This is a genomic window from Pseudomonas sp. P97.38, from assembly GCF_001269745.1.
In the GTDB taxonomy this organism is placed as follows: Bacteria; Pseudomonadota; Gammaproteobacteria; order Pseudomonadales; family Pseudomonadaceae; genus Aquipseudomonas; species Aquipseudomonas chlororaphis_E.
This window is the reverse complement of sequence record NZ_LHVJ01000027.1, coordinates 170157-227827: the sequence shown is the minus strand read 5'-3', so window position 1 is coordinate 227827 and position 57671 is coordinate 170157. Positions and strand designations below refer to the sequence as shown.

49 protein-coding genes (2 of these 49 cut by a window edge) are annotated in these 57671 nt (G+C 63.3%); 19 read left to right on the top strand and 30 right to left on the bottom strand.

What is annotated here, in order from left to right; translation table 11 throughout:
• From AD664_RS22705 to AD664_RS22680, 6 genes are all read right to left on the bottom strand, one after another.
• Positions 1 to 708 carry the 5' portion of an ABC transporter permease gene (locus tag AD664_RS22705; protein WP_053149991.1) on the bottom strand. 75 nt of this gene lie to the left of the window's left edge, so 708 of the gene's 783 nt are visible here — the first part of the coding sequence; it begins with the start codon at positions 706 to 708; its stop codon lies off the left edge, out of view.
• A 136-nt stretch (positions 709 to 844) separates the two neighbouring features.
• Positions 845 to 2248, bottom strand: coding sequence for an ABC transporter substrate-binding protein (locus tag AD664_RS22700; protein WP_053149988.1), 1404 nt, complete (start codon positions 2246 to 2248; stop codon positions 845 to 847).
• A gap of 237 nt (positions 2249 to 2485) precedes the next feature.
• Positions 2486 to 2731, bottom strand: a complete 246-nt coding sequence (locus AD664_RS22695; protein ID WP_003180418.1) for a ferredoxin family protein — start codon at positions 2729 to 2731, stop codon at positions 2486 to 2488.
• Between the two features lie 24 nt (positions 2732 to 2755).
• Complete coding sequence (locus AD664_RS22690) at positions 2756 to 4501, bottom strand: fumarate reductase/succinate dehydrogenase flavoprotein subunit (RefSeq protein WP_172679756.1); 1746 nt, start codon at positions 4499 to 4501, stop codon at positions 2756 to 2758.
• On the bottom strand, positions 4498 to 5250 hold the full coding sequence (locus AD664_RS22685; RefSeq protein WP_053149986.1) for a GntR family transcriptional regulator: 753 nt from the start codon (positions 5248 to 5250) through the stop codon (positions 4498 to 4500). The genes AD664_RS22690 and AD664_RS22685 overlap by 4 nt, the downstream gene beginning before the upstream one ends.
• Before the next feature lie 84 nt (positions 5251 to 5334).
• Positions 5335 to 6378 carry an AraC family transcriptional regulator gene (locus AD664_RS22680; protein WP_053149983.1) on the bottom strand — a complete coding sequence of 348 codons (1044 nt, stop codon included), beginning with the start codon at positions 6376 to 6378 and terminating at the stop codon, positions 5335 to 5337.
• Between the two features lie 204 nt (positions 6379 to 6582).
• Here AD664_RS22680 and AD664_RS22675 point away from each other — a divergent pair, with 204 nt between their 5' ends.
• A complete protein-coding gene (locus AD664_RS22675; protein ID WP_053149981.1) occupies positions 6583 to 7521 on the top strand; it encodes a transporter in 939 nt (312 codons plus the stop codon).
• A gap of 201 nt (positions 7522 to 7722) precedes the next feature.
• Here AD664_RS22675 and AD664_RS22670 read toward each other — a convergent pair whose 3' ends face one another.
• The 4 genes from AD664_RS22670 to AD664_RS22655 all read right to left on the bottom strand — a co-directional run bounded on the left by AD664_RS22670 (position 7723) and on the right by AD664_RS22655 (position 11847).
• A complete protein-coding gene (locus AD664_RS22670; RefSeq protein ID WP_053149979.1) occupies positions 7723 to 9006 on the bottom strand; it encodes a DSD1 family PLP-dependent enzyme in 1284 nt (427 codons plus the stop codon).
• Entirely contained in the window at positions 9006 to 10304 is a 1299-nt protein-coding gene (locus AD664_RS22665) for a D-arabinono-1,4-lactone oxidase (protein WP_371260984.1), read from the bottom strand. Before AD664_RS22665 ends, AD664_RS22670 begins: the two co-directional genes overlap by 1 nt.
• A gap of 115 nt (positions 10305 to 10419) precedes the next feature.
• Entirely contained in the window at positions 10420 to 10791 is a 372-nt protein-coding gene (locus AD664_RS22660; protein ID WP_053149971.1) for a cytochrome c5 family protein, read from the bottom strand.
• A gap of 171 nt (positions 10792 to 10962) precedes the next feature.
• Positions 10963 to 11847: a LysR family transcriptional regulator gene (locus AD664_RS22655; protein WP_042732153.1), complete on the bottom strand. Its 885-nt coding sequence runs from the start codon at positions 11845 to 11847 to the stop codon at positions 10963 to 10965.
• Positions 11848 to 11964: 117 nt separating this feature from the next.
• Here AD664_RS22655 and AD664_RS22650 point away from each other — a divergent pair, with 117 nt between their 5' ends.
• Together AD664_RS22650 and AD664_RS22645 are read left to right on the top strand one after the other, a co-directional pair.
• Entirely contained in the window at positions 11965 to 13608 is a 1644-nt protein-coding gene (locus AD664_RS22650) for a GMC family oxidoreductase (protein ID WP_053149968.1), read from the top strand.
• Between the two features lie 186 nt (positions 13609 to 13794).
• Positions 13795 to 15417, top strand: a complete 1623-nt coding sequence (locus tag AD664_RS22645; protein WP_053149964.1) for an MFS transporter — start codon at positions 13795 to 13797, stop codon at positions 15415 to 15417.
• A 155-nt stretch (positions 15418 to 15572) separates the two neighbouring features.
• Here AD664_RS22645 and AD664_RS22640 read toward each other — a convergent pair whose 3' ends face one another.
• Positions 15573 to 15980, bottom strand: a complete 408-nt coding sequence (locus AD664_RS22640) for a response regulator (protein WP_042732097.1) — start codon at positions 15978 to 15980, stop codon at positions 15573 to 15575.
• A gap of 243 nt (positions 15981 to 16223) precedes the next feature.
• Between AD664_RS22640 and AD664_RS22635 the strand changes: the two genes are divergently transcribed.
• Both AD664_RS22635 and AD664_RS22630 read left to right on the top strand, forming a co-directional pair.
• Positions 16224 to 18149 (top strand): DNA topoisomerase III, encoded by a 1926-nt coding sequence (locus AD664_RS22635; RefSeq protein WP_053149961.1) that lies wholly within the window; start codon positions 16224 to 16226, stop codon positions 18147 to 18149.
• Between the two features lie 573 nt (positions 18150 to 18722).
• Positions 18723 to 19052: a hypothetical protein gene (locus tag AD664_RS22630; RefSeq protein ID WP_053149958.1), complete on the top strand. Its 330-nt coding sequence runs from the start codon at positions 18723 to 18725 to the stop codon at positions 19050 to 19052.
• Between the two features lie 58 nt (positions 19053 to 19110).
• On the opposite strand, the gene glsB is transcribed toward AD664_RS22630, so the two are convergent.
• Positions 19111 to 20019, bottom strand: coding sequence for a glutaminase B (gene glsB, locus AD664_RS22625; RefSeq protein WP_053149955.1), 909 nt, complete (start codon positions 20017 to 20019; stop codon positions 19111 to 19113).
• Positions 20020 to 20160: 141 nt separating this feature from the next.
• Here glsB and AD664_RS22620 point away from each other — a divergent pair, with 141 nt between their 5' ends.
• Entirely contained in the window at positions 20161 to 20355 is a 195-nt protein-coding gene (locus AD664_RS22620; protein ID WP_053149952.1) for a hypothetical protein, read from the top strand.
• Between the two features lie 9 nt (positions 20356 to 20364).
• Here AD664_RS22620 and AD664_RS22615 read toward each other — a convergent pair whose 3' ends face one another.
• The 6 genes from AD664_RS22615 to AD664_RS22590 form a co-directional block, all read right to left on the bottom strand.
• Positions 20365 to 21369, bottom strand: coding sequence for a hypothetical protein (locus tag AD664_RS22615; protein ID WP_256207132.1), 1005 nt, complete (start codon positions 21367 to 21369; stop codon positions 20365 to 20367).
• Between the two features lie 919 nt (positions 21370 to 22288).
• Positions 22289 to 23218: a ZIP family metal transporter gene (locus AD664_RS22610; protein WP_053149947.1), complete on the bottom strand. Its 930-nt coding sequence runs from the start codon at positions 23216 to 23218 to the stop codon at positions 22289 to 22291.
• A gap of 109 nt (positions 23219 to 23327) precedes the next feature.
• Entirely contained in the window at positions 23328 to 24209 is an 882-nt protein-coding gene (locus tag AD664_RS22605; protein WP_042731041.1) for a manganese catalase family protein, read from the bottom strand.
• Between the two features lie 254 nt (positions 24210 to 24463).
• Positions 24464 to 24775 carry a general stress protein gene (locus AD664_RS22600; RefSeq protein ID WP_047739136.1) on the bottom strand — a complete coding sequence of 104 codons (312 nt, stop codon included), beginning with the start codon at positions 24773 to 24775 and terminating at the stop codon, positions 24464 to 24466.
• 462 nt (positions 24776 to 25237) lie between these two features.
• A complete protein-coding gene (locus tag AD664_RS22595; RefSeq protein WP_042731043.1) occupies positions 25238 to 25510 on the bottom strand; it encodes a hypothetical protein in 273 nt (90 codons plus the stop codon).
• Between the two features lie 58 nt (positions 25511 to 25568).
• Complete coding sequence (locus AD664_RS22590) at positions 25569 to 26078, bottom strand: ferritin-like domain-containing protein (RefSeq protein ID WP_053149944.1); 510 nt, start codon at positions 26076 to 26078, stop codon at positions 25569 to 25571.
• Between the two features lie 191 nt (positions 26079 to 26269).
• Between AD664_RS22590 and AD664_RS22585 the strand changes: the two genes are divergently transcribed.
• A complete protein-coding gene (locus AD664_RS22585) occupies positions 26270 to 27109 on the top strand; it encodes an NAD-dependent protein deacetylase (protein ID WP_053149941.1) in 840 nt (279 codons plus the stop codon).
• Positions 27110 to 27154: 45 nt separating this feature from the next.
• Here the strand turns inward: AD664_RS22585 and AD664_RS22580 are convergent, their stop codons facing one another.
• Positions 27155 to 28102 (bottom strand): LysR family transcriptional regulator, encoded by a 948-nt coding sequence (locus AD664_RS22580; protein ID WP_256207131.1) that lies wholly within the window; start codon positions 28100 to 28102, stop codon positions 27155 to 27157.
• A gap of 168 nt (positions 28103 to 28270) precedes the next feature.
• Here AD664_RS22580 and AD664_RS22575 point away from each other — a divergent pair, with 168 nt between their 5' ends.
• Genes AD664_RS22575 through AD664_RS22565 form a run of 3 tightly spaced genes read left to right on the top strand, consistent with a single transcriptional unit; the run spans position 28271 to position 30864 of the window.
• A complete protein-coding gene (locus AD664_RS22575) occupies positions 28271 to 28969 on the top strand; it encodes a CoA transferase subunit A (RefSeq protein ID WP_042731046.1) in 699 nt (232 codons plus the stop codon).
• Between the two features lie 36 nt (positions 28970 to 29005).
• Entirely contained in the window at positions 29006 to 29671 is a 666-nt protein-coding gene (locus AD664_RS22570) for a CoA transferase subunit B (protein WP_003180355.1), read from the top strand.
• An 11-nt stretch (positions 29672 to 29682) separates the two neighbouring features.
• On the top strand, positions 29683 to 30864 hold the full coding sequence (locus AD664_RS22565) for an acetyl-CoA C-acetyltransferase (RefSeq protein ID WP_042731048.1): 1182 nt from the start codon (positions 29683 to 29685) through the stop codon (positions 30862 to 30864).
• A 378-nt stretch (positions 30865 to 31242) separates the two neighbouring features.
• Here the strand turns inward: AD664_RS22565 and AD664_RS22560 are convergent, their stop codons facing one another.
• Positions 31243 to 31953, bottom strand: coding sequence for a FadR/GntR family transcriptional regulator (locus AD664_RS22560; protein ID WP_053149939.1), 711 nt, complete (start codon positions 31951 to 31953; stop codon positions 31243 to 31245).
• Between the two features lie 339 nt (positions 31954 to 32292).
• Here AD664_RS22560 and AD664_RS22555 point away from each other — a divergent pair, with 339 nt between their 5' ends.
• Together AD664_RS22555 and gudD are read left to right on the top strand one after the other, a co-directional pair.
• Positions 32293 to 33639 carry an MFS transporter gene (locus AD664_RS22555; RefSeq protein WP_053149936.1) on the top strand — a complete coding sequence of 449 codons (1347 nt, stop codon included), beginning with the start codon at positions 32293 to 32295 and terminating at the stop codon, positions 33637 to 33639.
• Positions 33640 to 33666: 27 nt separating this feature from the next.
• Entirely contained in the window at positions 33667 to 35010 is a 1344-nt protein-coding gene (gudD, locus tag AD664_RS22550; protein WP_053149933.1) for a glucarate dehydratase, read from the top strand.
• A 183-nt stretch (positions 35011 to 35193) separates the two neighbouring features.
• Here the strand turns inward: gudD and glgB are convergent, their stop codons facing one another.
• The 3 genes from glgB to AD664_RS22535 form a co-directional block, all read right to left on the bottom strand.
• Positions 35194 to 37428 carry a 1,4-alpha-glucan branching protein GlgB gene (gene glgB, locus AD664_RS22545; RefSeq protein ID WP_053149930.1) on the bottom strand — a complete coding sequence of 745 codons (2235 nt, stop codon included), beginning with the start codon at positions 37426 to 37428 and terminating at the stop codon, positions 35194 to 35196.
• A gap of 11 nt (positions 37429 to 37439) precedes the next feature.
• Complete coding sequence (gene treS / locus AD664_RS22540) at positions 37440 to 40784, bottom strand: maltose alpha-D-glucosyltransferase (RefSeq protein ID WP_053149927.1); 3345 nt, start codon at positions 40782 to 40784, stop codon at positions 37440 to 37442.
• A gap of 175 nt (positions 40785 to 40959) precedes the next feature.
• Positions 40960 to 42957 carry an alpha-1,4-glucan--maltose-1-phosphate maltosyltransferase gene (locus AD664_RS22535; protein WP_053149921.1) on the bottom strand — a complete coding sequence of 666 codons (1998 nt, stop codon included), beginning with the start codon at positions 42955 to 42957 and terminating at the stop codon, positions 40960 to 40962.
• Between the two features lie 212 nt (positions 42958 to 43169).
• On the opposite strand from AD664_RS22535, the gene AD664_RS27705 reads away from it, so the two are divergent.
• Positions 43170 to 43334, top strand: a complete 165-nt coding sequence (locus AD664_RS27705) for a hypothetical protein (protein ID WP_013692690.1) — start codon at positions 43170 to 43172, stop codon at positions 43332 to 43334.
• A gap of 262 nt (positions 43335 to 43596) precedes the next feature.
• Here AD664_RS27705 and AD664_RS22530 read toward each other — a convergent pair whose 3' ends face one another.
• Entirely contained in the window at positions 43597 to 44097 is a 501-nt protein-coding gene (locus AD664_RS22530) for an MgtC/SapB family protein (protein WP_053149918.1), read from the bottom strand.
• Between the two features lie 136 nt (positions 44098 to 44233).
• Here AD664_RS22530 and AD664_RS22525 point away from each other — a divergent pair, with 136 nt between their 5' ends.
• The 3 genes from AD664_RS22525 (at position 44234) to mapR (ending at position 47557) form a co-directional block, all read left to right on the top strand.
• Positions 44234 to 44467 (top strand): DUF3203 family protein, encoded by a 234-nt coding sequence (locus tag AD664_RS22525; RefSeq protein WP_042728718.1) that lies wholly within the window; start codon positions 44234 to 44236, stop codon positions 44465 to 44467.
• Between the two features lie 204 nt (positions 44468 to 44671).
• Positions 44672 to 46084 (top strand): cytochrome c oxidase accessory protein CcoG, encoded by a 1413-nt coding sequence (gene ccoG, locus AD664_RS22520; RefSeq protein ID WP_053149915.1) that lies wholly within the window; start codon positions 44672 to 44674, stop codon positions 46082 to 46084.
• 63 nt (positions 46085 to 46147) lie between these two features.
• Entirely contained in the window at positions 46148 to 47557 is a 1410-nt protein-coding gene (gene mapR, locus AD664_RS22515) for a GntR family transcriptional regulator MpaR (RefSeq protein ID WP_053150086.1), read from the top strand.
• A 112-nt stretch (positions 47558 to 47669) separates the two neighbouring features.
• On the opposite strand, the gene AD664_RS22510 is transcribed toward mapR, so the two are convergent.
• The gene (locus AD664_RS22510; protein WP_042728720.1) at positions 47670 to 48416 is read right to left on the bottom strand and encodes an SDR family oxidoreductase; all 747 of its coding nucleotides are present in this window, start codon (positions 48414 to 48416) and stop codon (positions 47670 to 47672) included.
• A 78-nt stretch (positions 48417 to 48494) separates the two neighbouring features.
• A complete protein-coding gene (locus tag AD664_RS22505; RefSeq protein WP_053149912.1) occupies positions 48495 to 49373 on the bottom strand; it encodes a Dyp-type peroxidase in 879 nt (292 codons plus the stop codon).
• A 243-nt stretch (positions 49374 to 49616) separates the two neighbouring features.
• Here AD664_RS22505 and ampC point away from each other — a divergent pair, with 243 nt between their 5' ends.
• Positions 49617 to 50765, top strand: a complete 1149-nt coding sequence (gene ampC / locus AD664_RS22500; RefSeq protein ID WP_053149909.1) for a class C beta-lactamase — start codon at positions 49617 to 49619, stop codon at positions 50763 to 50765.
• A 146-nt stretch (positions 50766 to 50911) separates the two neighbouring features.
• On the opposite strand, the gene AD664_RS22495 is transcribed toward ampC, so the two are convergent.
• The 3 genes from AD664_RS22495 to AD664_RS22485 all read right to left on the bottom strand — a co-directional run bounded on the left by AD664_RS22495 (position 50912) and on the right by AD664_RS22485 (position 53316).
• Entirely contained in the window at positions 50912 to 51463 is a 552-nt protein-coding gene (locus AD664_RS22495; protein ID WP_053149905.1) for a DUF4174 domain-containing protein, read from the bottom strand.
• A gap of 232 nt (positions 51464 to 51695) precedes the next feature.
• Entirely contained in the window at positions 51696 to 52481 is a 786-nt protein-coding gene (locus AD664_RS22490) for a sulfite exporter TauE/SafE family protein (protein ID WP_053149902.1), read from the bottom strand.
• A 109-nt stretch (positions 52482 to 52590) separates the two neighbouring features.
• Entirely contained in the window at positions 52591 to 53316 is a 726-nt protein-coding gene (locus tag AD664_RS22485) for a hypothetical protein (protein ID WP_234408031.1), read from the bottom strand.
• 318 nt (positions 53317 to 53634) lie between these two features.
• On the opposite strand from AD664_RS22485, the gene AD664_RS22480 reads away from it, so the two are divergent.
• Together AD664_RS22480 and AD664_RS22475 are read left to right on the top strand one after the other, a co-directional pair.
• Positions 53635 to 54786 (top strand): aldose epimerase family protein, encoded by a 1152-nt coding sequence (locus tag AD664_RS22480; RefSeq protein ID WP_053149899.1) that lies wholly within the window; start codon positions 53635 to 53637, stop codon positions 54784 to 54786.
• Positions 54787 to 55099: 313 nt separating this feature from the next.
• Complete coding sequence (locus tag AD664_RS22475; RefSeq protein WP_053149896.1) at positions 55100 to 55921, top strand: aldo/keto reductase; 822 nt, start codon at positions 55100 to 55102, stop codon at positions 55919 to 55921.
• 133 nt (positions 55922 to 56054) lie between these two features.
• Here AD664_RS22475 and AD664_RS22470 read toward each other — a convergent pair whose 3' ends face one another.
• Positions 56055 to 57671: the 3' portion of a DNA polymerase II gene (locus AD664_RS22470; RefSeq protein ID WP_172679755.1), read on the bottom strand. 747 nt of this gene lie beyond the right edge of the window; 1617 of the gene's 2364 nt are visible here — the last part of the coding sequence; the start codon falls outside the window, past its right edge; the stop codon is at positions 56055 to 56057.

The following is a 57671-nucleotide window of genomic DNA, read 5'->3' as shown; positions in this document are numbered from 1 at the left end:
GCCCAGCACACCGATCAACAGCATGCCGACGACAATGTCGGCGTAGTTCTGCACGGTGTAGGAGGACCAGGTGTAGTAACCGATGCCGTACTGGCCGGCGATCATTTCCGCCGTCACCAGGCAGAACCAGGACGTGCCCATGCCGATGGCCAGCCCCGTGATGATGCTCGGCGCGGCGCCCGGCAGAATCACTTCCAACAGGATCGCGCAGCGCCCGGCCCCCAGGCTTTTCGCCGAGGCGATCAGCCGCCGGTCCACCGCCTCGACGCCGTGCACGGTGTTGAGCAGGATCGGGAACAGCGCCCCGGTGAAGGTGATGAACACCATCGACAGCTCCGAGGAGGGAAACATCAGGATCGCCAGGGGAATCCAGGCCACCGCCGGGATCGGCCGCAGGACTTCCAGCGGTGGCAACAGCAGGTCTTCAGCCCATTTCGAGCGACCGATGGCCAGGCCCAGGGCCACGCCGGTCAACACCGCCGCGCCATACCCGGCAAACACCCGGCCCAGGCTGGCGCCCAAGTGTCGGCCCAGGCTGCCTGAAGCCTCCAGGCCAAGCGCAGCCTGGATCACGGCCAGCGGGGGCGGCACGTTGGCGAAGGTCACCAGGCCAAGGTCCCAGTGGTGGGTGGCGGCGAGTTGCCAGAACAGCAGGCAGAGCACCAGGGAAGCGGCTCGCAGGAGCCAGCGAAAATAAGATCGAGACACAACTCTTCCTCTCAACCGAGATCCCTGTGGGAGCGGGCTTGCTCGCGAAAGCGGTGGTTCAGTCGACATCAATGTTGAATGTCAGACCGCATTCGCGAGCAAGCCCGCTCCCACAGTTCACTGAGTATTCTGACGATCAGCGCGCAGCAACCGACTGTGCCGTAGCTTCGGTAAAGTCCAGGACCTTGCCGCCCTGCTGCGCGGCAAACTGCTCGGCCTGGCCCTTGAGCAGGAACGCACTGAGTTGCCCCTGGGCATCGCGGGCGAACCACGCCTGCTCGGCCAGCAGCTTGATCCCGCTGTCACTGGCCTGCGCATACACGGCACGGATGCCCTTGCCTTGCTGCTTGAGGCTCGCCAGCGCGGCGAAGGCCGATTGCGCCGAGGCGTAGTGGCGCACTTTCGGTTCGCCCCGCACCCAAATCTCGGCGACTCGGCTGAAGTCGCTGATCGCCTGGCCCGTCGCGGCGTCGGGCGTGGTCAGTGGCGTCTGGGCGTAGTTGGCCAGTTGCGCGGCGTAATCCAGGTTCGAGGCCTTGAAGGCGGCACGGATGTACTGGTCATCGATGAAGGTATTGAGGTCCAGGCCACGATCGGCCTTCTTCAGCAGCTTGAGGGTATCGATGGCGGTGCCGACGGCTTGCCGGTACTCCGGCTTCCAGCTCAGGTCGCGGGTCTGTACGCCCAGCGGCCCATGGAACAGGTAATTGACCTCGGCATCCACGCCGGTGACCTGGGCGATCAACTCGCTGTACTTCTCAGGTTCCGCGGCCAGCAGTTGATTGGCCTCCAGGGACGCACGCAGGTAAGCGACCACGATTTCCGGGTAGCGCCTGGCATAGGCCTGGTCCACCAGCGCGCCATGGAACGTCGGCGCACCGGCCTGGGCGCCGTCGTAGATCTTGCGGGCGAACCCGCGGCTGGGGAACAGCTCGGCGAACGGCACGAAGTCGGCGTGGGCGTCGATCTTGCCCGCCTGCAACGCCGAGCCGGCCACCTCCGGCGGCTGGGCGATGATGTTCACGTCCTTGAGCGGGTCCCAGCCCTGGGCCGCCACGGCACGCAGCAACATGCCGTGGGCGGTGGACGCGAACGGCACGGAGATCGTCTTGCCTTTGAGTTCGGCCAACGCCTGCACGCCCGAGGCACTCGGCACGACGATGCCGTTGCCGCTGCCCCGGGTGCTGCCCGACAAAACGCTGATGAACAGGCTGTGCTTGCCGGCGGTCTCGAACGCCACGCCGTTGAACGCCCCCGGGAAATCGGCCATGGCGCCGAAGTCGAGTTTGCCGGCGACCATCTCGTTGGTCAGCGGCGCGCCGCTGGTGAAGTTCTTCCACTGGATGTCGTACTTGGCGTCCTTGTAGGCGCCGTCATGGGGCAGGTACTTGTCCAGCAGGCCCAGCTCACGGATCAGCAACCCGCCGGCGGCGCAGTTGATGGTGGTGTCCTGGGTGCCGATGGCGATGCGGATGGTTTCTGCCTGGGCAGGCAGGATCAATGAAGCCAGTACCAGACCGGCGAGTGCTGCACGCAACATGGGGGTTCCCCTCGAATCATTTATAGGAGGTTCGTCTCCGCCACGATCAGGGCGCGGTGGGAAACGAGGGGTGTTTTTGAATCAGGCGTCCGGGGGTGGCCGGATGGCTTCTTGGGTGTCAGGGCTGGCCTCATCGCGGGCAAGCCCGGCTCCCACAGGTTTATGGGTGCACACATCAACCGCGACTAGACTTGATCCACTGTGGGAGCGAGCTTGCTCGCGATGGCATCCTCCCAGTCAACGCAGCAGGTACGGAATCTCGACTTTCACCGCGCCGGTCGGGCAGTCCTTTTCACACGGCATGCAGTACCAGCATTCATCGAACGCCATGTAGGCCTTCTGGGTGGCCGGGTTGATCGCCAGCAGGTCCATGGGGCAAACATCGACGCACACGGTGCAGCCCTTGTGGGCGATGCATTTGTCCTCGTCCACGGTGACGGGGGCATTGGAGCGGAAGAAGATTTCCTGGGGTTGATAGGCCATGGGCGTTCTCTCTGGGTGGAAGGTTCACGCCGCGCTGGCGTCGACCCGCAGCCGGTCGTAGGCCTGCAGTTCTTGGGCATCGAGGGCGATGATGTAAGGCTCGACCGCTTTCTTGAAGGAGGTCATCGCGCCGTCATCGCCTTTTTTCAGGTGGCAATGGCAGAACCAGTCGCTGTCGTTGCGCTGCGGGTGATCGACCCGATAGTGGTACAGGCCCCAGCGGCTTTCGGCGCGAAACAGCGAGGCGCGAGCGGCCATCTCGGCGCAGTCGCGGATCACGCTGACCTCCATGGCGCGCATCAATTCATGGGCGTCGTGGGCCTTGATCTGGTCCAGGTCGCGCTGGATATCGCTGAAGCGTTGCAGGCCAATCTCCATCTTGCGGGTGACCTTGGGCGGTTGCAGGTAATCGTTGACGAAGCGCCGCAGCTTGTATTCCACCTGGGCCGGCGGCAAACCGTGAGCGCGCGTCAGGGGTGCGTAGACGCGAGCCTTTTCCCGTTCGACCTGGCTGGCATCCGGCGCCGAGAAATCCTTCCCGGCCACGAAGTCCGCGGCGTTATGGCCGGCAAACCAGCCGTAGGTGAATGCCCCGAGCATGTAATTGTGCGGCACCGCCGCCATGTCGCCCGCCGCGTACAGGCCCTTGACCGAGGTTTCGGCCCGCTCGTTGACCCACACGCCCGAGGCCGAATGGCCGCTGCAAAAGCCGATTTCGGAGATGTGCATTTCCACCATCTGCGTGCGGTAGTCGGTGCCGCGATTGGCATGGAACTGTCCGCGACTGGGCCGCTCGTTGCTGTGCAGGATCTCCTCGATGTTCTGGATGGTTTCCTCGGCCAGGTGATCGAGCTTGAGGAAAACCGGGCCATTGCCGCCCTCGAGTTCCTGGTGGAACTCCCACATCATCTGCCCGCTCCAGTAATCGCACTCGATGAAGCGCTCGCCCTTGTTGTTGGCGGTGTAGCCACCCAGGGGCCCGGTGACATAGGCGCAGGCCGGGCCGTTGTAGTCCTTGATCAACGGGTTGATCTGGAAGCACTCCAGGTTCGCCAGCTCGGCCCCGGCGTGGTAGGCCATGGCATAGCCATCCCCGGCGTTGGTGGGGTTTTCATAGGTGCCCATCAGGTAACCGGAGGCCGGCAGCCCCAGGCGCCCCGCCGCGCCGCAGCAGAGGATGACCGCCTTGGCCTTGATCACATGGAAGTCGGCGGTGCGGCAATCGAACCCCATGACACCGTTCACCGCGCCCTCTTCATCCGTCAGCAAGCGGGTGCAGACCAGCCGATTGGTGATGCTCACCCGCGCCCGTTTCAACTGGCGGTAGAGCACTTTCTTGATGTCGTGCCCTTCGGGCATCGGCAACACATAAGCGCCCATGTGGTGGACCTTCTTCACCGCGTAGTCGCCGGTTTCGTCCTTCTCGAACTTCACGCCCCAACGGTCCAGCTGCGAGAGGGTTTCGAAGCTGTGCGTCGCATAGGCGTACACCGCCGCCTGGTTGACGATGCCGTCGTTGGCGATGGTGATTTCCTTGGTGTACTGCTCGGGCGTCGAGTGCCCGGGGATAATCGCGTTGTTCAACCCATCCATGCCCATGCTGATGGCGCCGCTGCGCTTGACGTTGGCCTTGTCCACCAACAGCACGCGCAAGTCACGGTTGCGCTCCTTGGCCTTGATCGCCGCCATGGGCCCGGCCGTGCCGCCGCCGATCACGACGATGTCGTATTCCTGTTCCAGGGTGCTTCCAGTCACAGCGCTGTGGGTCATGCTTGCGTCCCTTTTTGCCGGTCGATCCGCAGGCGGTACTGGAAAGCATCGCCGCGGTAATAGAGGTATTCGAAGTCCAGCGGCTGGCCGCTGGCGTCATGGGTCAGGCGTTCGATGCGCATGATCGGCGAGCCCGGCTCGACCTCCAGTGCCTGGGTCAACTCGGTGTCGGCCAGCACCGCATCGATGGCCAGGTCGGCATGGCCGAGGGTCAGGCCGCAGTCGTTTTCCAGGATCAGGAAGATGTCGCGGGTGACCAGGTCGGCCTTTTCCAGACGTTCGCCAAGGGCCTTGGGCAGGTAGGTGATCTCCAGGGAAACGGGCTCGCGGTTGATCAACCGCACCCGCTTGACCTGCGCCACCGTGTCGCCTTCGGCAAGGCCCAGGCGCTCGGCCACGCGTTTGTCCGCGGCAATGAAGCGCAAGCTGTGCAACCGGTTGATCACCTCGAAGCCGCGCCCGGTCATGGACTCGGCCAGGCCCTGGAGGGTGCTGACGTTCTGGAAGGTCTTGGGCTTGGCGACGAAGGTGCCTTTGCCATGGATCTTGAAAATCAGCCCTTCCTTTTGCAGATCACCCAAGGCCTGGCGCACGGTGATGCGACTGACGCGAAACAGCGCGCCGAGCTCGCTTTCCGAGGGCATCTGGCTGCCCTGGGGGTATTCGCCGTCGAGAATCCGCGCGCGCAGCACGTCGCGCAATTGGGTGTGCAGCGGCACGCTGTCGAGGGAAAGAACGTTGTTGGACATGGACCCTATCACTTGTCATAACGAGTTATGACGTGATCTTAGGGAAACCGCCCGTGGCTTGAGAAATACCGTTTGGACATAACCTTAGAGCCGCGCCTCGGCGCCCTCGCTACGAAAAGCACTGGGACTCATGCCGGTCCAGCGCCGAAACGCCCGGCGAAAACTGCGCACATCGCTGTAGCCCACTTCTTCGGTAATCCGCTCGATGGACAGCTCGGGGTTCGCCAGCAGGTTCAGGGTCCGACCGCGCCGGACCTGTTCGAGCAAGGCCTCGAAGGTCAGGCTGTGCTCCGTCAGGCGCCGGCGCAGGGTCCGGCTGCTCATGTTGAGGTCGCTGGCGATTTTCTCGATGTGGCTGCCTCGGGTCAGGTCCCGGGCAATGGCCCGTTCCACGGCCTGGATCAAGTCGATCTTCTGGTGAACCTCGGCGGCCTCCTGCTCCAGCAAGGCCAAGGCCTGGCGCAAGGCCAGCGGGTGATGATTGGGCAGGCGCATGTCCAGCCAGCGAACGTTGATCAACATGCGATTGTGCCGGCAACCGAAGCGCACCTCCGGCCCCAATATGCGCTGGTATTCCCGGGCATAGGACGGCGCCGCGTGCATGAACTCCACGGCCTCTGGCTTGAAATCCGGGCCGGCCAGCGCTCGGCCGTAGACCATCAGGCTGGCGAAGAACTCCTCGACCGCAAACACCTGGATCTCGGCGAACGGCAGGCGGCAGGTCGCCTCGACCCTGATCTGCTCGGCGGCTTCCTCGACACTGGTCACCGCGATGCCACCCGTGGTGTGTTGGTAACGCACGCCCAGGGCGAAGGCATCGCGCAGGGTTTCGCACAGCGACAGGACATGGCCCAGCAGGCCCAGGGTGCCCAGCACGTTCCGGTCGCCGACCCACAGGCCCAGGCCTTGGTCGGGCAGCAGCTTGAGCGCACGCTGGATCATGATCACGGCCTGGCGATAGGAAATCCGCTGGGCCGGGTCCTGCAGATCATCGAGGCCAAAGCCCAGGCCGCGACACAGGCTGGCCGCATCGAAGCCTTTGTCCGCCACCACCTCGGCCAGGGTTTGCAACAGGAAGGGCGATACCAGCGCCAGTTCATAGGTGGGGTCGATGACTTTCATCTGCATGGCGGGTTCCGGAGCACGTTAGGTGGCGTTTTTGTAACCGGTTGTTTCATGAACGTTAGCATGCCCCGGCGCAATGGGGGACACAAAATCTGGCCGCCCAAGTCCCCTGCGTGGCCGCCAATACCCTGCCCTGGCCGCCACTAACGGCTTATTTCTATGGCTCGGACTTTCGGTGCATCACCAACAATAATAATGAGCCCCCCTATGAACCCGATCCGCACGCGCTTTGCCTTGCCCCTTGCCTTCGGCCTGACCGTTACGCTGCCCGCCCTGGCGACGGAATCCGGCGTCGACAACATCGGCCCCGGCACCGACGGCTTCTTCGTGTTGCCGCTGGAGGTCGACAGCCTTCCCGACAACATGGTCGCGTTCAACCTCTACTACAACCATTACAAGGCACGAAAATTCAACATCAGCTCATTGGGCGGCGACGTGCCGAAGGTTGAAATCGAATCCACGGCGGTGGTCCCGCGGATCGACTACCTGAGCCCGTTGCGGGTGGCCGGCGGACGGTTGGGCATCTACGTCGCCCAGCCGTGGCTCAAGCAGGAAGTGTCGGTGTTCGGGTTGCACGACACCCGCGAGGGCATGGGCGACACGACCATTTCACCGATCGTGCTCTGGGACATGGGCAAGAACCTGACCCTGGCCGCGGCGGTGGAAATCACCGTGCCGACCGGCGAATACAGCACCGATCGACTGGCCAACACCAGCAACAATTTCTACACCTACAAACCGCTGTTCTCCTTCACCTGGCTGCCCACCGAGGCCACCGAGGTGTCGATGAAGACCACCTACAGCTTCAACCGCGAGAACAAGGACACCGACTACCGCTCGGGGCAGATCTTCCACTTCGATTATTCGGCCAGCTACCGGGTCACCGACAACCTGCGGCTCGGGCTCAACGGCTATTACCTCAAGCAGACCACCGACGACAAACAGTACGGCCGCACGGTGCAATTCGCCGGGCAGGACGTCGACGACGGCGTGCGCGGCCAGGTCTTCGCCATCGGCCCGGCGGTGCACCTGACCTTCCTCAAGTACGCCAGCGCGGAAATTCGCTGGGCCAAGGAGTTCGACGTGGAGAACCGTCCGGAAGGGGAAATGCTGTGGGCGAAGGTGAGTATTCCGTTTGCGTTCTAGGGTGGCATTGGTGTTCTAGAGGCGCACTGGCCCCCCGTGGCGAGGGAGCTTGCTCCCGCTCGGCGGCGCAGCCGGCGTAAATCCAGCTGACGCGGTTGCTCTGGAAAATCACCTTTCATATGGGGCGGCTGCGCCACCCAGCGGGAGCAAGCTCCCTCGCCACAGGGGTTCTGTTTTCAGGCCGGCTCATTGCAGGCAGGCTCAGCCATAGACCGGCCACCGCTCGACAATCCGTCCACCGCGCACCGCCAGCAAGTCACCGAACTGCAGCAACACAGACTCTGTCTGGGTGGGCCGCAGGAACACCTGGTCTTCCAGCTCCAGCCCCACCGCTTCGGAACCGTTGACCATTTCCTGGTTGGAGCTGCGGCCATAGAGGCTGTTGCTCTTCAGGCCGGGGGGCGACTCGAAGTCGGCCATCCAGTTGCCGCCGTAGATGAAAAACGTCGCCCGCTGGTTCACATCCCACCAGGAAAAGACCCGAGACTTATCGTCCAGCGCCGGGATGTTCACCGCGCCGGTGCGCTTCAACACCGGCGTGGCGATGTAGGCCGCCGGCACGTGCTCGCTCAGGGACGGCAGGTCGTAATGGCTGGGCTTGAGCATGGCCGTGCCCACCGACACTTCGGTGCTGAGGTTTTCCTGCTCGTGCAGCCGATAACTGGGGCTGCCGGCGGTGTTGAAGGTCAGGCTCGGGTGCCACAGGTCCGGGTAGCGCAAGCGAACGAAATCCACCCGCGCGGTGTAGATCGCCATGACCCGGGCCAACAGCGTCTGCGGGCTCGCCAACACTTCGGGCACGCCCATGCCCACGAACGGGTCATAACCCATGAACCCGGCGAACTCCAGTTGCGCCGGATGGGCCCGGATCAGCTTGAGCATGGCCTCCAGGCCCGCCTCGTCGGTCACGCCTCCGCGGTGCAGGCCAACGTCCAGTTCGATATTGACCCGCAACCGCGTGCCCAGGCCTTGGGCCAGGGCTCGGTACTGTTCGAGCCGCTGCGGGGTGTCCAGCAACCACTGCAACTGCCGCGCGGGGTCGAACGGCCCCTTGTGCAACTGGAAGAACAGCTCGGCGGAGCGCACCGGCAGCGGCTTGCCCAGCAGGATATCGGCGTCGGGAAACTGCATCGCGTCGTGGTTGAGAAACGGCTGGTGGAACGACATCAACCGCCGCGTCTCGGCCCGCTGGCCGATGTAGGCCAGCAACCCGGGCGACGGCAGTGATTTTTCCACCAGCCGCAACTGTTTGCCGGTGCGCCGGACCGACGCCTTGACCACGTCGATGTTGTGGTCCAGCCGATCGAGGTCCACCAGCAGCACCGGGCGCATCGGGCCGTTGGCCTTGAGCTCGCGGTTCAACTGGTGGAAGTAATCACTGTACGGCCCGCCCTTGTCCTGCGGGCGTAACAGCACCGCGGCCCCGGCGAGCAGCACCCCCGCGCCCAACGTTCCCTTGAGAAACCCTCGACGATTGAAGCCCATCAGCTCACCCCCAGGATCGTGGACAGATGCCCGTTGAGAAACTTGCCGGCGGGGTCCAGGGCCTGACGCACCTCGGAGAATTCCTGCCAACGCGGGTACAGCGCCTGGAGCGCCCTGACGTTGAGCGAGTGCAACTTGCCCCAATGCGGACGGCCCTGGTACTTCCAGAAGATCGGCTCGACGGCGGCAAAGAAATTGTGGTGGTCCATCTGGTAATGCTGGTGCACGGAGATCGAGCAGCTGTCGCGCCCCTCGAACATGCTCAAGGCGATGTCGTCGGCCTTGACGTAGCGGTACTCGATGGGAAACCAGGTGCGCAGGTCCTTGTCGCGAATCAGCGCCAGAATCTCCCGCAGGCACGCCGGGCCGTGTTCGGCCGGCACCGAGTATTCCATCTCGTTGAAGCGCACGGTGCGGGCGTTGGCGTAGATGTCATGGGAGTCGCCGACGCGATCGTCGAAACTGGCCAGCAGGCGCAGGTTGTTCAGCAGCATTCGTCGGGCCGCGGGAAAATCGCTGCCGTACTTGTCGAGTTTTTCGATCAGGGTGACGAATTCGTTGCCGCCCTCTTCTTCCGGGCTGATGGGCGGCGTGGCCGGGTCGCTGGTTTCGTTCAGGGCGATGGCCAACGCATAGTCGGAATGGGTGACGACCTGCATTTCCCAGTGCTGGTTGTCGCGGGTGTGGGCGTCGATGTCTTCGAGCAATTCTTCGGTTTTTGCCACCCACTGGCGCTCGCGCAGCCGATAGGCCGGGCGATTCTGCAAGCGCACCCGGGTCACCAGCCCCAGCGCCCCCAGGGACACTCGCCCGGCCTTGAACACCTCGGGGTGGCGATGGGCGTCGCAATCGAGAACCTCGCCACTGGCGGTCACCAGTTGCAGGCCAACGACCTGGGACGCGTAGGAGCCAAACGCCTTGCCGGTGCCATGGGTCGAGGTGGCGATGGCGCCGGCCAACGTCTGGTAATCCACGTCGGCCATGTTCGGCAATGCCTGGCCGACGGCCTTGAGTGCCGGGCCCATGCGCGACATGGGCGTACCGCCGCCGAACTCCGCTTGCAGGCTGGCGGCGTCGTGATCGAGCAACCCGCTGAAAAAGCTCAGCGACAGCAAGGTCCCGTCCGTGGGCACCAGCGCGCTGAAGGAATGCCCCGAACCCACCGGCCGGATGCGACCTTCGGCGCGGGTCACCACCTGCACCAGTTCATCCAGGTCCTTGGGCGCCAGGCGCGCCAGCGGCAGGCAACTTTGCCCCCCCGACCAGTTGCGCCAGGGAATCAGGCGCGGCGCGCGCATCAGCTCGGCCAGCGCGCTATGGCTGCCGAGCGCGGTGAACGCCGCGACAACGCCGGCCCCTTGCAGCAACCGGCGCCGTGAAAAATCCATCGTCATGCCGTCGTACCCTTGTCTGTTATTGGAGAGATTGGCCGGACATGAAGGCGATCAGGGCCAGGAACTGTTCTTCGGAACAGTGCATGCACAAACCCATCGGCGGCATGCCGTTGTAGCCATTGATCGCGTGGTCCAGCAGGGTGTCGGTGCCCTGGGCCACGCGCGGCGCCCAGGCATGGGTATCGCCGGTCAGCGGCGCCCCGGCACCGGGGTTGGCGTGGCAGAGCTTGCAACTGCTGTCGTAGACCTGGGCCAGCGCCGCATCGGCGGGCATGGCCGTGAACACCGTGGGTGCGGGTGGCTTGGGTTCCTCGCCGCAGCCGGCGAGCAGCGCGCCGAGCAGCATGACGGCGGCGGTATGAAGCAGTATCGGTGGTGTGGTTGCCGGCATAGGGCCCCTCTTCGCGGCGCATGGCTGCGCCTTTCTTGTTGTGGGTCAGGCAGTTCCCACGTTAAGGCACGCCGGCGTGGCGGCTGAGGTCATTGGGGGCCATAAAAGGGGGCTTGGGCGGCCAGTGCCTGTCGCACCGCCGATTGAACTGGCCACAGAAAGGCTGCGCGGCTAAGGAAGCAACAACCCCTGCTCCCGCTCGCACAACTGCACCACGTAATCCCACAACACCCGCAAGCGCACCGACTTGTGCAGTTCACGGCGGGTGCTGATCCAGTAGCTGCGGCGCAGGGTTTCATCCGGCAGCAGCGGCACCAGCGTCGGATCGCCGCTGGCCATGTAGCAAGGCAGCACGGCAATGCCCAGGCCGGACCGTGCGGCCTGCTGCTGGGCGATGACACTGGTGCTGTGGAACACCACCCGAGGGTGGCGGCAGAAGCCATTGAGGAACATCAACTCCTGGCTGAACAGCAAGTCGTCGACGTAGCCGATCCAGGCATGGCGGGCCAGGTCTTCACGGGTGCGCAACGGTGGCGAACGGTCCAGGTAGGCCTGGCTGGCGTACAGTGCCAGGCTGTAGTCGGTGAGTTTGCGCGTCACCAGCAGATCCGCCGCCGGGCGTTCGAGGTGGATGCTGATTTCCGCCTCGCGGTTGAGGATGCTGACGAACCGCGGCACCGCCACCAGCTCCACTTCCAACCCCGGGTAACGCTGGAACAGCCCGTCCATGCGGCTGGCCAGGAACATGATGCCCAACCCTTCGGTCACCCCGAGGCGAATCTTGCCGAGCGGCGCACTGGACTGGGTGATGTCCTCCTGGGCCAGCAACGCCACGTTCTCCATGGCCTCGGCATGCTTGAGCAGCGTCTCGCCGGCGGGGGTCAATTCATAGCCCTGGGCATGCTGGACGAACAGCGCCGTGCCCAGGCTCTTCTCGATGGCCTCGATGTGCCGGGCGACAGTCGCGTGGGTGGTGTTGAGCCGCCGCGCGGCCGTCAGCAAGCGGCCACTGCGTTGCAGCTCCAGGAAGTACCGCAGGTCATTCCAGTCAAACATGGTCGCTCCTTGCACATCGCTGTTCATAAACGCACAGCCGCTGCGCAAAAACTAACATTCTTTAAACGAAAACTAACAACTAGGATGAATCCCACAACAACAATAAAGAGGTCGCGGATGCAACCTGTCGTCGATGAATACGATTACGTGATCGTGGGCGCCGGCCCTGCCGGATGCCTGCTGGCCAACCGGCTTTCAGCCAACCCGCACCACCGGGTGCTGTTGCTCGAAGCCGGTGGGCGCGATAACTACCCGTGGATTCACATCCCGGTCGGCTACCTGTTCTGCATCGGCAACCCGCGCACCGACTGGTGCTTCAAGACCGAAGCACAACCGGGCCTGCAAGGACGCGCCCTGAGCTACCCACGCGGCAAGGTCCTGGGCGGCTGCTCGTCCATCAACGGCATGATCTACATGCGCGGCCAGGCCGCGGACTACGACGGCTGGGCCGCCGAGGGCAATCCAGGCTGGACCTGGAACGATGTGCTGCCGCTGTTCCGGCAGAGCGAGAACCACTTCGCCGGCGCGTCGGAGCTGCATGGCGCCAGCGGCGAATGGCGGGTCGAACGCCAGCGCCTGTCATGGCCCATTCTCGATGCATTCCGCCGCGCCGCCGAACAGAGCGGCATCCCCAACGTCGACGACTTCAACGGCGGCGACAACGAAGGCTGCGGTTACTTCCAGGTCAACCAGAAGGCCGGGGTGCGCTGGAACGCGGCCAAGGCTTTCCTCAAACCGATCCGCCAACGGCCCAACCTCACCGTGCTGACCGAGGTCGAAGTCGATCGCGTGTTATTACGCGACGACCGTGCTCATGCCGTGCGCGCCCGCTGGCAAGGCAAGGGCATGACCTTCAAGGCCCGCAGGGAAATCGTGCTGTGCGCCGGGGCGGTGGGGTCGCCGGGAATCCTGCAGCGCTCGGGGATCGGCCCCCGCGCCCTGCTGCAACGCCTGGGGATCGGCGTGACGCATGAACTGCCCGGCGTCGGCGGCAACCTGCAGGACCACCTGCAACTGCGGCTGATCTACCAGTTGGAAAATGCCCGGACCCTGAACCAGATCGCCGGCACCCTGTGGGGCAAGATGGGCATGGGCCTGCGCTACCTGTACGACCGCAGCGGGCCGCTGTCGATGGCGCCCAGCCAACTCGGCGCGTTCGCCCGCTCCGGGCCCGAGCAGACGTCGGCCAACCTTGAGTACCACGTGCAACCGTTGTCCCTGGAGCGATTCGGCGAACCGCTGCACAGCTTTGCCGCGTTCACCGCGTCGGTCTGCGACCTGCGCCCGCAGAGCCGTGGCCGGGTCGACATTCGCTCGGCCGAGCCCCATCAGGCGCCGCTGATCCAGCCCAACTACCTGAGCCATCCGGAAGACCTGCGGGTGGCCGCCGACGCCATCCGCCTGACCCGACGCATCGTCGCGGCACCGGCCCTGGGCGCCTTCAACCCGGTGGAATACCTGCCAGGGCCCAGCCTGCAGACCGAAGAAGAATTGCACCAGGCCGCCGCCCGTATCGGCACGACGATCTTCCATCCGGTCGGCACCTGCCGAATGGGCCAGGACCGCGACGCCGTGGTGGACGCCCAGTTGCGCGTGCACGGCATCCGCGGCCTGCGCATCGCCGACGCCTCGATCATGCCGCGCATCACCTCGGGCAACACCTGCTCGCCGACGCTGATGATCGCCGAGAAGGCGGCGCAGATGATGCTTGAGCCGCAGGCTCGGAACACCACCCTCCAAAAGGAAACCGCCTCAGTTTGAAGACCACACTATCCCTGCGGGAGAGGCAGCGTATCAGTGAGCGATGATGTCGGCTGACACACCGCTTTCGCGAGCAAGCCCGCTCCCACAGGGGGAATGTACCGATCCAAGGAACGCAGCACGCTACAAACGCCCACCGGCGTCGACAGTGGAACAACAAAAACAATCACTGTGAGGGATATCGCTATGTCGGAACATGTTCAGCCCCTGGAAGCCACGCGCAGCGCCGGCACCAGCCGGGAAACCCAGAAGGTCATCTTCGCCTCGTCCCTGGGGACGGTGTTCGAGTGGTACGACTTTTTCCTCTACGGCGCCCTGGCGGCGGTGATCAGCAAGCAGTTCTTCGCCGGGGTCAACGACACCACGGCGTTCATCTTCGCTCTGATGGCCTTCGCCGCCGGCTTCATCGTGCGCCCCTTCGGCGCGCTGGTGTTCGGTCGGCTGGGGGACATGATCGGGCGTAAATACACGTTCCTGGCAACCATCGTGCTCATGGGCCTGGCGACCTTCTGCGTCGGCCTGCTGCCCAACTACACCAGCATAGGCATCGCCGCGCCGATCATCCTGGTGGTGCTGCGCATGCTCCAGGGCCTGGCCCTGGGTGGCGAATATGGCGGGGCCGCGACCTATGTCGCCGAGCACGCGCCCATCGGCAAACGCGGCTTCCACACCAGCTGGATCCAGTCCACGGCCACCCTCGGGTTGTTGCTCTCGCTGCTGGTGGTGCTGGGCTGCCGCTACTTCACGGGCGACCAGTTCGAAGTCTGGGGCTGGCGCATTCCGTTTTTGCTGTCGATCCTGCTGCTGGGCATCTCCACCTGGATTCGCCTGAGCCTGCACGAATCGCCAGCCTTCCTGAAAATGAAAGAAGAAGGCAAATGCTGCAAGGCGCCGATCCGCGAATCGTTCGGCCAGTGGGAAAACCTCAAGGTGGTGCTGATCGCGCTGTTCAGCATCAACGCCGGGCAAGCGGTCACCTTCTATGCCGCGCAATTCTACGTGCTGTTCTTCCTCACCCAGTTCCTGAAAATGGACCCGGCCCTGGCCAACAGCCTGCTGATCGTCAGCGTGGTCATCGGCGCGCCGTTCTTCATTTTCTTTGGCTGGCTCTCGGACAAGGTCGGGCGCAAACCGGTGCTGATGATCGGTCTGCTGCTGGCGACAGCGCTGTACTTCCCGATCTTCAAGACCCTGGCCCACTACGCCAACCCGGCCATCGACCAGGCGAGTCGCCAGGCGCCGATCAGCGTGATCGCCGACCCGGCCACCTGCACCTTCCAGTTCGACCCGGTGGGCAAGGCGCGCTTCGACAGCCCCTGCGACAAGGTCAAGACCTTCCTGGTCAAGCAAGGCTTGCCCTACACCAGCGTCGCCGCGCCGGCCGGCAGCCCGGTGCAGGTCAACATCGGCGACGTGAAGATCGACGGTTACGACGAAGCCGCCCTGCGCGGCGCGGTGACCTTGGCCGGCTACCCGCAACAGGCTGACGCCCAGCAGATCAACCGGCCGATGATCGTCGCCCTGATCGTGGCGCTGATCATCATTTCAGCAATGTGCTACGGCCCACTGGCGGCGTTGATGGTGGAACTGTTCCCGACCCGGATCCGCTACACCTCCATGTCCCTGCCCTACCACATCGGCAACGGCTGGTTCGGTGGCTTCCTGCCCACTGTCTCGTTCGCGCTGGTGGTCTATACCGGGGATATCTTCTACGGGCTGTGGTACCCGGTGGTGATCACTGGCGTGAGCCTGGTGGTGGGCATGATCTGCCTGCGGGAAACGCGGAATGTGGATCTCGACAAAAACTGAGGACCTGCGCTCATCCCGTGGCGAGGGAGCTTGCTCCCGCTGGGTTGCGCAGCAACCCCAAACGGTTCAATCGATAAATGCTCACGCATTACACAAAGGGGCGCTTCGCGCCCCAACGGGGATAAATCCCCTCGCCACAGATCCATCATTGCTTGTCAATGCACCGAATGATTCTTCACCGTGCTCTCCACCAGATCCAACATCTGCCCCAGTGCCCAGGGCTTGGCGATGAACGAGGCATGGTGCTTGATCCCCGCGCTTTCCGGCGTCTCGAAGCCCGACATGATCAGCAGCGGTATCTGCGGCCAGCGCTCCCCGGTGAGGTTGGCCAGGTCCGCACCGTCCAGTGTCCCCGGCATGGTGATGTCGGTGAGCAACAGGTCGACATAGTCGGAGTTTTCTTCGAGAAACGTCAGCGCTTCGTCGGCGCTTTCCCGGGGCTCCACGACGAACCCTTCTTCCTCAAGGATTTCACACAGGAACTCCAGGATCGTCGGGTCATCCTCAACGACGAGAATCAAACGTGTGGTCGTCTGCCCGTCGCCCTTCGGCATCGAATTCATGATCAGTGACTCTCCTAGACTTCATAGCTTTCTTTGCGGTTACACCCGCTCTGAAGGTTATGAGCGATGCCTCTTCGAGAAATTCATTTTTGCCTGTACAGATCCCGCCGAACGTCACGCCAGAGACGCTGGGGCAACGCACTGCAACGCTTGGTCTGTATATCCATACAGATAAAACTTGCCGCGACGCTCATCCATGACCATGCTTAGCACCCATCAGACCCGTCAGAGGAAACGGTCGCTATGCAGTTGTACCTGTGTGAGAAGCCCTCCCAAGCCAAGGACATCGCGGCCGTGCTCGGTGCCAAGCGCCGTGGCGACGGTTGCTGGTTGGGCACCGGCGTCACGGTCACCTGGTGCATCGGCCATCTGCTCGAAACCGCTGCGCCCGATGCCTACGACGCGCGCTACAAGCGCTGGGTACTGGCCGACCTGCCGATCGTGCCCGCGCAGTGGAAAATGACCGTCAAGCCGAAAACCGCCAGCCAGTACAAGGCGGTCAAGCGCTTGCTGGGGGAAGCCCGGGAACTGGTGATCGCCACCGACGCCGACCGCGAAGGCGAAATGATCGCCCGGGAGCTGGTGGAGCATTGCCGCTATCGCGGGCCGATCCGCCGCCTGTGGCTGTCGGCCCTGGACGAAGCGTCGATCCGCAAGGCCCTCGCCGCCCTGCGGCCGGGGGCCGACACCTTCAACCTGTATCACTCGGCCCTCGGTCGTTCCCGCGCCGACTGGTTGATCGGTATGAACATGAGCCGCCTGTTCACGCTGCTGGGGCGCCAGTCCGGTTATCAGGGTGTGTTGCCGGTCGGCCGCGTGCAGACACCGACGCTGCGCCTGGTGGTGGACCGCGACCGCAGCATTGCCGACTTCGTGCCGGTCGCCTATTGGGCCATCGACGTGCAGCTCAGCCACCAAGGCATCGCCTTCACCGCCCAGTGGCGCGCCGACCCGCAGGCCTGCGACGACCAGGAACGTTGCCTGAACCCGAGCCTGGCCCGGGATGCCGCCCAGGCCATGGGCGACGCCGCCACCGCCCGGACCCTGAAGGTGCGCACCGAGCGTCTGCGCGAAGCGCCACCGCTGCCGTTCGACCTGGGCACGTTGCAGGAAGTCTGTTCGAAGAAGCTCGGCCTGGGCGCCCAGGAAACCCTGGACATTGCCCAATCGCTTTACGAAACCTACAAACTCATCACCTACCCGCGCAGCGACTGCGGTTTCCTGCCCCTGAGCCAACACAGCGAGGCGCCGGCCATCCTGGCCGCCCTCGCCCAGGCCGACCCGAGCCTTGCGCCCTTGCGTGAACACCTGCAACCGCAGCGCAAATCCCGGGCCTGGAACGACGCCAAGGTCAGCGCCCACCACGGCATCATCCCTACAGCGGCGGCAAAAAGCCTCGACAAACTCGCCAGCAAGCAGCGGGCCGTCTACACGCTGATTCGCGCACGTTACCTGGCGCAGTTCCTGCCCAACCATGAATACGACCGGACCCAGGCCGACTTCGACTGTGCCGGCCAGGCCCTGCGTGCCGTGGGCAAGCAAATCATCGAGCCCGGCTGGAAGCGCGCCCTGCCCGAGGCCCTGGCGCCGGCCAAGGGCCGCGAAGCGCCCGCGCCGCAAACGCTTCCCGCACTGGTCGAAGGGCTTGACTGCGCGGTGGACGAGGTCCGGCTCAAGGACCTGTGGACCCAGCCCCCGAAGCCATTCACCGAAGGCGACCTGATCAAGGCCATGAAGAACGTCGCCAAACTGGTGGAGGATCCGCTGCTCAAGCAAAAACTCAAGGACACCACCGGCATCGGCACCGAAGCGACCCGGGCGTCGATCATCCAGGGGTTGCTCGATCGCGGTTACCTGGTGAAGAACGGCAAGGCCCTGTCCGCCACTCCGGCGGCCTTCAGCCTGATCGATGCCGTGCCCCGGGCCATCGCCGACCCAGGCACCACCGCCATCTGGGAACAGGCCCTGGACATGGTGCAAAGCGGTGAGATGAGCCTGGAAGAATTCGTCACCCGCCAGGCTGCCTGGATGAGCAAGCACGTCGCCCGCTGCCAGGGCATGAACCTGACCATCAGCGGCCCCGCCAGCCCGGCCGGCCGTGGCGCCACCCCGTGGAAGAACAAACGCAAGCCGGCCAAGCGCAAGGCCGCCAAAGCCAAGGCGACCTGACAGCCCCTGTGGCGAGGGGATTCATCCCCTCGCCACAGATAAGTCCAAAACCTGCCCTGCCCCACTGCGCGCCTGAAGATTTTTCATACCCAAACCATTTTGTCCGACAATATGTAGTGACTAAAAATAATCACTACAAAACCGTTGACGCCCACGATTTGCCCTTGCATGATGCAGACGTCTCCCCGATCGGGAGTACAGGCAACCGTTGGAGCAAGCTCGTCTGACCGCCGAGCTGTTTTTTGGATAAGGGACTGCCCACAAGGCAGATTGAAGGTGCTGACCTGGCCTGACCGTCCGGTAACAAGGACGAGAAACGTCGGTGAAGATCCTCATGACGCACGTGGTCGACCCTGCAAGGTTGACACTGACTGAAGATTCTTCGCTGTTTCTCTTCGTTGTAGCGCATTTGCGTAGCAGCCCTTCGATAACACTACATAACCACTGCATGACCCCGTCGACGTCTGACGGACGAATGCTGACGACCTGGTTTCGGTACCAGGCAGGCACTTACCGATAGCGAAGTTTTGCGAACCACCAGACAGATCAACCAAATGGTCAAGGGGCTTACACATGAATCTGAATGATCAACCAACTATTGATGAACTGGCTCGCATGTTCGCAGCACACAAAGACACCCTGGACAGCCACATCCTGTGGATCAGCAAGACAGGCCAGGTGCACATGGACTGCCTGTCGCCCTTCACCGAGGAAGGCGAGTTCGAGAAGAACAAGCAGGAGCTGTGTGCCCGCTTGAAGATGTACCGCCGTGGCCAGGGCTACGTTGGCAAGAAGGCTGCCGCCGACAAAGACTTCATCGGTCGCGTGCTGCAGACGCTGACCCAGGCCTGGCAGTCGATGCACAACACCTCGCAGGTACAGGTCATCGATCGCCTCTGCTGATTGCGCCTGAATGAAAGGGCCCGTTCCGTTACCCGGAACGGGCCCTTTTTCGTCGACCCTAGAACACCGACCAGCCGATCCGCTGGCTGAGCAATTCCAGCGCCGCCATGCCGGCCAGGGAGTTGCCGGCGGTGTTGAGTTCAGGTGACCACACGCACACCGAGAACTGCCCCGGCACCACGGCGACGATCCCGCCTCCCACGCCGCTCTTGCCCGGCAGGCCCACACGGTAGGCGAAGTTGCCGGCCTCGTCGTAGAGCCCGCTGGTGGCCATGATCGAGTTGACCTGCTGGGTCTGCCGCGCGCTCAGGATCTGTTCGCCGCTGTGCTTGCAGAACCCGTCGTTGGCCAAAAAACAAAACGCCCGGGCCAGGTCGATGCAGTTCATGCGCAAGGCGCAGTGGCTGAAGTAACTGCGCAGCACTGCTTCCACGTCGTTGTGGAAGTTGCCGAAAGACTGCATCAGATAGGCCATCGCTGCGTTGCGTGCGCGGTGCTGGTATTCCGAATCGGCGACCTTGCCATCCACCATCACCAGCGGGTTGCCCGACAGGCGCCGGACGAAATCGCGCATCGACAGCGCCGGAGCGGCGAAGCGCGACTGATTGATGTCGCAGATCACCAGGGCGCCGGCGTTGATGAACGGATTGCGCGGCCGGCCCCGTTCGAACTCCAGTTGCACCAGCGAATTGAAGGGCTGGCCGGACGGCTCATGGCCGAGCCGTTCCCAGATCGCCTCGCCAGAATGCTCGATGGCCTGCACCAGGCTGAAGACCTTGGAAATACTCTGCACCGAAAACGGCGTTTCGGCGTCGCCTGCGCAGTAAATCTCGCCGTCATTGCTATACACGGCAATACCCAATTGATTGGGCGCCACGGTCCCCAGGGCCGGAATGTAGTCGGCAACCTTGCCCTGACCGATCAGGGGGCGAACCGCATCGAGGATCTCGTTCAACAGTGCTTGCATAAACGCGGGGTCCAGTCATTCCCCGTTCGAGTGCGGGGATACAGACGCTAGACGCTGATGGACGGGACCGAAGCACATCGATGTGCGGGCTGCAAATCGAGCGGTCTATAGTTCAAAGGCTCAACCGAACGGAGGTGACCGATGCGCCAGATCATGCACAAAGAGCCCTGGTGGGCCTCGCCGCCCCAGCCGGGGCAGGATGAAAGCGAGTTGGAATGGGGATGGCTGGTGATCTACAGCGAAGGTGAGCCGCGCTTCGAATTCGTCAAGGAGCGGCCCTCGGACGAAGAGATCCGCCACCGCAAGGGGTGTCGCGTCACCCTCGACGCGCAGTGAGTCGCCCGCTCATGGCGTGAGCGGTGGCAGGACCACCGCCCGGTTGGCCAGGTCCGTTTCCACCAGGTTGCCTTCGATTTCCTCGTCCAGGTAGTACACCGGCGCCATCACCCCGCTGAGGGGATGCTTGAGCGACTTGAACCAGGCCTCGTCGAATGCCGCGCTCAGGCTCTTGCGGATCTGTGTTTCCATTTCCGGCCGCTCGCCTTCGTGAATGATCGCGCGAATGCCGGCCACGCCCACGGAAATCAATGCCCCCGCCGCTTTCCCGGCCACGGCCGCCGCCGCGCTGGTCGCCCCTCGCGTGGCGAATTGTGCCTGGATTTTTTCACTGGTGCGTTGCGCCACCGTGGCAATGACGGCGTCCGACGGACCCGAGCCGGTGGCGGCGGCCTTGTTGACGTGATCGATCAGCGCGACATAGGCCGGCAAGGTGTTCAGCGGTTGGGCGTGGACCATCTCGTACAACGACGCATTGCGCGCCGCCGGCGGCCCCAGATTGATGGCGGGAATGCCATGCAGGCGTCGATTCATCAGTTCATTCGGGACTTGATTGCGCAGCGCGATCACCTGGACCTGCTGATTGAGCAGCCGCAGGTAGTAGTCGGTCGCGCTGGCCCTGATCGCCTCGGGATCGATTTCCACCGCCACTGGCGCCAGGACCCGCTCGCGATACTGCTCTTGCAGATAAAGCGCCAGGCGCCTGGCAGAGGCATCGTCCTCGCCTTGGGCACTGGCGGAGTACCAGCTGACCTTCACCGCCAGCCATTCCTGGGTCCAGTAGCTGCTGAACCAGGGGATGAACTCGGCCTCGGTGCGCTCGTACACCAGCACCCGCCAATGCTCCATCGAACCGCGCGCATAGAGGCCAGCCTGTTCGATGGCGCTCTTCGACGCGGCGATGATCTGCCGGTCAACCTGCCGCCAGGTCTCCTGGGGAATAGCCACAGTAGCGGCCTGTTGTCCGCGCTGCGGCGTGGCGCACCCCGCCAGAACGAGCAAAACGGCCACCATCAGCGAACGCCACACAGTCGCGCCACCCCGGTTTCAGGTCACCCCAGGAGATGAGTATAGGCCTCGCAGCCCAAAGCCATCTCTGCCAGCCTTCGAATCTGCGGGCACCGCCAATCCCCTGTGGGAGCGAGCTTGCTCGCGAAAGCGGTTTGCCTGTACCGGTGATGTAGAAAGTGCCGACGCCTTCGCGAGCAAGCTCGCTCCCACACGGGATCGTGAACACCCACAGCATCCAGCCACCCCACCTAACCTGTGGGAGCGAGCTTGCTCGCGAAAGCGGTCTGCCTATAACGGTGATGCTGGAAGTGCCGCCGCCTTCGCGGGCAAGCCCGCTCCCACACGGGATCGTGAACACCCACAGCATCCAGCCACCCCACCTAACCTGTGGGAGCGAGCTTGCTCGCGAAAGCGGTCTGCCTGTACCGGTGATGTAGAAAGTGCCGACGCCTTCGCGAGCAAGCTCGCTCCCACACGGGATCGTGAACATCCACAGCATCCAGCCACCCCACCTAACCTGTGGGAGCGAGCTTGCTCGCGAAAGCGGTCTGCCTATAACGGTGATGCTGGAAGTGCCGCCGCCTTCGCGGGCAAGCCCACTCCCACACGGGATCGTGAACATCCACAGCATCCAGCCACCCCACCTAACCTGTGGGAGCGAGCTTGCTCGCGAAAGCGGTCTGCCTGTACCGGTGATGTAGAAAGTGCCGACGCCTTCGCGGGCAAGCCCGCTCCCACACGGGATCATGAACACCCACAGCATCCAGCCACCCCACCTAACCTGTGGGAGCGAGCTTGCTCGCGAAAGCGATCTGCCTGTACCGGTGATGTAGAAAGTGCCGACGCCTTCGCGGGCAAGCCCGCTCCCACACGGGATCGTGAACACCCACAGCATCCAGCCACCCCACCGCTCGGCAGGCCGTCAACCCAGCGCCGTATCGAGGAACATCATCACCGCAAACCCCATCATCAGCCCCAGGGTGGCCGGGGTTTCGTGACCGTTGCGGTGGGTCTCGGGAATCACTTCGTGGGACACCACGAAGATCATCGCTCCCGCTGCCAGCCCGAGGCTGATGGGATACGCGACCGCCACACCGGACGACATGCCCAGGCCGATCACCGAGCCCAACGGTTCCATCAGCCCCGACCCGATCGCAATCAGCGCAGCCCGCAGGGTGCTGATACCGGTGACCCGCAAGGCCATGGCAATAGCCAGGCCTTCGGGGATGTCCTGGAGGGCGATGGCGGTGGTCAGCGGCAGGCCGACCTTGAAATCGCCGTCGGCAAAACTGACGCCGATGGCCATGCCTTCAGGCAAGTTGTGCAGCGTGATCGCGAGCACGAACAACCAGACGCGGTTGATGCGTTCGGCCTGAGGGCCGCGTCGACCGCTCAATTCGTGTTCGTGGGGCACGAAGCGGTCCAGGCCGATCATCAGCGCCACCCCCAGCCCGAGGCCGACCACCACGACAAACGCTGCCAGCAATCGATTGCCACAAATGACCTGGGCGGCTTCGATCCCCGGCAGGATCAACGAGAAAGAACTGGCGGCGAGCATCATCCCCGCGGCGAAACCCAGCATGATGTCCTGGCTGCGCGACGAGATGTCCCGCAGCACCACGGCCATCACCGCGCCCAGGGCGGTGGCGGCAAAGCCGGAGGTTCCACCCAGTACTGCGTAGCCCAGGTTGTGTCGGTCAGCACCGACCAATGCGTTGTAGCCGCTGTAGAGCAACAGCGCGGTGATCACGGCCAGCCCCAGCCAAAAGCTCACCCCCAGCACCAGGTTGTTTTGCACCGGGTCCAGCCAAGTGCGCCAGGGGGAGCGGATCCGGGAGGTGGGCTGGTCCATCGAATGTCCTTACTGGCTCTGGCCAGGCAATGCCTGATCGCTTCTCCAAACAGTGGAAGCGATCGGGCGTGATGTCCAGGCGAGGGAGCCCTGCCCCCTCGCCAAGTTTTTACAGTTTGTCACCTTGCATCCCCGAACCCAAGTCTGCGCCAGTGGTGGGATCGCTTTCAGGGTTGGACATCGTCCGCGCCTTCATATCCATCAGCAAGGCTTCGTCTTTTTTACTCAGCTGTACGCTCGCCAGGCCATCGCCGCCATCCACCGCCGGCGTGGGGTCTTCGACGAACTCCCAGTCGTCGCCCTGGTTCCATGGGCCGCGTACAGCCGGCTCGCCCTGGGACATGTTGAAGTACACATTGGTGAACTCCGGCATGCCCGGCAATTTACCCTGAGGGAAATTGGGCTGGATGGAATGCAAGGCTTTTTCAAAAGACATCTGGTGAGCGATTTCCCGAGTCATCAGGAAACCCAGCGCCTCTTTTACGCCTGGATCGTCGGTGACGTTCATCAGCCGTTCATAGACGATTTTCGCCCGGGCCTCGGCGGCGATGTTGGAGCGCATGTCCGCGGTCGGCTCGCCAATGGTGTCGATGTAGGCTGCGGTCCAGGGCACACCCGCCGAGTTGGTCAGGGGTGAACCGGCACCATACAAAAGGCTGGTGATATGGGAGTCGTTGCCGGCACCGTTGATATCCCGGTACAACTGCCCTTCCTTTTCCACGCCTTCGGCCATCTGGCCTTTGGCGCCCTTGTTCAGCATCACGATGATCGAACCGATGATCTCCAGGTGGCTGAGCTCTTCGGTGGCGATGTCCATGAGCAGATCCTTGCGGCCCGGATCATCTTCGGACAACGCCTGGGTGAAATACCGCGAGGCGGCCGCCAGTTCACCCTGGGCACCGCCGAATTGTTCGAGCAACAGGTTGGCAAGTCCCGGATTGGGTTCAGCCACACGCACGGTGTATTGCAGCCGCTTATTATGTAGAAACATGATTGAAACTCCTCGATCAAGGCACACAAACGCGAGAGCACTGCCAGAAAAGCAATGCCCTCAAGTTTCTGAAAAAGTTAAATGAATAAAATTTGTTTTTTATCCGACAAACAAGACGAATGGCCCATCACCCCTGCTGAGAGGCGGCAGGTGATTAAATCAATGAAACATCCGACTTGAATGCCACGCTGGAGCACTGGACATGAACGGTCCAGACCCCGTACCTCGGCACAGGGCCGGCGAAGCCATGGAAGTTACGAGGTGCGTCCACCACCGCGGCTGTTTTCACCGCCTTTGCGACCGGCCTCGGAGGCTTTCTCCCGGTCATTGGCAAAGTTGCCACCGGAGGCTTGCCCGCCCTTGCGGCCCGCCTCGGCTGCGCGCTGCGGGTCATTGGCGAAGTTGCCGCCAGAGGCCCGTCCGCCCTTGCGCCCGGCCTCAGACGCACGGCCCGGGTCGTTGGCGAAATTGCCGCCGGAGGCCTGTCCACCTTTCTTGCCGGCTTCCGATGCCTTCTCACGATCGTTAGCGAAATTGCCAGGGTTTTTATTTCCTGTGTTAGCCATTTCATTCACCTCGTTAGTTGATGTAACGAACCTTCGATGGCTCGTCTTATTCGGAAAATCCGACGCCTCGAAGGTTTGAACAAAAAGCGCCAGCGGCGACGAACGGTCAATTGACCGTTTGTTTTAATTACGCGGCGTCACTCATATAACAATGAACTATCAAACAAGCGGCGGATGATAAGTAACTTCAACGCCGCCTGCACGGCGATACACCCGCCATTGATCGTTCACAAAAAACAGTGCGTGTCTTTCCACGCTGTCCGCCAAAGGCCGGGGGACGCCGGCACCCCACTGCACCGGTCTCGTCACCCTGGCCTCGCGCCGTTCCAGGAAGCCAAAACTCGCGGGCTGCCGGCGTTATCCTGCACCACCGCACTGACCGGCTTGCGGCGTCCGGATACCCTGTCGCCGATACCCGGATTTAGAGATGATTCACGGAGAAACAAAAGACCGAAGGCGCCCTCAGGAAGACCCCACCAGCAACTGGACTTCCAGGTTCGCTGCCGCGACACCGTGGTTGGCGACGTACACGTCGGCGGTCCAGCCCTTGGTCAGGTTGTGATAGGCCTGGGTGCCCAAGGCCGTGCCGCTGTCCCACTCCAGGATGTCGCCAATGTCGATATCACTGGCAGAGCGCAGTTCGAGCACGGTGTGACCGTCCTCCTGCGCCACGTACACACCGACCATTGCACTCTGTCGATTGATGGCCCGTACTTCACCTGTGGTCTGCTTCATACGTTTGCCCTTCTCGGCAGCTTCAACAGCGACCGACACCGGCCGGTCGCTGCTTACCTCAGCGCTTGGCTTCGGTGTGGGGATTGTCCGAACGTTCCAGAAACGCCTGCGTGATCTGTGGCAAATGATCACGCAGCCACTCGGCCATGGCGATTTCCTGCGGCAGGATCTGCTCGCAAGCTCGCTGCGTTTCCACATCGCCGGCCACTTTCGCGGCCTCGATCAGCACGGTGTAGGAAGCGATTTCGAGGTTCTCGAAGACGTAGCCACTCATGGCGCCCTTGACCACCTCGTCGCTCATGGTCATGCCGCCTACCGCCTGACCGAAAGCCATGAGCTTGCCAGCCAGGTCCTTGAGCGTCGACGTGCTCCCGCCCAGACGCTGGATGCATTGCTCCACCAGTTTCTGCTGACCGAGGGTTTCCTGCAGGTGCTCCTCGATTCGCGCCTTCAGCACCGGATAATGTTCGAGACGTTCGGCCTGGGCCTTGAGCATCTTTTCCGCCTGCTGCTCCATGGCATGGGCGTCCTTGAGCCAATCCAACAGGTTCTCTTTTGGCGTTGCCATTTCTTTCTCCTTTAGCCGTGGTCGACACTGCCGCGCAGCGCGACGGTTCTGAAGTACCGCACATAAAAATGGATAGCCCCGCGTCGGGGAAAGTTTGAAAAGAGCGCGGGCCAGGGCGACGAAAGGCGCCGCAAGCGCTCCCGCGCGTTGGAATGCTAACCTCAACCGCTCCAGGCCAACGGAGACCTTCCATGCCCGACGACCTTCACCTCGAACCGCTCGATCGATTGCTGGCGCACATGAGCGGACGCCGTTTCCTGGTGCTCACCGGTGCGGGCATCAGCACGCCGTCCGGCATCCCCGACTACCGCGACAGCGAAGGTGTGCGACGGGGGCGACAGCCGATGATGTACCAGGAGTTCCTCGCCCAGGCCGACGCCCGTCGGCGCTATTGGGCGCGGGCGATGCTCGGTTGGCCACGGGTGCGCCAGGCCAGGCCGAACGCAGCCCACGAGGCCCTGGCCCAATTGCAGGCTCAACAGCGCATCACCGGGCTGATCACGCAAAATGTCGACACACTGCACGACCAGGCCGGCAGCCACGACGTCATCGAACTCCACGGCAGCCTGCACCGGGTGTTGTGCCTGGATTGCAACCAACGCAGCGAGCGACAGCAGATCCAGCAATTGATGGAAGCGCAAAACCCCTACCTGGCCGGCGTCGATGCGGTCCAGGCGCCCGATGGCGACACGCTGCTGGACCCGGCCTTCGAGGCGCGCTTCCAGGTGCCCTATTGCCCCCATTGCAACGGCAACCGGTTGAAACCCGACGTGGTGTTCTTTGGCGAGAACGTCGCCCCGCAAACCGCCGCACGCGCCAGTCAGGCCGTGGAGGCCGCGGACGGCCTGCTGGTGGTGGGCTCGTCACTGATGGCCTACTCGGCGTTTCGTCTGTGCCGCAGCATCAAGGATCAGGGCAAGCCCCTGCTGGCGATCAACCGGGGCAAGACCCGCGCCGACGAATTGCTCGATCTGAAACTGGAGGAGCCGTGCGAGGCGCTGTTGCCGTTGCTGGCCCGCCCGCTCACCTGATCACACAAACCCTGTGGGAGCGAGCTTGCTCGCGAAGGCGGACTGTCAACCGACATCGATGTTGAATGCGCCAGCGTCTTCGCGAGCAAGCCCGCTCCCACAGGGCTGAGTGGCCAACTCCTGGTCCTTGAAGGTATCGAACAGCGCCTGGGCCGCCGCCGACAGTTCATGCCCAGGCTTGGTCAGCACACCGATGGCCCGCTCCACCACCGGATCGCTCAAGGTGATGCAACGGGCACCCAGCTCGTGCATCTGGCCGACACACAGCGCCGGCACCGCGCTCACCCCCAGGCCACTGGCGACCATCCGTCCGACCGTCGCCAGTTGATGGCTCTCGAACTCCACCGGCAGCTTCATGCCCCGCGCCTGCAAGTGCTCTTCCAGCATCACACGGACGGTGGACGGCCGTTGCAGGGTGATGAACGGCTGTTCGAGCAAGGTCTTCCAATCGACGTCACGGCGCTGGGCGAGCGCTGAATCCTGCGGCACCACCGCGACGAAACGATCGAGGTACAACGGCGTGAACGCCAGCGACGAACCTTGCAGCGGCTCGAACGCCACGCCCAGTTCGACATGCCGATCGCGGACCATTTCCAGCACCTGCTCGTTGATCACGTCGTTGACCGTGACATTGACATTCGGATAGCGGGCGCGGAAGGTCTTGAGGATAGGAGGCAACAGGTTGCCGGCGAACGAGGGCATTGCCGCCAGCGTTACCCGGCCCCGCTGCAAGGTGAAGCGCTGGCGCATTTCATCCTCGGCGTTGTCCCAGTCCGCCACCAGCCGGCGCGCCAGTGGTAACAGGGATTCACCTTCGGGCGTCAGCGCAACGTTACGGGTATTGCGGCTGAACAGGCGCCCGCCCAGGCCTTCTTCCAAGGCCTTGATGGTCAGGCTCAAGGCCGACTGGGACAGGTGCAAACGCTCGCCCGCCACGGCAAAGCTCAGGCTCTGGGCCACGGCGAGGAAGGCGCGGATCTGCTTGAGGGTCATGGGGATCGCTTCGCTCCAGCGGCAAGCCGTAAGTTTCGAGCCGCAAGTGGACGACGGCAACTATTGAGGTTTATCAATCAATCCAACCTAAAAATCAACTTAACAAATATATGACTTGGCGCAACACTGCACTTCATTGCGACCCCATCAAGAATAAAAGAGGTGTCTATGGCAGGTTTCGACAAACGCGTGAGCTCCTATGAGCAAGCCCTGGAAGGCCTGAAGGACGGCATGACCGTGATCGCCGGCGGCTTCGGCCTCTGCGGCATCCCGGAAAACCTGATCGCCGAGATCAAGCGCAAGGGCATCCGCGACCTTACCGTCGTCTCCAACAACTGCGGCGTCGATGGTTTCGGCCTGGGCGTGCTGTTGGAAGACCGGCAGATCCGCAAGGTGATCGCCTCCTACGTGGGCGAAAACGCCCTTTTCGAGCAGCAACTGCTCAGTGGCGAAATCGAAGTCCAGCTCACGCCCCAGGGCACTCTCGCGGAAAAAATGCGCGCCGGTGGCGCAGGCATCCCGGCCTTCTTCACCGCCACCGGCGTCGGCACGCCAGTGGCCGAAGGCAAGGAAGTGCGCGAATTTCATGGCCGCCAATACCTGATGGAAGAGTCCATCACGGGCGACTTCGCCATCGTCAAGGGCTGGAAAGCCGACCATTTCGGTAACGTGGTCTACCGCCACACCGCGCAGAACTTCAACCCGCTGGCCGCCACCGCCGGCAAGATCACCGTGGTGGAAGTCGAGGAAATCGTCGAGCCCGGCGAGCTGGACCCGACGCAGATCCATACCCCCGGCATCTACGTCGACCGGATCATTTGCGGCACGTTCGAAAAGCGCATCGAACAGCGCACCGTGCGCAAGTAATCCCCTGCCCTGCGGCCCGAATGAAGGAATAACAACATGGCACTTTCCCGCGAACAAATGGCTCAACGCGTCGCCCGCGAAATGCAGGACGGCTACTACGTGAACCTGGGCATCGGCATTCCCACCCTGGTCGCCAACTACATCCCCGAAGGCATGGAAGTCATGCTGCAATCGGAAAACGGCTTGCTCGGCATGGGCGCGTTTCCCACCGAAGCCGAAGTCGACGCCGACATGATCAACGCCGGCAAGCAGACCGTCACCGCGCGTATCGGCGCGTCGATCTTCTCTTCGGCCGAATCGTTTGCGATGATCCGCGGCGGCCACATCGACCTGACCGTGCTCGGTGCGTTCGAGGTGGACGTCGAAGGCAACATTGCCTCGTGGATGATCCCCGGCAAGCTGGTCAAGGGCATGGGCGGTGCGATGGACCTGGTGGCCGGCGCCGAGAACATCATCGTGACGATGACCCATGCGTCCAAGGACGGCGAGTCGAAACTGCTGCCCCGTTGCAGCCTGCCGCTGACCGGCGCCGGGTGCATCAAGCGCGTGCTGACCGACCTGGCCTACCTGGAAATCCAGGACGGCGCCTTCATCCTGAAAGAACGCGCCCCGGGCGTCAGCGTCGAGGAAATCGTCGCCAAGACCGCCGGCAAACTGATCGTGCCGGACCACGTCCCTGAAATGCAGTTCGCTGCCCAGTGAGGAGAGATTCGATGCAAGAAGTCGTGATTGTCGCCGCTACCCGTACCGCCATCGGCAGCTTCCAGGGTTCGCTGGCCTCCATTCCTGCGCCGGAACTCGGCGCCGCGGTGATCCGGCGCCTGCTGGAGCAGACCGGCCTGTCCGGCGAGCAGGTGGACGAAGTCATCCTCGGCCAGGTGCTGACCGCAGGCTCCGGACAAAACCCGGCCCGCCAGGCGTCGATCCTCGCCGGCCTGCCCCACGCGGTGCCGGCGCTGACCCTGAACAAGGTCTGCGGCTCGGGACTCAAGGCCCTGCACCTCGGTGCCCAGGCGATCCGCTGTGGCGATGCCGAAGTGATCATCGCCGGCGGCATGGAGAACATGAGCCTGGCGCCCTACGTGCTCCCGGCCGCCCGCACCGGCCTGCGCATGGGCCACGCGAAAATGATCGACAGCATGATCACCGATGGCTTGTGGGATGCCTTCAACGACTACCACATGGGCATCACCGCCGAAAACCTGGTGGACAAGTACGGCATCAGTCGCCAGGAGCAGGACGCCTTTGCCGCCGCGTCCCAACAGAAAGCCGTCGCGGCCATCGAGGCCGGTCGGTTTGCCGATGAGATCACGCCGATCCTGATTCCCCAGCGCAAAGGCGACCCGGTGGCCTTCGCCACCGATGAACAACCGCGTGCCGGCACGACCGCCGAATCCCTGGGCAAGCTCAAGCCGGCCTTCAAGAAGGACGGCAGCGTCACCGCCGGCAACGCCTCGTCGCTCAATGACGGCGCCGCCGCAGTCGTGTTGATGAGCGCTGAAAAAGCCAAGGCGCTGGGACTGCCGGTGCTGGCGAAAATCAGTGCCTATGCCAATGCGGGCGTCGACCCGGCCATCATGGGCATCGGCCCGGTCTCGGCCACCCGCCGCTGCCTGGACAAGGCCGGCTGGTCGCTGGAGCAACTGGACCTGATCGAAGCCAACGAGGCCTTCGCCGCCCAGTCGCTGGCCGTGACCCGGGAACTGGAATGGGACCTGGCCAAGGTCAACGTCAACGGCGGCGCCATTGCCCTGGGCCACCCTATCGGTGCATCCGGGTGCCGGGTGCTGGTGTCGCTGCTGCATGAAATGATCAAGCGCGACGCCAAGAAAGGCCTCGCGACCCTGTGCATCGGCGGCGGCCAGGGCGTTGCCCTGGCGCTTGAGCGAGCCTAGTCACACCCGGTTCAACGGTGGCAGCGCGGACCCACGAATTTCCGCGCCGCGACCGGCAACACCACCGGCACAACCTCGGTTGCGCCGGTTTTTTTTTTGCCTGTGTGTTTATCGGGATACTTGCCGGCCCCATCGCGAGCAAGCTCGCTCCCACAAGGGGATCTGTGGCGGACACACTTCTCCAGTCCACCAACAACATTGGGCTGTGGTGGGCACACATTTCCAGTCCACCAAACAACCCTGTGGGAGCGGGCTTGCCCGCGAAGGCGGTGGGTCAGTTTGCTCCGGTGCTGGATGGACCATCGCTTTCGCGAGCAAGCCCGCTCCCACAAGGGGATCTGTGGTGGGCACACCTCTCCAGTCTCCCACAAGGGGATCTCAGGACCTGGCGCCAAACCGGTCGCGGCTGTTGGTCAGGTGCAACCACATGGCTGCGCGGGCGGCGTCCGGGTCTTGGCGCTTGATGGCGTTGAAGATCGCCTCGTGCTCCAGGTTCGCCAATTGCGCCAGCTTGCCCAGGTCCGCCTGGCCCCGCTCGATCACGTTCACCCGGGTCCTGGGGATCATCGCACTGCCCAGGTGCTGCATGATCTCGACAAAACAGGTGTTGTCCGTGGCTTCGGCAATCAGCAGGTGGAAACGCCGGTCGGCTTCGACGCAGCTGTCGTTGTTGCTGGACAACCGCTGGTAGTCATCCAGCGCCTGGCGCATCTGCTGCAGGTGGTCTTCGCTGCGCCGCTGGGCGGCCAGGGCGGCGGCCTGGGTTTCCAGGCCCAGGCGCAACTCAAGGATGCCGCGCACCCCCTCCGCCGTATCGACATTGAGCCGCAGCCCTGGCTCGCCGGTGGGCTCGAGCACAAACGTCCCGATGCCGTGACGGGTCTCCACCAGCCCCGAGGCCTGCAACTTGGAGATCGCCTCGCGCACCACCGTGCGGCTGACGCCATGCTCGCGCACGATCGCCCCTTCGGACGGCAACTTCTCCCCTGGCTTCAACTGCCCCAGCAGAATGCTCTGGCTCAGCTTCGCGACCAGGTCGTGGGCCAGGTTATGGGTACGCTTGCGCAGGGGCGCTTCGGTGTCTTGCATCGCCGGGGTTCCTCGAAGACAGGCTGAATGATCCTACCACCAGTGGTAAGGCGAGTAATCGGCAATGCAATGCCCAACTTGTATGACAACATACTGAAAACCTACGAAATACTGTAAACCTCGCCTTTAAAATTCGCTGCCCTTGCCGCTCCCCCACTCAACTCCGCCAATGTAAACATCCAAAAAAACCTAACAAATACGGCATAAGAACCCATCCCACCCGAGCCAATCATCATCAAAAAGCGCTTGTCAGCGAAAAAAATCGAGTTGTATGATGTCTAGCAACATCGGCACCTGCACGATGCCCCGCATAAAAATAACGAGTGGGAGAAAAAACCAGTGAACACATCCATCCCCCAGGCCAACGCCGGTGCGGATCCCGTGCTGCTTTCGGCCATCGCCAAGGTCAAGCGCCACATCCTGCCGCTGTTCGTCATCATGTTTGTCGTCAACTACATCGACCGGGTGAACATCGGTTTCGTGCGCGCCCACATGGAGCACGACCTGGGCATCGGCGCCGCGGCCTACGGCTTTGGTGCCGGCCTGTTCTTCATCGGTTATGCGCTGTTCGAAGTACCTTCCAACATCCTGCTGCAACGCATCGGCGCCCGCATCTGGCTGACCCGCATCATGCTCACCTGGGGCCTGGTGGCCGCCGGCATGGCGTTCATCCAGAACGAAACCCACTTCTACATCCTGCGTTTTCTGCTCGGCGTCGCCGAAGCCGGCTTCTTCCCGGGGGTGATCTACTACTTCACCCGCTGGCTGCCAGGCGCCGAACGCGGCAAGGCCATCGCCATCTTCCTCAGCGGCTCGGCCATTGCGTCGTTGATCTCCGGCCCACTGTCGGGGCTGCTGCTGCAAATCAACGGCCTGGGCATGCACGGCTGGCAGTGGATGTACTTCATCGAAGGGATGTTCTCGGTCGGCCTGTGCGCCTTCGTCTGGTTCTGGCTCGACTCCAAGCCCCACGACGCCAAATGGCTCAAGCGCGAGGAGCAGGACGCACTGGTAAAAGCCATCGACGATGAGCAACGGGCCCGCGAGGCCGCCACGCCGATCAAACTGTCCATCGGCCAACTGCTCAAGGACCGCCAGATCCTCCTGTTCTGCCTGATCTACTTCTTCATCCAACTGACGATCTACGCCGCCACCTTCTGGCTGCCGAGCATCATCAAGAAGATGGGTGACCTGAGCGACATCCAGGTCGGCCTGTTCAACTCGATCCCGTGGCTGTTGTCGATCGTCGGCATGTACGCCTTCGCCTCGCTGTCGTCGAAATGGAAATTCCAGCAGGCCTGGGTGGCCGCCGCCCTGTTGATCGCCGCGGCGGGGATGTTCATGTCCACCACCGGTGGGCCGGTGTTCGCGTTCGTCGCCATCTGCTTCGCGGCCCTGGGCTTCAAGTCAGCCTCCTCGCTGTTCTGGCCGATTCCCCAGGCTTACCTCGACGCCCGGATCGCCGCTGGCGTGATCGCCCTGATCAACTCGGTGGGCAACCTCGGCGGCTTCGTCGCCCCCACCACGTTCGGTCTGCTGGAACAGCACACCGGCTCGATCCAGGGCGGCCTCTATGGCCTGGCGACCACCTCGATCATCGCCGCGATCATCGTCTTCGCCGCCCGCAATACGCCCAAGGCCAAGTCGGCAACGACGCCTACCCACTCGGCCGCCAGCCACGTCTGACCATTCGATTGCTCAAGGACTCGCACCATGAATTCTCAAGAAACCAGCAACGCCCCGATCATCACCAGCATGCAGGTCGTGCCCGTGGCCGGTCATGACGGCATGCTGCTGAACCTCAGCGGCGCCCATGGCCCGTTCTTCACCCGTAACGTGGTCATTCTCAAGGACAACGCCGGCCACACCGGCGTCGGCGAAGTGCCCGGCGGCGAACGCATTCGCCAGACCCTCGAAGACGCCCGCTCGCTGGTGGTCGGCAGCCCCATCGGCACCTACCAGAAGATCCTCAACACCGTGCGTCATGCGTTCGCCGACCGCGATGCCGGCGGCCGCGGCCTGCAGACCTTCGACCTGCGCATCACCATCCACGCGGTGACCGGCCTTGAAGCCGCCCTGCTGGACCTGCTCGGCCAGCATCTGGACGTGCCGGTGGCAGCCCTGCTTGGCGAAGGCCAGCAACGCGACGAAGTGAAGATGCTCGGCTACCTGTTCTACGTCGGCGACCGCCAGCAGACCGACCTGGCCTACCGCAGCGAGCCGGACGCAGACATCGACTGGTTCCGCGTGCGCCACGAAAAAGCCCTGGACGCCGACGCCGTGGTCCGCCTGGCCGAAGCCGCCCATGCCCACTATGGCTTCCAGGACTTCAAGCTCAAGGGCGGCGTGCTCAAGGGCGACGAAGAAATCGAAGCGGTCACGGCCCTCGCCGAGCGCTTTCCCCAGGCACGCATCACCCTCGACCCGAACGGCGCCTGGTCACTGAAGGAAGCGATCCGCCTGTGCCGCGACCAGCACAAGGTCCTGGCGTATGCCGAAGACCCTTGCGGTGCCGAGCATGGCTATTCCGGCCGGGAGGTCATGGCCGAGTTCCGCCGCGCCACCGGCCTCAAGACCGCGACCAACATGATCGCCACCGACTGGCGCGAGATGGGCCATGCCATCACCTTGCAGTCCGTGGACATCCCCCTGGCCGACCCGCACTTCTGGACCATGCAGGGTTCCGTGCGCGTGGCGCAGATGTGCAACGAATGGGGCCTGACCTGGGGTTCTCACTCCAACAATCACTTCGATATTTCATTGGCGATGTTCACCCACGTGGCCGCCGCCGCGCCGGGCGACATCACGGCCATCGATACCCACTGGATCTGGCAGGACGGCCAGCGGCTGACCAAGGCGCCCTTGCAGATCCAGGGCGGCTGCGTGCAAGTGCCGAAAAAACCGGGGCTGGGGATCGAACTGGACACCGATCAACTGGCCAAGGCCCATGAGCTGTACAAGGGCATGGACCTCGGGGCACGGGACGATGCGGTGGCGATGCAGTACCTGATTCCGGGCTGGACGTTCAACAACAAGCGGCCGTGCCTGGTGCGCTGAAGGAATCACAAAAGTCCTTCAGGTGAGCACATCCATGTGGGAGCGGGCTTGCTCGCGAAGAGGGCCTGACAGTCAGCATCGATATTGACCGTCAGACCGCTCTTCGCGAGCAAGCCCGCTCCCACATTGGAACTGCGGTGATCTTTGATTCTGTAACCGCCACAGTTGGCCTTTATGTAACCCCTAACCCTCCGGCCGCAGGATCAGCACCGCCAACGGCGGCAGGTTGAGCTCCAGCGACAGGGACTGGCCATGGCTCGGCACCTCTTCGGTGCTGGCACCGCCACTGTTGCCATAGTTGGACCCGGCGTAGGTCGCGGCATCGCTGTTGAGCAGTTCCACCCACCGCCCAGGGAACGGCACGCCCACCCGGTAGGCCTCACGCGGCACCGGGGTGAAGTTGGCGACCACCAGCACCGGCCGGCCTTCCTTGCTCCAACGCAGCCACGCATAGACGCTGTTCATCGCGTCGTCGCCAATCAGCCATTGGAAACCTTGGGGCGCGTCGTCCTGGTCGTGCAGGGCCGGTTCCTCGCGGTACAACCGGTTCAAATCCTTGACCAGTTGCTGGACACCGCGGTGCTCAGGGTATTGCAGCAGGTACCAGTCCAGTTGCTGGTCGTGGTTCCACTCGCGCCACTGGCCGAATTCGCAGCCCATGAACAACAGTTTCTTGCCCGGATGCCCCCACATGAAGCTTAAGTAGGCGCGCAGGTTGGCGAACTTCTGCCAGCGATCACCGGGCATCTTGTCGATCAGCGAACGTTTGCCATGGACCACTTCGTCATGGGAAATCGGCAGGACGAAACGCTCCGACCAGGCGTACACCAGGCCGAAACTCAGCTCATTGTGGTGATGGGCGCGGTACACCGGGTCCTGCTGGATGTAGTGAAGCGAGTCGTGCATCCAGCCCATGTTCCACTTGTAGGAAAAGCCCAGGCCGCCCTGCTGCGTGCTCTGGCTGACGCCCGGCCACGCGGTGGACTCCTCGGCGATGACCAGCGCGCCCGGCGCCTCCAGCGCCACCACGTCGTTGAGGTGACGCAGGAAATCGATGGCTTCCAGGTTCTCGCGGCCACCGTGACGGTTGGGCACCCACTCGCCGGCCTTGCGCGAATAGTCGCGATAGAGCATCGAGGCGACGGCATCCACACGCAGGCCGTCGACATGGAAATGCTTGAGCCAATGCAACGCCGACGCCAGCATGAAGCCGTGGACCTCGGTGCGCCCGAGGTTGTAGATCAGGGTGTCCCAATCCTGGTGGAAGCCTTCCAGCGGGTTGCCGTATTCGTACAGCGCGGTGCCATCGAACTGGGCCAGGCCGTGGGTGTCGGTGGGGAAATGCGCCGGCACCCAGTCCAGGATCACCCCGATGTCGGCCTGGTGACAGGCGTTGACGAACGCGGCGAAATCATCCGGCGAACCGAAGCGTGCGGTCGGCGCGAACTGCGACAGCGGCTGGTAGCCCCAGGACCCGCCGAACGGATGTTCCATGATCGGCATCAGCTCGATATGGGTGAAGCCCAGGTCCTTGACGTAAGGCACCAGGCGCTCGGCCATTTCGTGCCAGTTGTATTGCCGGGCAACTTCCCCCGCCTCGTCGGTCTCGCATTGCCAGGAACCGGCGTGCAACTCGTAGATCGACAGCGGTGCACCGGGCAATTGCCGTTCGCGGCGCCGTTGCATCCAGTCATCGTCCTGCCAGTCGATCTTCAACGGCGAGGCGACTTTCGAGGCAGTGTCTGGCGGCATCTGCGTGGCCAGCGCCACCGGGTCGGCCTTGAGCGGCAGGATGCCGTGGGCACCGAGGATTTCATACTTGTAGGCTTCGCCCGCGCCCAGTCGGGGAATGAACAGCTCCCACACGCCGGAGGGATACCGGATGCGCATCGGGTGCCGACGACCGTCCCAGACGTTGAAATCCCCCACCACCGAGACCCGTCGCGCGTTCGGTGCCCACACGGCGAAGCGTACGCCGTCGACACCGTCCACCGTGGTCAACTGCGCGCCAAGGCAGGAACTGAGGTCGCGATGGTTGCCCTCGGCAAACAGGTAGAGGTCCATCTCCCCGAGCAAGGCGCCAAAACTGTAGGGGTCTTCGGCCACTTGCTCACCGCCGGCCCAGCGGGTACGCAGCAGGTACGCCTGGGCATGGTCGAAATGCCCGACGAACAGGCCCGGGGTTTCGGTCAGTTGCAGCTCCCCCAGTTCCTGGCCGCCGTCGCGGGCCAGCACATGCACACTCAGCGCACCCGGCAGGTAGGCGCGGATGAACTGCCCGCCGGCCCCGTCGCCGTGGGGGCCGAGGATGGAAAACGGGTCGTGGTGTTCGGCACGCACCAGCGCGTCGATGTCCTTGACGGACGGCAGCAACGCGTCCTTGGGCTGTCCTTGGGGTTCTTTGTTCGAGACGCTCATGATTCTCTCCACTAAATCGGTCCGGCTAAATCGGAAAAGGGTTCCAGCCCACTCAACAACCCGTACAGACCGTGCAACGGCACGGGCAGCCAGGCGGGGCGATTCTCGGCTTCATAGGCCACTTCATAGGCCGCCTTCTCCAGGCCGAACAACGCCAGCGCGGCGTCTTCGCCTTCAGCATCCTTCCATTCATGGGCAAGACTAGCTGCCGCCAGCCGGTATGCCTCGACAAATGCCTGACGAGCCTCTTTGAGGTAACGGTCGGCCACCCGTTGCCGGGCCGCATCGGCGTCGGCCGTACTGTCGACCGTGTGCAAGTGGATCGCCATCGCCGCCGCATAATCGAAGGACCGCAGCACCCCGCTGACGTCCTTGTACGGGCTGTGCTTGCCCCGACGCTCATGCAACGGCCGCGCCGGCTCGCCTTCGAAGTCGATCAGGTAGGCATCGCCCTTGATCACCAGCACCTGCCCCAGGTGCAAGTCGCCATGCACGCGGATACGCAAGCCACCCACCGCCTTGCCTGCCAGCTCCTGAACATGGGCCAGGACGGTTTTTTTGTGCTCCAGCAAGCGTGCGACCATGGCCTGGTCGGTGGGGTTCAATTGGCCCTGATGCTGCTTGAGCAGGCGCAAGGCATGTTCCACCTGGGCAGCCACATCCTTGCCAATGGCCTGGGCTTCCTTGGCCGTGGTGGTCTGCGCGGTGAAGTCCGGGTCATCGGTCGGCTGGGCCAGCACCTGGTGCATTTCCCCCAGCCGCTGGCCGAGCATGCCGGCGAAGTCCTTCAGCTCGCCCAAGGCGTTGTAATGCTGCTCCTGCTCGGACACGGCGTCCGCCAACTCGTCGCGCAGCGCGCGCTCCAGGTTGTTCTGGGTCCACTCCCACGCGTCGCCCTGGTTGCTCAGGTAACCCTGGGCGATCATCAGCAGCGCGTCTTCGCCCTCGGCGTCGCGACGTACCACGGAACCGAGCAACGGCGAAATGTTGCTAAAGCCCGCTGCGGTCAGATAGGCACTCATTTCCAGTTCCGGGTGGATGCCCGAGGCGACCTTGCGGATCAGCTTGAGCACCAGGCTGCCACCGACCACCACCGAACTGTTGGATTGCTCGGCGGACAGGTAGCGCACCTCCGGTTCGTCACCCAGGTTCAACGCGGCCAGGCCCTCGGTGGGTTCGAAACGCAATTCGCCTTCGGCGCACGGCAGCACCGTACCGGCCTGCATGTTCTGCAACACCGCCCGGATGAAGCTTTCCAGGCTGAAGGCATCGGTGATCAACCCGACCTGGCGGACCCGCCGGACCCGCGACAATGCCAGTTGTTGCGGCAACGCCGCGCCCACCTGGTCTTCGGCCAGCAGCCCGAACGGCAGTTGATAACGCAGGGTCTGGCCGCCGCTGGTGACGTCGATCTCACTGAGCAGCACCGGATGCTGCGGGTCACCGAAACGCACGCCATAAACGATATCGACCTTCTCGATGGCGCTGTCCTTGCCGGCGAACCAGCGCCGGTTCTGCAGCCAGCTCGGCAGGATGCTTTGCTCCAACGTGGTGCGCGACGGCGCTTCGAGCAACTCTTCCAGGCGTTTTTTCAGTACCAGGGTGGTGAAGTCCGGCAGGCTCTGGGCCGGCTCGACGTGCCAGCTCGGCATCTGGTTTTCCGCCGCCAGGGCGAACCAGTAAAAACCGTACGGCGCCAGGGTCAGCAGGAAATTCAGCTGGCCGATGGGCGGGAACGCATTACCGCCGAGCATCTCCACCGGCACCATGCCGGCGTAGGCCGACAGGTCCAGCTCGGCCGCCTGGGCACTGCGTGACACGTTGGCCACGCACAGGATGATTTCGTGCTTGCCATCGGGGCCGGTGTATTCCCGGGTGTAGGCCAGGATCCGGCGGTTGCTCGGCGACAGCATCTTCAGGGTGCCACGGCCGAAGGCCTTGGACTGCTTGCGCACCGCCAGCATCCGCCGGGTCCAGTTGAGCAGCGAATGAGGGTCGCCGGCCTGGGTCTCGACGTTGACCGACTGGTAGCCGTACTGCGGGTCCATGATCGGCGGCAGCACCAGGCTGGCCGGGTCGGCGCGGGAGAAGCCACCGTTGCGGTCGATCGACCACTGCATCGGCGTACGCACGCCGTCGCGGTCGCCCAGGTAGATGTTGTCGCCCATGCCGATCTCGTCGCCGTAGTACAAGGTCGGTGTGCCGGGCATCGACAGCAGCAGGCTGTTGAGCAGTTCCACGCGACGCCGGTCGCGCTCCACCAATGGCGCCAGGCGCCGGCGGATGCCCAGGTTGATGCGCGCGCGCCGGTCAGCCGCATAGTAGTTCCACAGGTAATCGCGCTCCTTGTCGGTGACCATCTCCAGGGTCAGCTCATCGTGGTTGCGCAGGAAAATCGCCCACTGGCAATTGGCCGGAATCTCCGGCGTCTGGCGCAGGATGTCGGTGATGGGGAACCGGTCTTCCTGGGCCAGCGCCATGTACATGCGCGGCATCAGCGGGAAGTGGAACGCCATGTGGCATTCGTCGCCGTTCAGGCCCTGGGCATCGACATCGCCGAAATACAACTGAGTGTCTTCGGGCCACTGGTTGGCTTCGGCCAGCAGCATCCTGTCGGGATAGTTGGCATCGATCTCGGCGCGGATCAACTTCAGCACGTCGTGGGTTTCGGGCAGGTTCTCGTTGTTGGTGCCGTCACGCTCGATCAGGTACGGAATGGCATCCAGGCGCAGGCCGTCGATACCCATGTCCAGCCAATAGCGCATCACCGACAGTACCGCCTTGATCACCTGCGGGTTGTCGAAGTTGAGGTCCGGCTGATGGGAATAGAAGCGATGCCAGAAGTACTGGCCGGCCACCGGGTCCCAGGTCCAGTTGGACTTCTCGGTGTCGAGGAAGATGATCCGGGTGCCGTCGTACTTGTGATCGTCATCGGACCAGACGTAGAAGTCCCGCGCCTTGGAGCCGGGCTTGGCCTTGCGGGCGCGCTGGAACCAAGGATGCTGGTCGGAGGTGTGGTTGATGACCAGTTCGGTGATCACCCGCAGGTTGCGTTTGTGAGCCTCGGCAATGAACCGCCGCGCATCGGCCATGGTGCCGTAGTCGGGGCTCACGCCACGGTACTCGGCGATGTCGTAGCCGTCGTCGCGCCGTGGCGACGGGTAGAACGGCAACAACCAGATGGTGTTGACGCCCAGGTCGGCGATGTAGTCGAGCTTCTCGATCAGGCCGGGAAAGTCGCCGATTCCGTCGTTGTTGGAGTCGAAATAGGACTTCACGTGAACCTGGTAGATCACCGCATCCTTGTACCAGAGCGGGTCTTTGATAAAGGTGGCAGACCGGGGTTTCTTCGCCATTTGCAACTCCTGATCAATTCAATAAAGCCGCTGGGACTCGGGCTGTTGAACCTCATGTGGCCCATAGAGCTATTTGTGGCGAGGGAATTTGCTCGCGCTCGGTAGCGTTGGGAGCGCTTCGCACTCCAGCGGGAGCAAGCTCCCTCGCCACAGACTGCTCATGCATCACCAAGCCTCAAGACACACTGATGCGCCAGATCCCGAACGGCTGGTACCCTGGGTCGATGCGCATGAACTGGTACTTGCCATACCAGGTCCAGCGATGCCCGTTCATCAAATCCTCGCCCTGGGTCTGGGCATCGTCCGGCAGGCCCATTTCCCACAGCGGCAACTCGAAATTGGCTTCTTGCGGGTTGTGTGGATCAAGGCTCACCGCCACCAGGATGAAATTGCTGCCGTCGGGCGTGCGCTTGCCGAAATAGAGGATGTTGTCGTTCCACGCGTTGTAGACCGTCAGCCCCAGGTGCGTATGCAGCGCCGGGTTCTGGCGGCGGATGCGGTTGAGCTGGGCGATCTCGGCAATGATGTTGCCCGGCGCGGTGAAGTCCCGGGGGCGGATCTCGTATTTCTCCGAGTCGAGGTATTCCTCCTTGCCCGGTACCGGCGCCGACTCGCACAGTTCGAACCCCGAATACATGCCCCACAAGCCCGAGCCCATGGTCGCCAAGGCGGCACGGATGAGAAAACCGGCGCGCCCGGAGTGATGGAGAAACGCCGGGTTGATGTCCGGGGTATTGACGAAAAAGTTCGGCCGATAGCATTCGCGCAACGGTGACTCGTTGAGCTCGGTGAAATAGGCAGCCAGCTCGGCCTTGGTATTGCGCCAGGTGAAATAGGTGTAGCTCTGGGAATAACCGACCTTGCCCAGGCGCGCCATCATCGCCGGGGTAGTGAACGCCTCGGCCAGGAACATCACCTCCGGGTACTCGGCCCGGACATCGGCGATCAGCCATTGCCAGAACGGCAACGGCTTGGTGTGGGGGTTGTCGACGCGGAAAATCTTCACGCCCTCGTTGACCCAACCGACCACGATGTCCCGCAACTCCAGCCACAGGCTGGGAATCGCATCCGCCGCATAGAAGTCGACATTGACGATGTCCTGGTATTTCTTCGGCGGGTTCTCCGCGTATTTGATCGTGCCGTCCGGGCGCCAGCTGAACCAGCCCGGATGCTGCTTGAGCCAGGGGTGGTCCTGGGAACACTGGATGGCGAAGTCGAGAGCGATTTCCAGGCCGTGGTCGGCGGCGGCCGCGACCAACCGACGGAAATCCTCGCGGGTCCCCAATTGCGGGTGGATCGCCTCGTGCCCGCCCGCCTCGCTGCCGATGGCATAAGGGCTGCCGGGGTCCTCGGGGCCTGCGGTGAGGGAGTTATTGGGCCCCTTGCGGAAACTGCGGCCGATGGGATGGATGGGCGGGAAGTACAGCACGTCGAAGCCCATGTCCTGGATCATCGACAGCCGTGAGTGCACGTCATTGAAAGTGCCGTGGCGCTTGGGGTCATCGGTGATCGAGCGCGGGAACAGCTCGTACCAACTGGCGAACTCGGCCAGCGGACGCTCGACGTCCAGGTGGTATTCGGGGCTGAGGCTCAGGTATGGCCGGTGGTCGGCCTGGGCCATCAGGTCGGCGCTGTGCGGCGCCAAAAACAACGCCACCTGCTCCGCCGGCAACAGGCCGGACAGCTCGTCGTGCAGCGCGCTCAACTGGTCGCGCAACTCGCCGTCACTGCGCTCGGCCGCCAGGTGCACATGATTGCGCCCTTCCTGCAATTCGAGGGCGATGGGCACGCCGGCGCCATACTTCTTCTCCAGCTCATAACAGAAGCTGGCGTATTGATCGAACCAGGCCTCGATGCAAAACACGTAGCGTCCCTGCTCCGGCACCGTGAACTGGCCGCGCCACCCGTTGTTGCCCAGATCGGTCATGACCTCGCTGTTCCAGCGTTCCGCTTGCAGCGATCGCCAGCGGATGCGCACCGCCAGCTTGTCGTGTCCATCGGTGAACACCTTGCTGGTCACCGTGACGTCCCGCCCGGCCACGACCTTGGCGGCAAACTGTCCGCCATCGATCGTCGGCATGGTGTTTTCAATCGCGATCCGGGGCAACAACAAGGCCTGGGACAATGGCAAGTGCGGGTTGTACACAAGGTCGGTCGGCTGTTCAGCAGTCATCGAGCATCGCTCCTTTTACGCCCAATGGACGCGCTTGTGGCGGTAAAGGCCCAACGGGTCCCGTGAAAAAACTCACTTAAACTCCGAACCGAATCGACGGCCAAAAGTTCAGCAAGATTTGGCCCGCGATGCGCGGGGGATAAAACCCGGCGCAAGGGGGTCAACAACCATAAGCACGACTCAAGCCATCTGTATTACGGAGACCCGTCCTGATGAATATTCCGATCCCGGCCGAAACCCCAGACCCCAATATCGACGATCCCACCCTGCCCCCGCCGGGGCCTGATCCGGAGCCCATCCCCGAGAAAGACCCGCCGCTGGATCCCCAGCCGCCGCTGGGCGACCCACCCAGCGAGGCGCCCCCGGAACGGGTTTGAGGCTCAAGCTTAGTAGGAGACCTGCTCGCGATAGCGGTGTAGTCAGTTGAGGTGAACGCTGGCTGATCGGACGCCTTCGCGAGCAGGCTCGCTCCCACGGGGATGCGTTGGTATCCGTTCCTAGGCTCTGTCTGAAAAGCCTTGATACTCGTTCATGCTGCGTTGAAAACCGGCTCGGAATGCTCATTTACTCCAGTAAACTCCGCTTCCTCGCCGGTTTTCGCCTTGCCTGACCTTCGCCTCAAGACTTTTCAAACAGAGCCTAAGGTTGGTCGTCGTTTTCCAGTGCCCGGACAATCAGCGGCATCACACTGAAGATCGCCAGCGCCAGCACCGTACTCACCACGGCCGTGGCTTCGCGGCCCAAGCCTGCTGCGACGCCGATGGCCGCGGTCATCCACAGCCCCGCGGCGGTGGTCAAGCCCTTGACATGGCCGACATCGCCCTCGGTGTTCTTCAGGATCGTACCGGCGCCCAAAAAGCCGATGCCGGCCACCACCCCCTGAATGACCCGGCTCATGGCGTCGGCCTGGGAGCCGGACAGTTGCGGCACCAGGACAAACAGCGCCGCGCCCAGCGCCACCAGCATATGCGTGCGCACACCGGCGGCCTTGCCCTTGTGTTCGCGCTCGAAACCCAGGATGCCGCCGAGCAGCGCGGCCATCAGCAGGCGCACCGTGACGCGGGTCATCTGTTCCACATCGGCAATGTCGGCGAATTCCGCTTGCAGGGTCATCCAGATTCGTTGCCACCAGGTTTCCATCGACCACGCTCCTTCCATTCGTTAAACGATGGACCGCAAGCGGCGCCAGAGGTGCGCCCGACCGCTGATCCGGCGCAACGAACCCTGCGTACCGCCAGGCGCCTAACGCACAAGCCCCCAAGAAAGGAGCACCACCATGACTGTGCGAATCGTTGACCAGACCTGCTACTTCGACACCCCCAACGGCCAGGAACAACGCGCCGCTGGCGAACTGACCATCATCACCTGCGAGGAAAAAGCCATGTCGGCGGTCGATCTCAATGGCGCCCGGGTCTACATCACCGAGGCCGAAGCCGATGCCCTGACGGTGGCCGGCGCGGTGGACGGGCGCCAGAACCTCAAGGCAACCGACAGCGGTTCGGTGATCTAGCCAACCTGCCCCGCTGCTCCGTGGGCCTGCCGCCTGGACCCACGGAACAGGGGAATGTCGCTCCGCCAGCCCTGCATCAAACTGTCGCAGGGCTTGGCCTGCAGGGCATCTGATCCGGTTTTTATCGATTCACCTGAGTCTGTTATGCAAACAGTTCGATGGTCATAGTGCCCCGGCCAGATAACGGCTGATGAGCGACCGACCATGAGCGATAGAATCCCCGTCCAGTTGATACAGACCTTCGAACCTGCGCCGGCGAAGATAAAGGCCAGGACCACCGACAACCTGATCCACACCCGCAGCTTCACCGGCTTGTTCCGCACCTTGCGCATGAGCGGCGCGGGCATGCTGTTTCTGCTGTTCTTCGGCACGGTGTGGCTGGACTGGGGCGGCCGCCAGGCGGTGCTCTGGGATCTTTCCGAAAGCAAATTCCATATTTTCGGCGCGACCTTCTGGCCCCAGGATTTCATCCTGCTGTCGGCGCTGTTGATCATCGCCGCCTTCGGCCTGTTCGCGATCACCGTGTTCGCCGGTCGCGTGTGGTGCGGCTACACCTGCCCGCAGAGCTCCTGGACCTGGATCTTCATGTGGTGCGAGAAAGTCACCGAAGGCGAACGCAACCAGCGGATCAAGCTGCAGGCCGCGCCCTGGGGCCTGAACAAACTCCTGCGCCGTTCGGCCAAGCACACCTTGTGGCTGGCCATCAGCCTGCTCACCGGGTTGACGTTCGTGGGCTATTTCACCCCGATCCGGCCGCTGGCCGAAGCGCTGCTGACCCTGCAGATCGGCGGCGTCAGCCTGTTCTGGGTGCTGTTCTTCACCGCTGCCACCTACCTCAACGCCGGCTGGCTGCGCGAGGCGGTGTGCATGCACATGTGCCCCTACGCGCGCTTTCAGAGCGTGATGTTCGACAAGGACACCCTGACCATTTCCTATGACGCCGCTCGTGGCGAGATCCGCGGGCCGCGCAAGCGCGACGTGAAGCCGGCCAACATCGGCCTGGGTGACTGCATCGATTGCCAGATGTGCGTGCAGGTCTGCCCCACCGGCATCGACATCCGCGACGGCCTGCAAATGGAATGCATCGGCTGCGCAGCCTGCATCGACGCCTGTGACTCGATCATGGACAAGATGGGCTACGCCCGCGGGCTGATCAAATACACCTCCGAGCATCAGTTGCAAGGTGGCAAGACCCATCTGCTGCGGCCACGCCTGATCGGCTACACCGCCGTGCTGCTGGTGATGATCGGTGCACTGTCCGTGGCACTGGTGGAGCGGCCCATGGTGTCCCTGGACGTAAGCAAGGACCGCGGCCTGTTCCGCGAGAACAGCCAGGGCCAGATCGAGAACATCTACAGCCTGAAGATCATCAACAAGACCCAGCAGCGCCAGGCCTACACCCTGTCGCTGCAAGATGGCGAAGGCTTCACCTTGCAGGGCAAGACGCACCTGAGCCTGGCGCCGGGGGAAATCGTCGACGTACCGGTGTCGGTGGCGATGCTCAGCGAACGCCCGAGCAGCAGCTCCCAGGAATTGACCTTCAAAGTGACCGACAGCGACGAGCCGCGCACCCACAGCGTGGCCAAGAGCCGTTTTGTCGCGCCGATGAACCGGTGAGGCGATAAGATGCCCGACGCACAGCTCCAGTCTGACCTCGAACCGCTGCAAAATGGGCTCGCCATGAAACGCTACGAGAAATTCGCCGACGACATCGCTGAACTGATCCGCTCCGGCATGCTGGGGCCGGGCCAGCGAGTGCCCTCGGTGCGTTACGCCAGCCAGACCTACGGCGTCAGCCCGTCCACGGTGTTCCAGGCGTATTACCTGCTGGAGCGACGCGGCCTGATCCGGGCCCGGCCACGCTCGGGCTACTTCGTCAACGCCCATGCGCCGACGCCGTTTTCCGAGCCGGTGATCAGCAGCCCCGTGCACGAGTCCACCGAAGTCGACGTCAGCGAACTGGTGTTCTCGGTGCTGGAATCGATCAAGGACCCGACCACGGTGCCCTTCGGTTCGGCGTTCCCCAGCCCGACGTTGTTTCCGCTGCATCGGTTGTCGCGCTCTCTGTCCAGCGCCACCCGAGACATGGACCCGCGAGTGGTTGTCACGGACATGTCGCCGGGCAATCCGCAGTTGCGGCGCCAGATCGCCCTGCGCTACATGGTCGGCGGGCTGATGTTGCCGATGGAGGAACTGCTGGTGACCAATGGCGCGCTGGAGGCCCTGAACCTGTGCCTGCAAGCCGTGACCGAGCCCGGCGACCTGGTGGCGATCGAAGCACCGGCGTTCTACGCCAGCCTGCAGGTGCTGGAGCGGCTCAAGCTCAAGGCAGTGGAAATCCCCGTCCACCCGCGCGACGGTCTCGACCTGGAAGTGCTGGCGCAAACCTTGGAACGCCACCCGATCAAGGCCTGCTGGTGCATGACCAGTTTCCAGAACCCCATGGGCGCGACGCTGCCCGAGGCCCGCAAGCAAGTGCTGGTCGAGTTGCTGCGCCGCCACCAGGTGCCGCTGATCGAAGACGACGTGTACGCCGAACTCTACTATGGCCAACAGGCCCCCAAACCCGCCAAAGCGTTCGACACCGAGGGCCTGGTGATGCATTGCGGCTCCTTCGCCAAGAGCCTGGCACCGGGCTATCGCATCGGTTGGGTCGCTGCCGGGCGCTATGCGCAGAAGATCGAACGGCTCAAGCTCATGACCTCCCTGTGCGCCTCGATGCCGGCCCAGGCGGCCATCGCCGACTACCTGCAACACGGCGGCTACGACCGTCACCTGCGCAAGTTGCGTTATGCCCTGGAAGAACAGCAAAGTGCGATGCGCGCCGCCATCGCCCGTTATTTCCCGGCCCAGACCCGCGTCAGCCAGCCGGCGGGCGGCTACTTCCTGTGGCTGGAACTGCCCGAGCAGATGGACTCGCTGAAACTGTTCCAGATGGCCCTGGCCCAAGGCATCAGCATCGCGCCGGGGCCGATCTTTTCACCGACCCGGCGGTTCCGGAATTGCATTCGCCTGAACTACGGCAGCCCGTGGACCGAGGCGTCGGAAAAGGCCATGGAAACACTGGGGCGGATTATCCGCTCGTTCTGAGATCAGGGAGCGCCCTTCGCGAGCAAGCTCGCCCCCACAACGGATCGTTATCGCAGACGATCCATGTGGCCGCGAGCAGGGTCGCGAAAGCGCCGCAACAGACCGGCTGAGCTCAGCGCCCGCCCCCCAGGTCCACGAACGTCCCGGTGGCGTACGACGCCTTGTCCGACAGCAACCAGATGATCGCCTCGGCCACTTCGTCTGGCCGCCCGCCCCTCGCCATGGGGATCGCCGACTCAAGTTTGCTGACCCGGTCCGGGTCGCCGCTGAGAGCATGGAAATCGGTGTAGATGTAGCCCGGTCGCACCGCGTTGACGCGAATGCCTTCGCCGGCCACTTCCTTGGACAGGCCAATGGTGAAGGTGTCCAGGGCGCCCTTGGAGGCCGCGTAGTCGACGTACTCGCTGGGCGAGCCGAGGCGCGCGGCCACCGAGGAGACGTTGACGATGCTCCCGCCCTGCCCGCCATGCCGTGGCGACATGCGCAGCACCGCGTGCTTGGCGCAGAGGATCGGCCCCATCACGTTGGTCCGCATGACCTTGAGGATGCGGAACTCGGACATTTCATCCAGGCGAGCCTTTTGGGCGACGGTGCCGGCGTTGTTCACCAAGGCGGTAACGCGGCCCAACTCGGCATCCACCCGGTCGAACAGCGCGATCACTTCGTCCTCGATGCTCACGTCGGCCCGCACGGCAATCGCCTGCACGCCTTTGGCCCGGACCTGTGCGAGCACCTCCAGGGCAGCGCTTTCATCGGACTGGTAGTTGATGCAGATCCGATACCCCAGCTCGGCAGCCAGCAGCGCCGTGGCAGCCCCGATCCCGCGGCCGCCCCCCGTGATGACGATGACTTTATCCACGCTTGCTTCTCCCGTTCCACGGATAGAGGTCCGGCCCAAGAATAGCGTTCACCTCACGCTTTGCACAAACCGTTGCGCTTAGCGAGCCAGGGCGCGCAGGTCCAGGCGTGCGTCCAGCCGTGGCGGGCACCAGTAGTAGCCCCCGGTGATCGGCCGGCTCATGCGATACAGGCCGTCGGTAATGCCGTCCTCCAGGCCACTCATGCGGCGCAATTGCGCCTCGAAGGCATCGAGGGAGAAACCGAACGCCAGGAACATCAGGCCCGCGCGGTCGCCTTCGATCCAGGGCATGGAGCGGCGCACGACGAAAGCTTCGGGCGCGAAGCTCTCCTGGGCAGTGCGCTTGACGTGGGCCGACTCCGGCGCCTCGTCGATTTCTTCGTTGTCGCTCAGGCGCCGGCCCATGATGTTGTCGCGCTCACCGGGCGACATCGCCGCGAAGCCATCCAGGTCGTGCTGCCATTGCTGGATCGCCGCGAAACTGCCCCCGCGCAGGCCGTCTGCCCCTTGGGCCAGCGCGGCCGCGACGGCCGCTTCGTCGTGGGGGTTCTCGGTACCGTCCTCGTAACCTGTGAGGTCATGGCCGGTCATGTGGCGGAAGGTTTCGTTCATCTGCACCAGGCGCAAGGCCGGGGCCAGTGCCGCCTCGATGGCGCGGCTGCGGTGCAGCAACTCACCGCGGTCTTCGCCATGCAGCCAGCACCACAGCGCATGCTGGGTGGAGGGGTTGTCGACGCCTACGCCAGCCAGCGCGGGGAAGGCCCGCAGGCCTTCGACCTGGGCGCTCAGGGCCTGCACCAGCGACTCGCCAAAGCCGATCACCGCGCGCTCATCCAGCAGCAACACGAGTTTGTCTATCGCAGCCGGCAGTGCCTCGACCGATTCCAGGGCAAAAAACAGATGACGGGCCTGAGGCGGAACAGGGGTGGCGAGAATGCCAGGCTGGTAGTAACTCATGTGAACTCCTTTAGAAAGAGCGCAAGTTTACCCGGCGGCCAGGAATTTGTGTGGTTTGCCATGCATGGCCAATGGCCTGGGGTTCGCAGCGATTTCGTAGGATCTTTCCGATGCCCAGGCCAGACAACTCGGAACCACGCCTGGCAACGTCCGGCCACCGATTGCCGAGCCGCGCAAAACGTCCTAGATTGACGCCCCTTCAGGTGCACCCCAGGCACCGGACACCCAAGGAGACGGTCCGACATGCACATGGCCAGATCAACCCTCGCCGGCGCTTTCCTGCTGCTTTGCGGGGCAACCACGGGCTTCGCCCAGGACCGCATTGAAGAGACGGTCAACGCCGCCATCGAGCCTTTGATGAAGCAACAGGACATCGCTGGCATGGCGGTGGCGATCACCCTCGACGGGCAACGTCATTTCTTCAATTATGGCGTGGCCTCCAAGGACACCCGGCAGGCGGTCACCGACCAGACCCTCTTCGAAATCGGCTCGGTCAGCAAGACCTTCACCGCCACGCTCGGCGCCTATGCCCTGGCCCAAGGCAAGCTGTCGCTGTCGGACCCCGCCAGCCGCTTTGCTCCCGAGCTGAGCGGCAGCGCCTTCGACGGCATCAGCCTGCTCAACCTCGCCACCTATAGCGCCGGCGGCCTGCCGCTGCAGTTCCCCCAGGAGGCGGACCATCCCGACCGGATGTTCGGCTACTTCAAGACCTGGAAACCGCTCTACCCGGCCGGCACCCAGCGGCTCTACTCGAACCCCAGCATCGGTTTGTTCGGCTACCTGGCAGCCCGCAGCCTGGGCCAGCCGTTCGAGCAGGCGATGGAGCAGACGCTGATGCCGAAGCTGGGCCTCACGCACAGTTATGTACGGGTACCGCCAGACCAACTGGAGCGCTATGCCCAAGGCTACGCGAAGGATGGCAAGCCCGTGCGGGTCGGGCCGGGGGCGCTGGATGCGCAGGCCTACGGGGTCAAGACCAGCTCAGCGGACCTGATTCGTTTCGTCGAGGCCAACCTGCAACCGGAAAAACTGGACGCCGACCTGCGCCACGCCATCGCCACCACCCACAACGGTTTCTACACGGTGGGCGGCATGACCCAGGGCCTGGGCTGGGAGTTCTACCCCTACCCGGTGACACTGGATGCACTGCTGGCAGGTAACTCGGTGGAGGTCGCCATGCAGCCGAACAAGGTGCAGCCCCTCGAACCGCCCCGCCCGGCGCCGGACGATGCCTGGATCAACAAGACCGGCTCGACCGGCGGCTTTGGCGCTTACGCGGCGTTCGTGCCGGGCAGGCACATGGGGATCGTGTTGCTGGCGAACAAGAATTATCCGATCGAGGAACGGGTGAAGGTTGCGTATCGGATACTGACGGCGCTGGATAAGCAATGATCGACCGTGGCGAGGGAGCTTGCTCCCGCTGGGCTGCGCAGCAGCCCTAGCTTCCTGGACCTCGATGATCGGCAAATCCTGGGGCCGCTTCGCGCCCCGGCGGGAGCAAGCTCCCTCGCCACAAACAGAAGCCTATGGATCAGTCATCAATCATCCAACGGCTTCGGCGCCGCCGCAGGTTTGCTCGCCTTGCCAGGCTTGGCGCTTTTGGCATCCTTGGCCGGGGCTGCTTCCGGCGCGGGAGGAGGAGGTGTTGGGGCGGCCGCTTCCTTTTCCGCAGTTGGCAGTTTGTCGACAGTGTCGAAAACGTCTTTGAGCTCGATCGCCCCGGAATGCTCAAGCTTCTTTTCCCCGTCCTTGCCCACCAGGATGATCTTGGTCTGGGCACCGGCGCCCAGCTTGAGTGAACGGATCAGGGACATGGTGCTTTGCGGGTCCAGGTCCTTGCCGTCCCGCTGGCCGATGGTGTTGAGCACCGTGTAGAGCACCATGTTGCGCTCTGCAAAACCTTGCTTGCCGGCTGGTTCTTCCAACGCTTTCTTCAGGCTGACCCAGGCCGGGTCCACTGTGCTGGGCGCGATGACGATCAAGGGGCGGGCCCTGCCCACCTCCGCCACCAGGGGTGAGTCGCCATCGGCGGCGAACAGCGGGCTGGCAACGGCCAGCAAGGTAGCGAAGGTCAACGACCGAATGAGCATGCGCCTCTCCTTTTGATATCTACGCTGTACTGATTGCGCATGGCGGCAATTGTTCCGCGAGTCGGCCAATACTGCGCCCGCCTGCGTTGAAGCTTAGGCCAGCGAGTTCATTGCGCAACTGAGTGCGAAGCCGACATGGACCGGCCAGCATGGACCGCCAAGGAAGAAATCCTGGGAGTGAGCCGGCTCGGCAAAGCGGTGTGCCGCGCAGGCACGTGCTCACCGGCAGGCCTCAGAACGCCAGCTTGAACCCGATCATCGCCAGCATCACCGCCAGGCACGGGCGCAGCAGTTCATCGGAGATACGCCCTGACAAATGACTGCCCAGGTAGATCCCCGGCAGCGAACCGACCAGCAGGAAACCGAGGATGTGCCAGTCCATGTTGCCCATGCTCGCATGGCCGAGGCCAGCGACCAGGGTCAGCGGCACGGCGTGGGCGATTTCGGTGCCCACCAGGCGCTTGGTGACAAGGAAGGGATAGAGGATGAACAGCGCGACCGTGCCCAAGGCGCCAGCACCGATGGAGGTCAGCGCAACCATGGTGCCCAGGATCAGGCCGGTGATGACGGTCAGCACGTTGAGGCGCGTGCCGGACGGGTTGTAGTGGCCGCCAGCGCGGTCGTGGGCGAATTGCAGCAGGCGCTTCTTGAACAGGATCGCCAGGGCCGTGGCGAACAGCACGAAGCCCAGGGCTTGCTTGATCACCGCGTTCATGGCGTCGGGCGAGCTGTGCAGGCTGCTGAGGAACCACAGGGTCAAGCCGACCGCCGGCACGCTGCCCAAGGTCAGCCAACCGGTGATGGCCCAGTCGATATTGCGATTTTTGGCGTGGACCAGCACACCGCCCGATTTGGTAATGGCCGCGTACAGCAGGTCAGTGCCCACCGCCGTCGCCGGGTTGATGCCAAACCACAGCAGAATGGGCGTCATCAACGAACCACCGCCGACGCCAGTCATCCCGACGATGAAGCCGACCACCAGGCCCGCTACGACTAAACCGACATTACCGAAATCCATCAAACCCGTCTCAGCGCAACCGCGTGGAAAATCTGGCCGCGAGCATAGCGATTTTTCTTATAACCCCCTATATCGATGTGATCTATCTTTATTCCTTTTTTAACGAACGCTACTGAACCGGCAGGAAGTTCAGGAACAGCAGGCTCTGGGCATAGTTGAGCCCGATCCGGCGGTAGCGCTCGTCCAGCATCTGCGTCAACAGGTCCAACCGCGCGACAATTTTCCCGAACTCCACGGCAAAGCTCAGGTTGCTGCCTTCCTCCGAGATCTCGTTGGAAAACAGCAGCGGCTTGCCGTCCTTGCCTTGGCGCTGGCTCAGGATCCAGGTGGCTTTCTCGATGTTGCGCGCGGCATTGCTGACGAAGCGCGGGTCGATGCTATCGGTCATGTAGAACTCGAGGCGATTGCCATGGGCCGTGACCAGCATGCTGCCGATGGCATAGATGAAGGCCCCGACCCGGTCCCCGAGGAATTCCGGACTCATCGCATAGCTCAACGCCGCCAGATCCTTCTTGCCTCCCAGGGTCGGCAAGGGCTGCTGCTGCTCGATGGCCATGCGCACCTGTTTTTCAGCGGTACGGGCGTCGAGAAAGCCCGACTTGCGCAGTTCGTCGGGGTTGCGCAGGTATAACTTGCTCATCAACAGGTAAAGGCTTTGCAGGTTGTCATGCATCGCCAACGTCGCCATGCGGTCGACGCTGGTCTGCAGGAACTCCTGGGGACGGGTGTTACCCAACTGCGTGACCATGTCCTGGCCTTGCTGGTGGCTGCAGCCGCTGAGCAGGGCCAGCACACCGATCAACACTGCTGCGCTGCGTCGTCGCAACGCTCGCATCGAATAAAAAGCACCGGCCATCGAATCTCGGTCTGGGCAGGGGGACGCGGCGGGGGTCGCCGCTTCCAGGCCATGGATAGAGCGACAAAAACCGTAAAAGTGCAGTGGATGGTGCAACACCGTCCTCTGAAGTAAATCTCCCAAACGTCAATTAGTCTTACTTTTTAATTGATAAATCCCAATTTATGGCTATAAATCCAATTTCCATCGACAAATAGAAAGACTACTGAACAGTAAAGCCTTCATCGCCGTCCGACCAGTAACGGACTCGACCCGCGTTCAAAACAACAACAAAACAACAGGAAGGAAGGTCAAACCATGCTTGAATCCAGACATCTGCTCACGGCCCTCGGAGTGTCTCTGATGATCGCCACCTCTGCCTCCCAGGCCGCCGGCCTGACTCAACAACGCGCAGCGTTCGGCAAGACCGACGACGGCACGGCCGTGGAAAAATTCGTGCTTCGCAACAGCCACGGCATGGAAGCCACGGTCATTACCTACGGCGGGATTCTCCAGTCGCTGATCGTGCCGGACAAACACGGCAAGCCCGCCGACGTGGTGCTCGGCTTCGACGATGTGCAGGGTTACCAGAAGAACGGCAACGTCTACTTCGGCGCAACCATCGGACGCTTTGGCAACCGCCTGGCCGACGGGGCCTTCGAACTGGACGGCAAGCGTTATCAAGTGCCGCAGAACGACCACGGCAATGCGTTGCACGGTGGCCCGCAAGGGTTCGACAAGCGTGTATGGAAAGCCGAACCCCATGAGGGCAAGGATTCGGTGGGCGTGACCCTGACCTACCTGTCGGCGGACGGCGAGATGGGTTTTCCCGGCGCGCTGAAGACCGACGTCACCTACAGCCTCAACGAAAAGAACGAATTGCGCATCGAGTACAAGGCCACCACCGACAAGCCGACGGTGTTGAACCTGACCAACCACAGCTATTTCAACCTGGCCGGTGCCGGCAACGGTGACATCCTGAAACAGGTCGCCACCCTGCACGCAGCCCGCTACACCCCGGTGAACGGCAAGCTGATCCCCACCGGCGAACTGGCCCCCGTGGCCGGCACACCGATGGACTTCACCCAACCCACCGCCATTGGCACGCACATCAAGGCCGATCACCCACAACTCAAGTTCGCCGAACCGAAACAGGGCGGCTTCGACTTCAACTGGGTGCTGGACGCCAAGGGGGACGTGGGCAAACTCGCCGCCGACGCCTACGACCCGCAATCGGGACGCTACCTGCAGCTCTATACCAGTGAGCCTGGCGTGCAGTTCTACACCGGCAATTTCCTTGATGGCACGATCAAGGGCAAGCAAGGCAAGGTCTATCCGCACTGGGGCGCCTTTACCCTGGAAACCCAGCACTACCCGGATGCGCCCAACCAGCCGAACTTCCCTTCGACGCGCCTTGATCCGGGCCAGACCTACACCCAGACCATGGTGCTGAAGTTCTCCACCAAGTAATCCCCCCGCTCGCCCCCATGGGTCCGGCTCAAGCCGCCAACCTGTGGGAGCGGGCTGGCTCGCGAAAGCGGTGGATCAGCTCGAATCGATTTTGGATGTACCGCCGTCTTCGCGGGCAAGCCCGCTCCCACAGGGAAGAGGCGTTGACCGCAACATTCGCCACCGCCTGAATCACCTTTGTGGGAGCGAACCTGCTCGCGAAGAGGTCGGCGCAGACAGACCGCTTTCGCGAGCAGACTCACTCCCACAGGCCTTGAACCCTTGGTCTATCCTGCTGCCACATGCCTGACGTTCAACCACACAGGAGACAGTCATGAAGACTCTGGAATTGGCCGGCGTATCCGTACCCGTGATCGGCCAAGGCACCTGGCACATGGGCGAGGAACCGTCCCAGCACAAGCAGGAAGTGGCCGCCCTGCGCCTGGGCATCGAACGGGGGATGACCCTGATCGACACCGCGGAAATGTACGCTGAAGGCGGCGCCGAGGCTGTCGTGGGCGAGGCGATCACCGGCCTGCGCGACCAGGTGTTCCTGGTGAGCAAGGTCTACCCCCACAATGCCAGTCGCAAAGGCATTCCCCTGGCCTGCGAACGCAGCTTGCGACGGCTCGACACTGACTACATTGACCTTTATCTGCTGCACTGGCGCGGGCAGTACCCGCTGGAGGAAACCGTCGAGGCTTTCGAGCGCCTGCGCGAGGAAGGCAAGATCGGCCACTGGGGTGTGTCGAACTTCGATGTCGCCGACCTCGAAGAACTGGCCGCGCCGGCCTGCGCCACCAACCAGGTGCTGTACAACCTGCAAGCACGCGGCATCGAATTCGACCTGCTGCCCTGGTGCCAACAGCGCAGCATGCCGATCATGGCTTACTGTCCGGTCGGCCAGGGCGGGCACCTGCTCAAGGACAACACCCTGCGCCAGATCGCCGAGCGCCACGGCGCGACACCGGCGCAGATCGCGCTGGCCTGGCTCCTGCGCCAGGACAATGTCATTGCCATTCCCAAGGCGGTGCAGCCCGAGCACGTGCGGCTGAACGCCGAAGCGGCCGATCTGCAACTGGCCCCCCAGGACCTCGCGGCCCTGGACCTGACGTTTGCGCAACCCCAGGGCAAGCAGCGGCTAGCGATGGTTTGATTCGCGGGCAAACGCCTATGTGGCGAGGGAGCTTGCTCCCGCTCGATTGCGCAGCGATCGTGATGCTTCCGGGGCCGCTGCGCGGCCCGGCGGGAGCAAGCTCCCTCGCCACAAAAGCATGCGGCCACCGCCGTCAGAACAACCCCATCTGCCCACCCACCAACGTCGAGAAGTCATCGTCCACGAACGGCAGGATCGCGTCCGCCACCGGTTGTAGCTGCTTGCTCACGTAGTGGTCGTAATCGATCGGTGCGCTGCGGGCTTCCAGCGGTTCCGGGCCGGCGACGGTGATGACGTAGTTGATCCAGCCACCATTCTGGTATTGCCGCGGGCGGCCCTGGCGCTGGTTGAACTCGTCGGCCAGCCGCGCCGCCCGCACGTGGGGCGGTACGTTGCGTTCGTAGTCGTCCAGCGGACGGCGCAGGCGTTTGCGGTAGACCAGACGTTCGTCGAACGCGCCGGCCAGGGTCTGATGGACGTAATCGCGCACGTAATCCTGGTAAGGCTTGCGGTGGAAGATGCGCTCGTACAACTCCTGCTGGAACTGCCGGGCCAGCAACGACCAGTCGGTGCGCACGGTCTCCAGCCCCTTGTAGACGATTTCGTCGTGGCCGTCGGCGCGGGTCACCAGCCCGGCGTAGCGTTTCTTGCTGCCCTCTTCCGCGCCGCGGATGGTCGGCATCAGGAAGCGCTTGAAATGGGTTTCGAACTGCAACTCCAAGGCACTCTCCAGCCCGAACTCGTCACGCACCTGCTCGCGCCACCACTGGTTGACGTGTGCCACCAGTTCGCGGCCGATCTTCGCCGCTTCCTCCTGGCCATGGGCGCGCCGCAGCCAGACGAACGTGGAGTCGGTGTCGCCGTAGATCACCAAGTGCCCCTGGGCTTCGATCAACTGTCGGGTGCGCTGCATGATCTGGTGGCCGCGCAAGGTGATGGACGAAGCCAGCCGCGGATCGAAGAAGCGACAGCCACTGGAGCCGAGCACACCATAAAAGGCGTTCATGATGATTTTCAGGGCCTGGGACAGCGGGGCGTTGTGTTCGCGCTTGGCCGTCTCCCGGCCTTCGGCGACCCGTGCCACGATGGCCGGCAGGCAATGCCGGGTACGGGAGAAGCGTGCCCCGCGAAAGCCCGGCACCGACTCGCGCTCGCCTGGGTGGCGCAGGCCTTCGATCAAGCCCACCGGGTCGATGAGGAAGGTGCGGATGATCGACGGGTACAGGCTCTTGTAGTCCAGCACCAGCACCGATTCGTAGAGCCCCGGTTGTGAATCCATGACGAAACCACCCGGGCTGGCCTCGGGCGGGCGTTGTCCCAGGTTGGGCGCGACGAAGCCCTGGCGGTGCATCAGCGGCATGTACAGATGCGTGAAGGCCGCCACCGATCCGCCGCTGCGGTCCGCCGGCAGGCCGGTGACGCTGGCCCGCTCCAGCAGGAATGTCAGCAGTTCGGTCTTGGCGAAAATCCGCGTCACCAGCTCGCAGTCCTTGAGGTTGTAGCGCGCCAGCGCCGGCTTGTCCTCGGCGAACATGCGGTTGATCTCGTCCATGCGCTGGTACGGGTTATCGATCGACTTGCCCTCCCCCAACAGGGTCTGGGCGACGTTTTCCAGGCTGAACGAGGGGAAACTCCAGGTGGCCGAACGCAGCGACTCGATGCCGTCGATGATCAGCCGGCCGGCCGCCGAAGCGAAAAAGTGATTATTGCGCGCGCCGTGCTCGCGCCATTGCATCTCTTCACCGTCGCG

Bases quoted from the DNA above. Each gene is read 5' to 3' on its own strand.
- AD664_RS22700 (WP_053149988.1), bottom strand. From the start codon at position 2,248: ATGTTGCGTGCAGCACTCGCCGGTCTGGTACTGGCTTCATTGATCCTG.
- AD664_RS22695 (WP_003180418.1), bottom strand. From the start codon at position 2,731: ATGGCCTATCAACCCCAGGAAATCTTCTTCCGCTCCAATGCCCCCGTC.
- AD664_RS22690 (WP_172679756.1), bottom strand. From the start codon at position 4,501: ATGACCCACAGCGCTGTGACTGGAAGCACCCTGGAACAGGAATACGAC.
- AD664_RS22685 (WP_053149986.1), bottom strand. From the start codon at position 5,250: ATGTCCAACAACGTTCTTTCCCTCGACAGCGTGCCGCTGCACACCCAA.
- AD664_RS22680 (WP_053149983.1), bottom strand. From the start codon at position 6,378: ATGCAGATGAAAGTCATCGACCCCACCTATGAACTGGCGCTGGTATCG.
- AD664_RS22675 (WP_053149981.1), top strand. From the start codon at position 6,583: ATGAACCCGATCCGCACGCGCTTTGCCTTGCCCCTTGCCTTCGGCCTG.
- AD664_RS22670 (WP_053149979.1), bottom strand. From the start codon at position 9,006: ATGGGCTTCAATCGTCGAGGGTTTCTCAAGGGAACGTTGGGCGCGGGG.
- AD664_RS22665 (WP_371260984.1), bottom strand. From the start codon at position 10,304: ATGCGCGCGCCGCGCCTGATTCCCTGGCGCAACTGGTCGGGGGGGCAA.
- AD664_RS22660 (WP_053149971.1), bottom strand. From the start codon at position 10,791: ATGCCGGCAACCACACCACCGATACTGCTTCATACCGCCGCCGTCATG.
- AD664_RS22655 (WP_042732153.1), bottom strand. From the start codon at position 11,847: ATGTTTGACTGGAATGACCTGCGGTACTTCCTGGAGCTGCAACGCAGT.
- AD664_RS22650 (WP_053149968.1), top strand. From the start codon at position 11,965: ATGCAACCTGTCGTCGATGAATACGATTACGTGATCGTGGGCGCCGGC.
- AD664_RS22645 (WP_053149964.1), top strand. From the start codon at position 13,795: ATGTCGGAACATGTTCAGCCCCTGGAAGCCACGCGCAGCGCCGGCACC.
- AD664_RS22640 (WP_042732097.1), bottom strand. From the start codon at position 15,980: ATGAATTCGATGCCGAAGGGCGACGGGCAGACGACCACACGTTTGATT.
- AD664_RS22635 (WP_053149961.1), top strand. From the start codon at position 16,224: ATGCAGTTGTACCTGTGTGAGAAGCCCTCCCAAGCCAAGGACATCGCG.
- AD664_RS22630 (WP_053149958.1), top strand. From the start codon at position 18,723: ATGAATCTGAATGATCAACCAACTATTGATGAACTGGCTCGCATGTTC.
- glsB (WP_053149955.1), bottom strand. From the start codon at position 20,019: ATGCAAGCACTGTTGAACGAGATCCTCGATGCGGTTCGCCCCCTGATC.
- AD664_RS22620 (WP_053149952.1), top strand. From the start codon at position 20,161: ATGCGCCAGATCATGCACAAAGAGCCCTGGTGGGCCTCGCCGCCCCAG.
- AD664_RS22615 (WP_256207132.1), bottom strand. From the start codon at position 21,369: ATGGTGGCCGTTTTGCTCGTTCTGGCGGGGTGCGCCACGCCGCAGCGC.
- AD664_RS22610 (WP_053149947.1), bottom strand. From the start codon at position 23,218: ATGGACCAGCCCACCTCCCGGATCCGCTCCCCCTGGCGCACTTGGCTG.
- AD664_RS22605 (WP_042731041.1), bottom strand. From the start codon at position 24,209: ATGTTTCTACATAATAAGCGGCTGCAATACACCGTGCGTGTGGCTGAA.
- AD664_RS22600 (WP_047739136.1), bottom strand. From the start codon at position 24,775: ATGGCTAACACAGGAAATAAAAACCCTGGCAATTTCGCTAACGATCGT.
- AD664_RS22595 (WP_042731043.1), bottom strand. From the start codon at position 25,510: ATGAAGCAGACCACAGGTGAAGTACGGGCCATCAATCGACAGAGTGCA.
- AD664_RS22590 (WP_053149944.1), bottom strand. From the start codon at position 26,078: ATGGCAACGCCAAAAGAGAACCTGTTGGATTGGCTCAAGGACGCCCAT.
- AD664_RS22585 (WP_053149941.1), top strand. From the start codon at position 26,270: ATGCCCGACGACCTTCACCTCGAACCGCTCGATCGATTGCTGGCGCAC.
- AD664_RS22580 (WP_256207131.1), bottom strand. From the start codon at position 28,102: ATGACCCTCAAGCAGATCCGCGCCTTCCTCGCCGTGGCCCAGAGCCTG.
- AD664_RS22575 (WP_042731046.1), top strand. From the start codon at position 28,271: ATGGCAGGTTTCGACAAACGCGTGAGCTCCTATGAGCAAGCCCTGGAA.
- AD664_RS22570 (WP_003180355.1), top strand. From the start codon at position 29,006: ATGGCACTTTCCCGCGAACAAATGGCTCAACGCGTCGCCCGCGAAATG.
- AD664_RS22565 (WP_042731048.1), top strand. From the start codon at position 29,683: ATGCAAGAAGTCGTGATTGTCGCCGCTACCCGTACCGCCATCGGCAGC.
- AD664_RS22560 (WP_053149939.1), bottom strand. From the start codon at position 31,953: ATGCAAGACACCGAAGCGCCCCTGCGCAAGCGTACCCATAACCTGGCC.
- gudD (WP_053149933.1), top strand. From the start codon at position 33,667: ATGAATTCTCAAGAAACCAGCAACGCCCCGATCATCACCAGCATGCAG.
- glgB (WP_053149930.1), bottom strand. From the start codon at position 37,428: ATGAGCGTCTCGAACAAAGAACCCCAAGGACAGCCCAAGGACGCGTTG.
- treS (WP_053149927.1), bottom strand. From the start codon at position 40,784: ATGGCGAAGAAACCCCGGTCTGCCACCTTTATCAAAGACCCGCTCTGG.
- AD664_RS22535 (WP_053149921.1), bottom strand. From the start codon at position 42,957: ATGACTGCTGAACAGCCGACCGACCTTGTGTACAACCCGCACTTGCCA.
- AD664_RS27705 (WP_013692690.1), top strand. From the start codon at position 43,170: ATGAATATTCCGATCCCGGCCGAAACCCCAGACCCCAATATCGACGAT.
- AD664_RS22530 (WP_053149918.1), bottom strand. From the start codon at position 44,097: ATGGAAACCTGGTGGCAACGAATCTGGATGACCCTGCAAGCGGAATTC.
- AD664_RS22525 (WP_042728718.1), top strand. From the start codon at position 44,234: ATGACTGTGCGAATCGTTGACCAGACCTGCTACTTCGACACCCCCAAC.
- ccoG (WP_053149915.1), top strand. From the start codon at position 44,672: ATGAGCGATAGAATCCCCGTCCAGTTGATACAGACCTTCGAACCTGCG.
- mapR (WP_053150086.1), top strand. From the start codon at position 46,148: ATGAAACGCTACGAGAAATTCGCCGACGACATCGCTGAACTGATCCGC.
- AD664_RS22505 (WP_053149912.1), bottom strand. From the start codon at position 49,373: ATGAGTTACTACCAGCCTGGCATTCTCGCCACCCCTGTTCCGCCTCAG.
- ampC (WP_053149909.1), top strand. From the start codon at position 49,617: ATGCACATGGCCAGATCAACCCTCGCCGGCGCTTTCCTGCTGCTTTGC.
- AD664_RS22495 (WP_053149905.1), bottom strand. From the start codon at position 51,463: ATGCTCATTCGGTCGTTGACCTTCGCTACCTTGCTGGCCGTTGCCAGC.
- AD664_RS22490 (WP_053149902.1), bottom strand. From the start codon at position 52,481: ATGGATTTCGGTAATGTCGGTTTAGTCGTAGCGGGCCTGGTGGTCGGC.
- AD664_RS22485 (WP_234408031.1), bottom strand. From the start codon at position 53,316: ATGCGAGCGTTGCGACGACGCAGCGCAGCAGTGTTGATCGGTGTGCTG.
- AD664_RS22480 (WP_053149899.1), top strand. From the start codon at position 53,635: ATGCTTGAATCCAGACATCTGCTCACGGCCCTCGGAGTGTCTCTGATG.
- AD664_RS22475 (WP_053149896.1), top strand. From the start codon at position 55,100: ATGAAGACTCTGGAATTGGCCGGCGTATCCGTACCCGTGATCGGCCAA.